Genomic DNA, 57,671 nt, shown 5'->3' with positions numbered 1-57,671 from the left:
GGTGTGCCGCGGGTCCAGACCACCTCGAACGCGAGCCGCGCGAAGCGCCAGCCGGCGTCGGTCCGCACCGCCTCGCCCTCGAAGCGGTCCCCGACTTGGAAGGGCTCGGGTGCCCCGGGTCTCCCGTGCGCCCCTGGCTGCCCGGGCGGCTGTTCAGGTGTCGCCTCGTGGGGGTGCAGGTGGGTGGCGATCAGGCTTCCTCTCACCCGCGCCCGGTCCCCGTCGATCTCGACGAGGTGGCCGGCGGCCACGTGGTGGGTCCGCCGCCACTTGCCCATCATCGCGGCGGTGTACTCGGCCATGCCGGCCACGCCGTCGTGACCGCCCATCATGAACTGGAACCTGCCGTCCTCGGTGAAGATCGACCGCGCCCAGGCGTCGTCGAACTCCGCGTCGTCCAGACCGGCCAGATAGCGGTCGACCAGCTCCTGGACGTCCAGGCGGTCGGCGAGCCGGCGCAGGGGGCCCGCGTCGTCGTACGGCATGTGCGTGCTCCTCCGCTCTCAGCCGACAGGGGTGACAGGGCCCACCGGGGTGGCCGAGGCGCCGAACCAACGGGCCAGCGCGTCGGTCAGCTCCTCCTGCCCGCCTGGCGCGACCCAGGCCACGTGCCCGTCGGGCCGCACCAGCACGGCGTCCACGCGCGAGACCGGGGAATCGGCGGCCGGCTTGGCGGTCACCACGTCCACCCGGTCGGCCCACGGCTGCGCGGACTGCCGTACGGACTCGTCGTCGGCGAGGTCCAGCACGAGGCCGCGCGCCCCGCGCAGCAGCGGGAAGACCGTCGTCGTCCCCGCCTCTCCGGCGAGTTCGAGGTCGGGCATGCGCAGCCCGAGCAGCGGGTGGTCGCCCGGGCCCATCGGGTACCTGATCTCCAGCCCGCTGACCATGCCGGCCAGGTGCCGGTGCACGACCTCGTGGTCGGTGAGCTCGCCCAGCACATCGCGGAGCGGCTGCATCTCGGTGCCGCCCAGGAAGAGCAGCCCTTGGGCGCGGGTGTTGTTGAGCAGCCGCCGGCCCACCGCGTGCCGCTCGTCGTAGTAGGTGTCGAGCAGCGTGCCCGGGGCCTGGCCACGCACCACGGCGGCGAGCTTCCAGCCGAGGTTGAAGGCGTCCTGGACACCGGTGTTCATGCCCAGCCCGCCCGCCGGGAGGTGGACGTGCGCGGCGTCCCCCGCGAGCAGCACCCGCCCCCTGCGGTACTCGGTCGCGAGTCGCGTGGCGTCGCCGAAGGCGCTCACCCACAACGCCTCGCCGTGGCTGATGTCCTCTCCGGTGAGCCGCTGCCAGCCGGCGGCGACCTCGCTGAACGTCAGCGGCTCGGTGCGCCGTCGCGGGGGCGTGCCCCGCTCGCACACCACGACCCGGTCCACCCCGTCACCGATGGGGGCCGACATCGCGACCCCGCCGGGCAGCCACTCGCCGATGAAGCGTGGCCTGATGGCGCACCCTCGGACGTCGGCGAGGAACAGCTCGAGGGTGGCGGGGGTGCCGGGGAAATCGAAACCGGCCAGCCCACGCACGGTGCTGCGGCCGCCGTCGCACCCGACCAGGTACCGCGCGCGCAGCAGCAGCGGCCCGTCGGGCCCTTCGACCTGGGCCTCCACGGTCTCGCCGGTGTCGGTCAGGCCGACGACCTCGTGGCCTCGGCGCAGGTCGCAGCCGAGCTCGGCGACCCAGCCACGCAGCACCGCCTCGGTGTGGACCTGCGGCAGGTTCATGACGCCGGGATGGGCCTCGGGAAACACCCCGAAGTCCAGCGGCAGCCCGCCGAAGTGCCCGCGGGTGGTGGTCTGCACCGGGATGTCCAGCGCGTCGAACCTGTCCACCAGACCGCGCTGCGCGAACACCTCCATGGTCCTCGGGGTGAAGCCCAACCCGCGGGATTCGGTGGTTGGTTCGGTCAGCCGGTCCAGCACGACGACGTCGACCCCGGCGAGGCGCAGCTCCCCTGCGAGCATGAGCCCGGTCGGCCCGGCGCCGACGACGATGACCTCGGCGTCGAATGCAGCATCCATCGGTGGTCTCCTCCTCAGATTCTGGGCACGGCGTGCGACGTCCACCGGCTGCCTCGCTTCATGCCGGACCGTCGACGCGACCGGACCGCGCACAGCGGCCGTCACCCGGTGACTTGACGGACACCGTGGATGCCCGGGCACCTTCACGCATCGCGGGCGACCGCCAACTGCGGGGCGACGGGTGACCCGGTGCCCGCTCGGGGCGTCGCCAGCCCGCGGCGGCCCGGCGCGCCCGGCCAGGCGCGGGAGAGCCGGCCTCCTGGCGCGCCAGCAGCACCGTCATCACGGCGGCCAGTTCCTCGGCCGTCGGGCGCCCCCTCACCACGCGGATCACCGGGGGGAATTGCCGTGTCTGCGCACCGGCGGGTCGGCGTGCTTGTCGCGGAGCACGGTCGGCGATCGGGCCGGCACAGGGGCGACGGCCGTCCCGATCTGCCGACGGACGATTTTCCTTGCGATCTTGTGCATGGCAGGCGCTCTCTCTCGATCACGGGTTCGGGGCGCCGAACCAACGGTGCAGCGCGGCACGGAAATGTGTCGTACCGTCGTCGACCCATGCGACGTGACCGTCGGGGCGGAGCAGGACCGCACGGACGGCCGTGCCGGCGAGCTCGAACGGGGATCCAAGGCCGTGCGGCGTCGCGGTCGACACCATGCGGACCCGGTCCGCCCAGCCGGCGACCGCTCCCGCCGGCAGGCCGGCAGCGGAGTCGAGCAGCACCCCGCAGCCGGTGCGGAGCAGCTCCGCGGTACTGGACGGGCCGGTCTCGGTGGTCAGTTCCCAGTGCGGCACCCGGCCGCCGAGCAGCGGGGCGTCGCTTCCGTCGGGGTAACGGACGTCCAGACCGCTGATCATGCCGGCCAGCTGCGCGATCACCTCGTCGTGGCCGAGCAGCTCGGCCACCATCGCGCGCAGCGGCTCCACCTCCGCGCCGCCAAGCAGCAACGTGGCCTGCGCCTCGATGTTGGTCAGCACACGGCGGCCAACGGCGTGCCGCTCGTCGTGGTAGCTGTCGAGCAAGCCCGCCGGCGCCCGGCCACGCACCTGCGCCGCCAGCTTCCAGCCCAGGTTCACGGCGTCCTGCAGCCCCAGGTTGAGGGCCTGGCCTCCGACCGGCATCTGCACGTGGGCGGCGTCCCCAGCGAGCAGCACCCGGCCGCTGCGGTACCGCTCGGCCAGCCTACGGGCGTTCCCGAACGCGTTCACCCAGATCGGCCTGCCCGCGCCGATGTCCTCCCCGGTGACCCTCGCCCACACGGCCGCGACCTCCGCGAACTCCGGCTCCCCGGCACGTGCCGGGGCGGCCCTGCCGAACTCATGCACCATGACCCGGGTGACCCCATCGGGCCGACGGTGGGCGATGGCCAGGCCGCGCTCGTGGCGTTCGAACCGGCGGTTGGGCACGTCGATACCGGCCACGTCGGCGCGGAGCAGCTCCCGCGTCGCGTCCATGCCGGGGAAGGCGAAGTCCGCCAGCCGCCGTACGGCGCTGTTTTCACCATCGCATCCCACGAGGTAGGCGGCCCGGATCCGGACCCTGCCCCCGGGGCCCGCCGCCTCGGCTTCGACCCCCGACTCGGTCTGCCGCAGGCCGACGAGATCGTGACCGCGTCTGACGACCGCGCCGAGACCGACCGCCCAGCTGCCCAGCAGTTGTTCGGTGCAGGCCTGCGGCACCTTCCACTGGCCCCGGTACCGGCTGTCCAGCCCGCTGAAGTCCAGGCGGATCCCACCGAAGTGCCCGACCATGTCGTTGGGCACCGTCCCCAACGCGTCTAGCAGCCCTCGCTGATCGAAGATCTCCATGGTGCGGGCGTGCAGGGTCGACGCCCGCGACTCGGTGGTGGGTTCGGCCAGCCGCTCCAGTACGGTCACCCGCGCCCCGCCAGTCCGCAGTTCCCCGGCGAGCATCAGCCCGACCGGCCCGGCACCCACGATGATCACATCGGTGTCCACAGAGTGCGCGGCCATGGTCAGCGCTTGCTCTCCGCGTGGTCCTTCGCATGGCCGAGGGTGGCGCGGCTGTTGGTGCTCAGTGCGTTGCGGACGTACTCCCGAGCATCCGCGACGCTCGCCTCGGGGCCGAGCACCCGGGCGATGTTGTCGGTGTTAAGGACCACGGTGTGCTGCGAAGAAGCGGCGACGCCCCGCTCGTTCTCCGTGAAGGTCCAGTAGCCGGTGTGCAGCGTCATCAGGGCGGGCAGGGTGACCTGCTTGTACGCGATCCTGTGGTGCGGGAAGGTCACCCGGTACGACTTGGTGGTGTGCGTGGAACCGTCCTGCGCGCGGGTGTCCATCTCCAGGGTCTGCAGCCCCGGAGTGTCCTCCTCCAGGCGGACGCTCGCCACGTGCGGGAGCCGCTCGGCCCACAGCCCCGCCTCGTTGACGAAGTCGTAGACGTCCTTGGCCTGGCCCTGTATCTGGACGGTGTCCTCGAAGGAGAAGGTGATCTCCTCGGAGGCGTGGGCCAGTTCGACGTTCTGTTTCAGGGAGGCGAGTTCGGCGCGGGAGTTGCGGTCGACGGCCTCGTCGATCCATTTCAGGCTCTCGACATCGTCGTCGATCGCCCGGTAGTCGTGCAGCAGCCGCACCCGGGAAGCCGAGTCGGACAGCGGTTCGACGATCCAGGTGCCGCTCATGGCGGCGACCGGCGGGCTGGAGATCTCCTGCCGGAAGGTGATCCGCAGATCTCGCGGGTCCAGAGTGCGGCGCGAAGTCCAGTTCTTGGCCTCACCGTTGGCGGTGGCCCAGATCCGTATGCGCTCCTCGTCGACGCCCCGCTCCACGTGGTCGACGTGGATGGTGGGCGGGAAGATCCGGGGCCAGTTCTCCACCTCGGCGATCAGCCGGTAGACGGCGGCGGCCGGGGCGTCGACGGTGATCTCGTGCTCGACCATGCGGTTCGTCATCGGTCCTCTTCTCCGCGAATGTCAGAAGTTGCCCAGGCCGCCGCAGACGTTCAGTGCCTGTGCGGTGATGGAGGCGGCGGTGTCGGAGGCCAGGTAGCCGACCAGGCCCGCGACCTCCTCGGGGGTGGAGTAACGGCCCAGCGGGATCTTCGCCTCGAACTTCTGGAGGATGGCCCCCTCGCTCGTGTCGTAGGCGGCCGCGTAGCCCTGGCGGACGCGTTGCGCCATCGGGGTCTCGACATAGCCGGGGCAGACTGCGTTCACGGTGATCCCGGTCGGGCCCAGTTCGTTGCCGAGCGCCTTGGTGAAGCCGACGACACCATGTTTGGAGGCGGAGTACGGGGCACCGAGCACCACGCCCTGCTTTCCGGCGGTGGAGGCGATGTTGATGATCCGGCCACGGTTCTTGTGCCGCATGCCGCCGGTGTTGAGCACCTCACGGGTCATCAGGAACACGCTGTTGAGGTTAGTGTTGATGACGTCGAACCAGAGCTCGTCGGCGATGTCGGCGGTGACCCCGCCACCGGACCGGCCCGCGTTGTTGACCAGCACATCGATCGGGCCGAAGCGGTCGACGGCCTGCTGCACGAAGCGGTGGATGTCCGCCACTGAGCGGACGTCGCAGGGGGCGCCGTCGACGTCGAGTCCCTCGTCGACGAACTCCTTGACGGTACGAGTCACGCTTTCCTCCGTGCGGGCACAGAGGAACACGCGGTGGCCCTGGCGGGCCAGCAGCCTGGCTGCCTCCAGGCCGATACCGCTGGTGGCGCCGGTGACGATGGCGACCTTCGGTTTCTGCTCCGTCATGTTGTCTCCTGACTGCGTCGGTGGGCGACGCCGGGCACGCCGGCCGTGGCACGGCCGTGCGGGAGCGTGAAGTGGAGTGGGCGCGCCGCCGGCCCCGCCGGGGAATCGACGGTTGACCGGTGGGAACCGGCGGTGCGGTCGGGGAGGGTCAGTTGACGCCGGACGGCACCAGCACACCGTTGACGGCCTCGATCAGGGCGCGTGGTGTTCTGGCATCGGTCACCGCGTCGTCGTCCAACATCACACCGAATTCGCGTTCGATGCGGCTGCCGGTCTCCAGCATGGCCAACGACTCGTAGCCGAGCGACTCGAAGTCGGTGTCGAGGATGTCCCCATCGAGGTCGACGCCTTCGTCCGCGCCGGCACCCTCGCGCAGGATGCGCTTCAGGTCATCGACGGTGAACTCGCGGGCAGACATGAATGGTTGTCCTTTCATCTCGGTATGGCGGTCACTGCGGGTGCCGGGCTAGACGGCGCGTGCCACCAGCGCGGAGTTGAAGCCGCCGTGGCCGCGGGCGATCACCAGAGCGGAGCGGACCGTCGCGGTGCGCTCCTCTTCGACGACCAGGTCGAGGTCGTACTCGGGGTCGGGGGTGACTCCGATGGAGGGCGGGATCACTCCGTCGCGCATGGCGAGGAACGCGGCGGCCACGTCCAGCGGTGCCGCGCCCGAGTAGAGGCGTCCGGTCATGGTCTTGGGCGCGGTGACCGGCACGGCGCGCGGACCGAACACCCGGGAGATCGCCTCGGCCTCGACACGGTCCAGTTCGGGGATCGCGGCCGCGTCGGCGAACACCACGTCGATCTCCTCCGGGGCGACGCCCGCGTCGGCCAGCGCCAGTTCGATCGCCCTTGCCAGCCCGGGCGGGCGGCCGCTGCCCGGCCGGGGGTCCAGGGTGGAGCCGTATCCGGCGATCTCTCCGTAGACCACGCGGGCCCCTCGGGCACGGGCGCTCTCCAGATCCTCGAGGACCAGCAGCGCCCCGCCCTCCCCCGGCACATGTCCTCGCGCGGCGGCGTCGAAGGGCAGATACGCCCGCGCCGGGTCCTCACTCGTGCTCAGCCGGCCGCCTGCCATCTGGGCGACCCAGCCCCACGGGCAGATCGAGGCGTCGATGGACCCTGACATCACCAGCCCGGTGCCTTTGCGGATCTGACGCCGGGCCTGAGCGATCGCGTCAAGCCCGCCCGCCTGGTCGCCGACGACCACACCGCTCGGGCCGCGCATGCCGTTGCGGATGGAGATCTGGCCGCTGTTGACCGCGTAGAACCAGGCGAAGGACTGGTAGGCGCTCACGTAACGGCTGCCCTTGCTCCACAGCGCCTGCAGCTCCCGCTGACCGAACTCGAAACCGCCCGACGAGCTGGCCGTGATCACGCCCATGTCGTACTCGGGCCGTTCCCGCGGGTCGACACCCGCGTCGGCGAGCGCCCAGTCGGCGCTCGCCAGGGCGATCCGGGTCATCCGGTCGGTCTGTGGCAGCAGCCGCCCCGGCAGATGGTCCTCGGCGACGAAGTCGTTGATCTCCCCCGCCAGCCGGGCCGGGTACTGCGCGGGGTCGAACCGCGAGATACGGCCGATACCGCTGATCCCCTTGCGAGCCGACGCCCAGTACGTGTCCGTGCCGCAGCCGTTGGGGGCGGCCACGCCCAGACCGGTCACCACGGTCCTGACGGCGGCGCCGCTCATACCGCGCTCCTTTCGGGGCGGGCCAGCACCATCGCGCTCTGGAAACCGCCGAAGCCGCTGCCCACCGAGAGCACGGCGTCGGTCCGCCAGTCACGTGCCGTCAACGGCACGTAGTCCAGGTCGCATTCGGGGTCGGGCGTGTGCAGGTTGGCGGTCGGCGGCACGACACCGTGTTCCATCGCGAGCACGCTGGCCGCGATCTCGATCGAACCGATGGCGCCCAGCGAGTGACCGACCATCGACTTGATCGAGCTGACGGGTACCTGGTAGGCGCGCTCACCCAGGCTGCGTTTGAAAGCGGCGGTCTCGTGCCGGTCGTTCTGCTTGGTGCCCGAGCCGTGCGCGTTGACGTAGTCGACGTCGTCCGGGTTGAGCCGGGCCTCGTCCAGGGCGACCCGGATCGCCTCGGCCATCTCCCGTCCGTCGGGGCGCAGGCCCGTCATGTGGAAGGCGTTGCTGCGCGTGGCGTAGCCGGCGACCTCCGCGTAGACATGCGCGCCTCGTCGTCTGGCGCTGTCCAGTTCCTCCAGGACGAAGACGGCCGCTCCCTCGCCCAGGACGAATCCGTTGCGGGTGCGGTCGAAGGGACGGGAGGCGTGCTCCGGATCGTCGTTGCGCGATGTGGTCGCCTTGATCGCGTCGAAACACGCCACCGTGATCGGTGAGATGGGAGCGTCCGACGCGCCGGCCACCATGACGTCGGCCGAGCCCTCACGGATCAGCTCGGTGGCGTAGCCCACCGCGTCCAGCCCGGAGGTGCAGCCGGTGGAGACCACCGTGGCGGGACCCTCGGCACCCACGGCCCACGCCACCTCGACAGCGAAGGAGCTGGGCACCAGGTAGTTGTAGAGGTGCGGGACGGCGTAGGTGTGGTCCACGAGTTCGAGCCGGCCGCTGTCGCTGACGGTGCGGTACTCCTCGTCCAGCCCCATGGTGGCGCCGACCGCACTACCGATCGTCACGCCGGTGCGGTGCGGATCGAGAGCGGTGAGGTCCAGTCCACTGTCCACCACAGCCTCGTGCGCCGTCACCACGGCGAACTGCGCAGCTCGGTCCATCCGCCGGATCTGCTGGGTGCTCAGCCCGAGGAGTTCGGCGTCGAAGTCGACCTCCGCGGCGACCTGCGAGCGGAACGGGGTAGGGTCGAAGAAGCTGATGCGGCGGGTGGCGGTGCGGCCGTCGGTCAGCAGACTCCAGAAGTTCTTGACGCCCACGCCGCCGGGCGCGGTGACGCCGATTCCGGTGATGACGACCCGCCGACCATGCGGCGCGCTCACCGTTCGGTCCAGTGGTAGAAGCGCTCCGCCATGGCATCGGCGGGAGAGCGCCAGGTGGCCGGGTCGTAGGCGGTGATGAACGGTTGCAGGTCGTTGCTGATGGTGACGAACCGGGAATCGGTCTTCGCCTCCTCGATACGCTCGCCACCGTCTTCGCCGTCGAAATCCTGCAGGTGGAAGTACAAGCCGCGGTACGAGAAGAGCTGCCGGCGCCTGGTTCCCATCCGATGCGGCATCTCCGTCTCGTCGAACGCGCCGAAGAGGCTCGCGACCTCCGCGGCCGAGCGGGGTTCCATCCGGGCCACGATCAACGTGCTGTGCATCCACATCTCCTTGTCCAGACGGTCAGATCGGGAGGGGCCGAACCAGCGCTTGAGCGCTTGGGCAGGGCGTGGTGGCTGCCGGGCGTAGCCCAGGCCACGTGCCCGTCGGGGCGAACGAGGACGGCCGATGCGCCGGCTGCCGGGCTGGAGCCCGTGGGGAGCCGCGGTCGCGATGTCCACACGGTCGGACCAGCCTGACGCCCGGCCGCGGAGGACGGCGTTGTCCTCCAGATCAAGCAGACGCCCCACCCGGCGTGCAGTTCCTGGGCGCTGTTGGTCTTCCGGCTGCCGGTCACCAACTCCAGGTGCGGCATGCGCAGTCCCAGCAGCGGATGGCTGCCGGGGCCGACGTTGTAGCGGATCTCCAGACCCCACACCCTTGTGGCATCGTCTCGGTGTCGGACTGCGGGACGGTCTTTACCGCGCGGTGGACCCCCGAAGTCCACCGGCAGTCCGCCGAAGTGCCCCGCGTCGCTGGTGCCGATGTCGCCGAAGCCGTACAACAGTCAGCACTGGTCGAGCATGAGACCGGCGGGACCCGCTCCGGCGACGATGACTGATGCGTCCATGGCTGCACCTTCGGGGGACGTCGAAATGAGATGGATAGGGCAAAGCGGCGCACCGAAACATGTCATCGGTGCGCCGCACGAGAAATTGCAGTGATTTCACTTCAGGCCGGATGATAGATATCCCCGAATTGGCCTTCGATTATCCCAGCCGGTGAATCGACACAGTGCTGAGGAAGTTAGTGAACAGCTTCTTCGAAGAACTGAAGGATGTCAATGCCGATTCCTCAAAGCAGCGACAGGGCTGAGTCAGAGAATGGTTAAACCCCCCTGCACTGACAGCGCGGTTTCACCTGGCCAGGGTGCGGATGCGACGCGGTATCGCACGCGCCCACATATCCGCTGGAAAACGAGAGCGGGCACGGCGCCGAGGCCGCGCCCGCTCGTTCCTGGAGGACCGATCGTATGCATTCAGAAGCAATGAGCCAGAATTCTGGCGGTGCGTAGTGTTCGCTGGTCAGGTGGGTAGGGGCGATGGGTGGCATCCAGAGGTTGCCGGTGAAGGCGCGGTGGATCGCCTCGAAGGCGCTCATGCCGTGCTTGCGGGCTGAGTCGAGGTAGGAGCGCACGGCGAGCCCGGCCGCGGCACCGGTGTCGGACTGGTGGCAGCCGGAGATCTTGACCTGGGTCTTGACCGGCCGAAGTGCCCTCCCGCCGGTGTTGTTGGTGAAGGGGACCTGTTTCGGGTGGTCGGCGAAGCGCAGGACGTTGTCGGCCTGGTCACGGAGACGTTCCAGGAGGTTGCGGGCCGGGGACTGTTTGCGGCCCTCGGCTCTGCGGTGCAGGGCCAGGCCCGCCGAGACGCCCTGGTGGTAGCGGCGTTGGTAGAACAGCAGGGCCTCGGGGGTGATCTCGGCTGTTTCGCCGGAGCGCACGCGTCGGGCCTGGCGGTTCAGACCGGCCAGGGCCCAGCGGATCTGCTGGGGCCACTTCTGTTTCGGGTGGTCCTGTTCGGCGGCGGTCAACTCGCGGACCAGGTGCGCCCCGCACAGTTGGTGGGAGGCGTCCGGGTAGCCGGCATAGAGCGAGAGCGAGTCGTGGACCAGGGTGCCCCCGGAATCCGGGCAGCACCCGCAGGGAGCTCGCGCCCTCGCGTGAACGCGGGGCCAGCCCGAGCAGGGTCAGGTGCTCGGTGCACGCCACGTGCAGCCAGCGGCGCCTGGACCCGATGCGGGGGGTGCCCCTATCTGTTTCGTCAACCCCGGTGGGGTCGGCTTGTAGGGGTTGATCCTGGTTTTTGGGGACGTCCCGCGAAGCGGGATGTCCCCGGCGGATCGGGTGGCTGATGGGCAGTGCGGTGGCCGGCAGGGCCGCAGTGGCCGTGCCGGTGCGCGGGTGTGATGGGGCCTGGAGGGCGGAGGCGGTGGAGTCGTCAGGCAGCGAGGCCGACGTCGCCCGGGGGGCGTGCTTCGTAGAGAGCCCCGGTGCGGATCATCGCGTGGATGACGTTCACGCGCTGGCGGGCCAGGCGGAGGGTCGCCTGGGTGTGGGTCTTGCCGCGTGCGCGCTGGCGGTCGTAGTAGATCCGGGAGGACGGGTCGGCTTTGCAGCCGATCGCGGCGAACGCGGCCTGGAACAGGGCGCGTTTGAGGAGCCGGTTGCCGCGGTGGGGTGCGTGCTCGCCGCGGATGGAGGTGCCCGAGGACTTCGTGGCGGGCGCGAGTCCGGCGTAGGAGGCGAGGTGTCCGGCGGTGGGGAAACCGCTGCCGTCACCGATCGCGACGATCACGGCGGCCGTGGTCCTGACGCCCAGGCCGGGCAAGGAGGTCAGGAGGTGGAAAAGAGGGAGGGCCTCCAGCAGGGCGGCGATCTCCTGCTCGGCCTGGCGGCGCTGAGTGTGGGCGGCGGCGAGCTGGGCGGCGAGTCCCGGCACGATCAGCGCGGATGCCTCGGTGCCGGGAACGACGAGGGTCTGCTCGGCGAGCGCGTCGAAGATCTCTGCGGTGAGGTGGTGGGCCTTGCGCGAACCGTGCGCCTTGAGCAGGGACTCGCAGCGCGCCCGGCCCAGTTTCTTCAGCCTGGCCGGGGAGCCGTGGCGCTGGAGGAGGGCCTGGATGTAGGGGTAGGCCAGGCGGGGGCCGAGGACGCGTTCGAGGGAGGGATGGATCTGGGAGAGCAGGCCGCGCAGCCGGTTGGTGGTGCGGTTGACCTCGCCGGCCAGGTCGTTGTCGTAACCGGTGAGCATCGTCAGCTCGGCCAGCACCTCGTCGTCGCGGTCCACCGCGCGCAGGGTGTGCGGCATCGTGCGGGCGGTCTCGGCGATCACGAACGCGTCGCGGGCATCGGTCTTGGCCTCGCCGGGAGGCAGGTCGGCGGCCCGCCGCATCGACAGCCCGGGCAGGTAGGCCACCCGGCAGCCCGCCGCGCGGGCCACCGTCAGCGGCAGCGCACCGATGTTCGCGACCTGGTCCACGATCACCAGAACGGTGCCGAACTTCGCCACCAGCCTGGTGAACAGCTCCAGCAGTCTCGGCTCGGTGTTGGGCAGCCGCTTGTCGTGCACGGTTCTGCCGTCCCGGGTCCGGCCGTGGGCGTGGTGGAACTCCTTGCCCAGGTCCAGGCCGAGGAAGAGATCTATCGCGGTCGTGTCGACCATGTGCGTGTGCCTCTCGCCACTCGTCTCCTGAAACTCCCGGCCGTCCCTGCGGCACCACACGCCGGCAACCACGTTACGCAGACATGCCGCCCGGTGAAGCGGCCCGGCATTGCGCCGGACCAGGCGGTCGTCAGGCCCCTCATCAGCGGTCAAGCGGTGCCCCGAAGCCCAGCGGCAACACCCCCCAGGTCATCGCCTTCGACAGGGGGCACACAGCCATACCGGACCCGGGGGCCAGGAACCCCATTGCGGGGCCACGAGAAAGGTAACCTCGGGGTGGTCTCGTCCCCGTGCAGCACGTGCCCCAGGACCAGCAGGGCCCGGATCAGGTCAAGTGAGGGTTGGACCAGCTCGGCGGCCCGGTCCAGGACGGAGGCGGTCCAGCCGGTGGAGACCCTGGCGCCGGTCAGGTCGGCGATCAGCTGGGCGGCGCGCTCGACGGGAACGTGCTGGAAGACCAGGAGGTAGACCGCGAGCGCCCGCAGGTTCAGCCCGTAGGAGGTCGGCGACCCGGCCAGCAGGCCGGGCGCGTCGGCCGCGGTCACATGACCGCAGTCGCACCAGACCTTGTGCAGCCGATGCTCGGTGACCCGCACCGTCACCAGCGGGACATCGCTGACCTGGCGGCGGGCGAAGCCCACCGACAGCGCATCACCCAATGCCTCGCCGCAGTCCGAGCACGCACCCGGCCGGTGGTCCTCGACCCGGTCCAGGTTCTCGACCATCGCCGGTCCGGCACCCGGAGCACCCTTGCGCTTGCCCGCTTACCCATCGGCTTCGGCTTCGCCACCGTCTCGTCCCTGGGCAGGCCGAACACGTCCTGCGAGGGCGGAAAATTGGAGTTCTTCGAGTTGCGGTCCAGCCGCCGCTCCAGCTCTGCCACCCGCGCGGTCAGCCGCTCGTTCTACTCTTCGAGCCCCGCACAGCGTTCAGCCAGCACCACGTTCTGCTCGCGCAGTACAGCGATCAGCGTGAGGAGGTCCTCACGCGACGCAGCAGGCTCGGCAGCGGCAGGCATGATCCCGCAGCGTGCCAGAGAGCACAGCGACCTGTCACATCGTCAACTCGCAACCAGCACGCCAACCTCGTGAATGCTTACGACCGATCCGTCAGGAGCGACCAACAGTGCGCGCTCCGAGAGACCGCAGGACATCCTCCTCGTGGTAGAAGGTGCGGCCCTTGTCGGTGCGCCGCCGCCACCCCTGTTCGCTGGCATGGCGGTACACGCTGCCGGAGGGGACCCCCCACAACAGGGAAATGGCCCGGGCGCTCAGCCACCGCGCCGTCGGCGCCGGGAGCGCCGGGCCGGCCGGCCGCTCCGTCCGGTCCTCCGACGCACCGCGGCTCAGCGCCATCCACTCCTGCGCGGACCAGCGGTGCGAGGGATCCGCGGCGCAGCTGATCTCGACCGGCGGATCGGCCCGGTTGACGCGCACCACGGCCGTCAGCCCGCCCTCGCAGTCCGCCACGACGCACGTCCCGACCTGCATGCCTCGGCCGGGGGGCGGGTCGACCACATACCCCGCCCGGCGTACCGCTCGCGCCACCTCCTCGGACAGCTCACCCGCGGCTTCGTGGGCGGCCAGCCACCCGGCGTGCCGGATCAGGAACTCGACGACGCCGGCCACCGTGTCCCGGGGCGCGGCGACGATCCGCTCCCCGACGACCAGCCCGGCCCAGGAACGCAGCACACCGAGGATCACGGAGCGGGCTTCCGCCGCCGCGGTGTTGAAAGGGAGCCCGCGCAACGAGCCGCCACCGCCGGATGTACGTTCGCGCGGCCGGTCGGTGCCCCCGAGGAGCAGTCCGCACTCGTCGTACAGGCTGGGCAGCCGCGTCAGACCGCCGGTCAGGCGGAGGACGCAGGCCGAGCAGAGCCGGGTTCCGGCCACGGCGAGGCCTCGGGGACGCCCCGAGGCCTCACTTCTGCGACATGTGATGCCCTCGCATGCCGTGAGGTCCGCCACCGCGTAGAGCGCTCGTGTCGTGTCATTGAATTCGCGTGTCATGTTATCCCCGCCTCGAGTGGGGCGAATGTATTTCGCGGATTCAACGACAGGCAAGGGGAAGCCCCGCTTTATGTCAATCCTCTGTAGCGGGCCTTCCGTTTCCCTGATGGAGCTGTCCTGTATATGTCGATCGGCTGAAACCGATCGACGTCCATCACATTTCGGATGGCGCGTGATCGATTTTCAGCCGAGCAGCGATACCGTCAAGGACGCAGTCCAGGCCGATTTCGAACTGCCATTGTGGATCACCCTTGCGGGCGGCCTCTCCGAGGTAGCCCTCGCACATCGGGTAACGGCCGACCTTCATCAGCCAGGCCGCCTGCGAGGCCAGTTCGAAGCGCGCTTCCTCCTGACTGGACCGCCCTCTCGCCCACACCAACTGGTTCAGGCCGATCTCCGAGTCGACGGCGCCCGCACGTCGGAGGCGACGACACCGACCACCGACTGAACGTGGAGCGTGACCGACTACTCCCGAGCGAGGTTCTCATTGGTCACCGGAGTGAAACACCAGTCCGCCAGGCTTGTTCAGATATGGGACGGTGAGGTTCCCCCGAAATGCGGAGTGTGTTGACAGAGGGTCAGATGGGACTCATGAGAGGAACATCGACCATGGCTGCGCCCAGAAAGTACTCGCTGGAGTTGCGTGAGCGTGCGGTGCGGATGTACCGCGTCTCCGAGCCGAAGCCGCAGATCAAGAAGCTCGCCGTCGACCTCGGTGTGCATCCGGAGGCTCTGCGCGGGTGGATCCGCCAGGCCGAGGCGGATGCCGGCGAGCGCGATGACCGGCTGACCACCGACGAGCGAGCGGAGCTCGCCGCGCTGCGCAAGGAGATCCACGCCGGCTCGGGCGGGATCTACGGCTCGCCACGCGTGCATGCCGTGCTCAAGCGCGAGGGCGTCCACGTGGGCCGCAAACGGGTCGAGCGCCTGATGCGCGAGGCCGACATTGCCGGGATCAGCCCACGCCGGGGCGGCTTCACGCGCCGCGATCCCAAGGCCACACTCGCCCCGGACCTGGTCGAGCGGGACTTCACCGCACCGGCGCCGAACCGGCTGTGGGCCACCGACCTCACCATGATCGCCACCGGTGAGGGGCCCTTGTGGCTGTCGGCGATCCGGGACGCGTTCTCCCGCCGGGTGGTCGCCTGGGAGACCTCTGCCCGCGCGGACGCCGACCTGGTCCTGACCACCCTCGAGTACGCACTCGCGAGCCGGGAAGTCGAACCGGGCAAGCTGATCCACCATGCGGATCACGGCTGTCAGTACACATCCGTGAAGCTCACAACTCGACTGTTGAGAGCGGGAGTTGAAGCATCAATGGGCTCGGTCGGGGACAGCTACGACAACGTTCTCGCGGAGAATCTGTGGATGATCATCAAGACGGAGTGCATCCGCGGCCGCGTCTTCGCCACCCGGGCCGAGGCGAATCTCGCGCTGTTCGAGTACATCGACGGCTTCTATAACTCCCGGCGCATCCAGAAGCGGCTCGGCTACCTCAGCCCGATCGAGTTCGAGGAGAAGCACTACGCCGACCAGGCAACGGCCGAACGAACGAACCTGAAACCCCGTCAACCCGCCCTGACCAGCTGATCAGCACCTCCCGCACACCGGGGGAACCTCACTCACCTCCGCACGAGTTCACAGCGCCTCACGGCGCACTGACACCACCCCCCAGGTCATCCGTTCGACAGGGGCAACAGTCGTGCCTGGCCTGGAGGCCAGCGGCCCTCTTGCAGGACCGCGAAGAGCATAACGGGGACGGAAATCCCGGCCGGTCGTGGGGACGTTCACAGGCGGCAGGCGGCAGGCGGCAGGCGGCAGGCGGCAGGCCAACTCCCGCTTGTGGGCCGCAGCAGTGTGGCCTCGGGTGATGCCAGGGCCGGTGCCCCTGCCGCCCTCTGTGCTCCACGTCCAGGGTGCGGGCCGATCGAAGCCGACCTGCGGCACCCTGATGGGCGCCGACCACCTGACGGGTGCCCAATACCTCGTACCGGTTGACACTCCCCCCTCCCGTCGATGTACACCGGTGGCAGAGCAAGGACCGAAAGAACGTGTACGCACACGCAACACCAGGGAGTGAACCGTGACGGAGACACCGGACAACGCATCGGCCGCTGTCATCGCCGAGAGATCCGATGCCGCCCGTAACCGCGCCCGTTTACTGGAGGCGGCGGCACGACTGGTCGCCGAACAGGGAGCCGAACACGTGACGATGCGGGAGGTGGCCGAAGCAGCCGGCCTGGGAAAAGGCACCCTCTTTCGCCGGTTCGGCGACCGCGACGGCCTCCTGCTCGCCCTCCTCGACGAAACCGAAGCGGAGTTCCAGGAGGCGTATGCCTCAGGTCCTCCCCCGCTGGGACCAGGAGCACCTGCGGTGGACCGACTGACGGCGTTCGGCTGCGCCCTGCTCGGGCGCATCGCCACCGATGCGGACTTGGGCGCAGCGCTGGGACGCCAGGTGCCCTACGCCCGCCGCGCTGGCTCGGGCAGCGGCCAGGCCTTCCACCGCCACGTCTCAACTCTCCTGTGCGACATGGGACTTGATGGTGACCATGACATGCTCGCCCACGCCCTGCTCGCCTTCACCAGCTTCGAGGCGGCGGACTACCTGCGTGAGGAGCTCGGGGCGCCCACCACGCGCCTGCAGGCCACGTGGGTCGACCTCATACGGCGTTTGGCCCAACCCGAGGGAACATGAGCGCACATGCCCAGCAGGTGGCGGTCGGCATCCTCAGACGCCGTCGGCCATCATTGGAGTACGTTCGAAATACCATACAATGAGAGGGCCGACGGAGAACAGGCGGCCCTTTCGGCGTACGGAGGAGCCCGTGGTGCGGTACAGCAAAGAGCACAAGCAGGTGACGAGGCAGCGGATCATCGAGACCGTCGGCCGTCGGTTCAAGCGCGACGGCATCGGCGGCTCGGGCATCTCGACACTCATGGCGGACGCCGGACTGACCAACGGTGCCTTCTACGCCCACTTCGAGTCCAAGGACGACCTCGTCGCCACCGCGGTCGCAGACCAGCTGCGCACACTGAACGCGAACGTCGTCGCGCAGGCGGCACCGGGCATCGTCGGACTCAAGCAGATCGTGCGGCAATATCTGTCGCCCCAGCACCGCGACAACCCCGACGAGGGTTGCCCCTCCGCCGCACCCCTCGACGAGATCGGGCGGTGCGGGGACGCGACCAAGCAGGCCTACACCGACGGCGTACTGGCCGTCATGGACAGTGTCGCCGAGCGCCTCGCGCCGGCCGATCCGCGCTCGGTCCGCAAAAAGACCCTCAGCGTCTACGCCATGACGTCGGTACCCTGCAGCTCTCCCGCGCCCTGGCCGACCGGCAGCTCTCCGACGAACTCCTCGAAGAGGGCATCCACAACGCCCTGACCGCCCTCGGCATCGCGGAGTCCCGCTGACTCGCAGCGGCACAACGCGGCAACCGCTCCACGCCACGCCCTCTGAGCTCCGCCGAGCATCTGCCGCGCCGGCGGGGCTCTTCTGGTCCGCAGCGTTGCGACCGCCACTCCTTCCGCGCCGCGAGCCGTTGTAAAGGCTGGTCTCGAGGTGGTCGGAACACAGGGCGGATCACTGCGGGCCCACCCCGCCCACCGGGGTGGCACTCGACATCGAAGTGGTCCACAAGGCGATCGCCGCGGCGGTCAAGGCCCGAAGCCGAAGCCGCGACATGCCGTCGGCCCCACGGCCTCGCGCGTCAGCACCCTGCGCCGTGTCGTCCCCGCCCCCGGCCTTCGACAAGCAGACACGCAAGTCAGCCGAATGGCCGGCTGCCCTCGACTGCGGGCACCTCGACGCCGACGGCTATGTCTTCGTCATGGGCCGCACCAACGACGTCATCAACCGAGGTCGAGGCCGAACTCGTCCAGCTCGTACGCGAGCACGTCGGCGCCGTCGCCTCCCTCAATGAGGTGACGGTCGTGGCCGCCCTACCCAAGACACGCTCGGTAAACCTGTGCAAGACCATGCGCGGCATCGCGGACGTACAAGCGGCTCGCGCCGGACGTTCTGGTGGTAGAGGCGGACTCGGACAACCGAAGATCATGGAGGAAAAGCCCGCCTTCCAGGGCAAGATCGGGCTTGACGGTAACGGCGCTGACCTGGACGGGCAGCTGGGCTCTCTTGTCACCGGGGCCCAGCTGGGTCTTCTCCGCCTCGGAGTTGGGGGGCGGGCACCTCGGTGGCGGCGCCGACGCTCAGCGAACGCGTGCTCACCGCGGCCGTGCCACCCGCCGAGTCCCACATCATTTCGGCCGGGCCCCTGAAGACAGCATTGCCATCCTCGTCGAGGGCGCGCAGACCGCAGCCCGCGCTCGGCAGGACCTGCAGACCCCCACCGGAGGCGCTGAGTCTGACCTGCTCCAGCGTCGGATTGGCCGCCGCCTGCGCCGACTTGACGACGAGGACCTCGCGATAGCCCTCGGCCATGGCGGTCAGCTGCAGGTGCACGCCCTTGTGTCGAGGCAACTGCACTTCTCCACCGCCCACCATCCGCGGACGGGAACGGCCCTTGGGCCCTACTCAGCCAGTACCGCCTCGTCCTCCATGGTGACCCTCACGGCCTGCACCACTGCGGCGCTCTTGACGGCCTCCTGCACGGTCCCGAACCCTCAGCCCTGCGCCGTGCCTGCCCAGGCCCCTGGCCTGGCGGTTTCTGCCGCACAAGACCGGCGAGGATGCGAACGCCCGGCTCGATCTCGGCGGTATCGCCTTGCTCAACCTGGCCTCAGCCCTGCTGATCATTCCGCTGCTCCAGGGCCGGGAACTCGGCTGACCCTTGTGGACCTACCTGTCGATAGCCGGGTTCGATCACCGCACTGACGCTGTTCGTCGTCTCTCATCGGCGCAGCAGCCATCCGGTGATCACCCCTCGCTGTTCCGCAAACGCAGCTTCGTCGCCGGTCTGGCCATTGTGGGCGCCTTCTTCGCAGCGCCGAGCGAATTCCAGCTGGCGTTCAACTTGCTGCTGCAGCTCAGCCTGCACTGGACTTCGCCGCACACCAGCCTCACCCTGATCCCCTGGACGCTCGACAGCGCCGTCGCCGTGGTGCTCGCCAGCGCTGTGCTCACCCAGAAACTCGGCCGCGCCGCCTTGCAACTCGGCCTCGGCATCGCCGTTATCGGCCTGCTCGTAATGTGGTGGACCATCGTCCACCGGGGCGACAGCCTCGCCCCCTGGACACTGGCCCCATCACTGCTGCTGATCGGATACGGCACCGACCTGGCCTTCGTCCCGATCTTCGACTGCGTCCTCGGAGGCGCATCCACCGAAGAGGTCCGCACCGGCGCAGGCATGCTCAACGCTGCCCAGCAGCTCTCCGGCACCATCGGCGCCGCCGCTCTCGGCACCGTGTTCTTCGCACGCCGCAACCACGGCGGAACTCGGTTTTCGACCACGCCGGCGAACTGATCACCTTCGCCCTGGTCTGGCTCCTACCGAAGCACGCCCAGCACGCGGAAAGCTGATCCCAGGCCCGCGATCGGCCGCCGAGCCCGCTTAACGAATTCCGCTGGTCTGACTGTCGAAACTCTACAAGGCATCGGTCAACACTGAGCCCAGAAATGCCGCTCTTGATGGTCATCCCAGCACCGTGGCTGCACGCGTGGCCGCACATTGGCCGCACCTGGTCCTCGACAGAGCGTCAACTGACGCCATCATTGCCACAAAAGACCAGCCCAGGGGCCAGGGGCCTAGGAATCACTACAGAGACCGTACCTTCGACCTACGCATTACGATGCATAGACTGCACGTGTCCGTTTATTCCCAATTCCAAGGTCAATAGAAACAAGAAACCCCAGGTCAGAGGCCCGACCTGGGATTCACCATGGAGCCGCCTTCGGGATTCGAACCCGAGACCTACGCATTACGAGACCACGGGGATTCGTGACGGCTGGTTCCGGCTCGTGCCGCTCGGTGCTGTTCTTCCTGATCAAAGCACATGCGATCAGTTCCACGGTGACACCCTGTATTACCTCGTCCAAAGGCGTCCGGCCGCACTGTGGCCGCACATGGCCATGCCCTCGGGTGTTGCGGACGGCCGGGACACCGTTGTCACCCTCCTACAGGGCAGCCGCAATGACGCCGCTTCGACACCGGGACCGTGGCCTCAGCAACGACATGAATCTCGGAAGCCGGGCGCAAATGTCACCCTCGACTCGTCTGGCCGTCGCGAGCGCCCTCGGTCGGCCGCAGGCCAGGATGTGCCTCGATCCCAACACTCTGACCGCGCGGGACTCACCCGCCGCTCACCGAAGCCCCGCCCCGCCACTGAACGCGTGCCGCACCAGTTCCCCGTCCTTCTTCGGCACCGCGAGGTCGTACGTCCCCGCACCCGTGACGAGTTCATACCGCTCGAACTTCGGAGCCAGCCGAACCTTCCCGCCCGCCAGCTTCAGCCGGAACGGCGCCTGAAGGGCCGCGTCCCGGCCGCCCCGCGCGTCGCTCCAGACCGGTGCCTCACCGACGGCGAGCCGAAGATAACCCTGCCTCAGTCGCGCGACCTGCTTGCCCTTGCCGACCGAGACCTTGACCGTCCCGCCGATGCTCTGCGTGAACCCGACGACCCGCAGCGGCTGCCCACCGTCGAAGTCGGCGATGTCCTGCGACGGCGTACGACGCCGGATCCATGTCCAGCGCAGCAGCACGTCCAGCATGGTCTCGGTGCCGGCGGAACGGCGTTCTGTCGATATGACACGTCCCATCCCCGTGTCCCCTCCCTTTCCTCGTCTTCCCCGTAAATCCTTTCTTCGCTCGCTACGTGCGCTCGAACCGTTGCGGCAGTTCGCCGGAATCCCACAGACGATCGAGTTTCCGGAAAAAGAGATCGCTGTCAGATTCCGTGTCGATCCTTTCCGCACGGGACAGCGCGGCCAGGGGATCCGTAAACCGCAACCCTGCCGGCCTCGGGCCCGTATTCCCAGTGAAGTGCCGACAGGAAGCACACCACGTGTAGCTGATCACGGTCTCCCGGCCGGGCCCGCGATCAGAGGCGTACAAATAGGTGCGAACCGCGAAGTTTCCGCAGACAGGGCACTCCCGTTCCCTCGGTTCGTCGATGAACCGCGGACCGGCGCCCAGCGCCTGGACATGCCCCCAGTCGTACGATTTCACGCGTCACCCCTCACCGATTCCGGGTCGCTTCACCGGCCTGATCTCCTGTTGAAGAGATCAAGCATTCTCAGTCCGTATGCCTCCGCGGCAGACTCCTTGCCACCGAAGTCGGCAACACCCATCGTGGCAAAGCTCTGGTGATGGTAAGCCTCGTGAAAGATCGTGGTGACCGCGGTGTCCATGTCGGCGAGACCCATATCCGAGACCTGGATCGCCGGCCGCCCGCGGGGACCCAGTTCCGGCAGACCTCCCGGGTGCGGGCTGTAGCCGTACGCGAGTAGGCCGTCCGCCGTCGTGATCTCCGGGACATGCACGATGTCGAAGTGGTCCACGCTCATGCCGGCCCGGCCCAGCGCCATCTTGACGTGCTTGACGCTCACACCCGCCCCCTTCTGGCCGCCAGGCGACTTCTGGGAGCTCCCCCGGTATGCGCCCGCCGAGCGGACACCGTTGCTGGCCGTCGACGCCGCGTCCGAACTGGCGGCAGCCGCACCGGACGATGCCGCCGCCTCGGACTTGGCCGCCGTCTTCGCTCCCTTGGCCACGGCCGCGGCACCCAGCCCGGCAGCGCCTGCCGCCCCCGCGATCACCGCCCCGCCTTCGCCGATCACGCCGGCTGCCGCTCCCGTCACCGCGGCCCCCAGGCCACCGATCTCGGCTCCCGCCGTGAATCCCTCGGCGCCCGCCACCAGGACGGCTCCACACACACCCGCGGTCGCCGCCACGCAGGCGACCGCGCCGACCACCACCGCCGTGGCGACCACGGCCGCGATCACGGGGTGCCGTTCGACCTCGTGGTAGGCCTTCTTGGCGTAGCAGGAGAAGGACCAGCCGCAGCTATGGTGCGAGGAACCACCGCCGCCACCGCCTCCGCTGTGCGAGGAAGAAGAGGACGCGGAGGAGGAGGAGGAGGAGGAGGAGGAGGCCGTCGTGGTCGTCGCCGGTGCGGGTGTGCTGCCGCAGTCGATGGCGCACGTGTTCATCGTCGGGTCGTTGTACCAGTCGTCCATACCCGTCGGGTCGCTGCCCGAGATCGGGTTGTCCGCCGCGTACGTGTACCCGTCGATCTGCTGGGCGTCAGTCAGCTCCAGGACCGGGTCGTCCGAGACGAACCGGCCGGTCGTCGAGTCGTACTCCCTCGCCCCCAGGTGCGTCAGACCCGTCGCCGCGTCCTGCACACCGCTCACGAAGCCCTTGTCACCCAGCCATGAACTCGAGCTCGGCTGCGTACCACGGGTGTTGCCGAACGGGTCGAGCCGCCGCCTCGCGATCGTCTGCGTCGTCGCGTCCACCGCCGTCTCCGCGGTGTCGTGCCCGTCCGTGACCTGCCACTGCAGGCTGCCCGTGCTCGTGCGCACCGCGACCGTCTGGCCCGCCCACGCGTAGTAGCGCGTGCCCGTGGTCGTCGTCGCGCCCTTGGCCAGGTGCACTTCGGTGTCGCCCAGGTACAGCGTCGTCCCGGAGTCGTCGCGCGAGAGCAGCCGGTTGCCGTCCGCGTCGTAGAGGTAGGAGGCCGACGTCCCGTCCGCGTTGGTCACCTTGGCCAGGTGGCCCTCGGAATCCCAGTCCAGCGTCTGGGTCCTGCCGCCCAGGGTGCGGGTGTGGGTGTTGCCCGAGTGGTCGTACGTGTAGGAGTTCGTGGTCGTGGTGGAGCCCACAACCGTGCTCGACGACGTCAGCGTGTGCGCCTGGGGCGTGCCCTGGGGCGGGTAGACGAACGACGTCGTCGCGTCGGAACCGCCCGTCGTGGTCGCGTGGTCGGTCTGCGTCTTGCGGTTGCCCAGGTCGTCGTACGCGTAGCTGTGCCAGTACGGCGCCGGGCCGCCGAGGACCGACGTGGACGCGGTGGCGGCGCAGCCGTCGGTCGCCGTCCAGGCCTCGGTGAGCCGGTCGTGGCCGTCGTAGCGGTAGCACTGGACGTCGTCGGTTCCGTCGGCGTGCGTGGCGACCTTCGTCGGGTTGCCCGCGTCGTCGTAGGTGTACGACGTGTCCTGCACAGGCGCCGACTGGGCGTCGTCGGTGACCAGTTCACGCTGGAGACGGCGGGTGCCGTCCTCGTAAGTATTGGTGATCTGGAGCCACTTGGCGGTGTCCGAGGACGAAACCCCCAGCGTGAGCTGGCTGACGTCGCCCTGCTTCGAGTAGTTCGTGTTCTGTACGTAGCCGGTGGTGCCGCTCAGCGTCGTCGGCATGCTCAGGTCGTTGTAGCCGTACTCCAGCGACTCGGAAGCCAGACCGCCGGCCGCCGGGTCGGAGGTGACCTGGACGGTGCCGTCGAGGTTGTAGCCGGTCGTCGACGAGTACGTGCCCGCCAGCGCCTCTTCGCCCGTGACCGACGGGATGACCATCCGGGTCAGCGTCGGCCGGTACAGCGAGTCGTAGGCGCCGACCTGGGTGACGTACGCCGAGCCCGCACTGCCGCCGACGTACCGGATCGCCGACGTCGGCTGACCCTTGGCCACCGAGTCGAAGGTCCATTTGGCCAGTTCGTGCGCCGCGTCCTTGGTCGTGCCGTCGTACAGGTCGGTCTTGCGGCCGAGGATGTCGTAGGCGTAGCTGAGCGTCTTCTCGTCGGAGGTGCCGACCGCGATCGTGGTGGAGGCGACTTGGTCCAGCTCGTTGTACGCCGTGTTCGTCGTCCCTGTGTCGGGGTCGGTCGAACTGGTCCTGCGGCCCATCAGGTCGTAGCCGTACGACCACGTGTTGCCGTCGTCGTCGATGACCTCCTTGAGCTGGCCCTTCGGGTCGTACGTGTACTTGATCGACGTGTAGGAACCACTCGGCGTGCCGTTGTCGTACTGCCGGGTCTCGACCGTGCGGCCGAGCGTGTCCGTCAGTGTCGTGGTCGCGATACCGCCCTTGGGCGGAGTGACCGTAACGCGGTCGCCGCCGTACGCCGTCGCGGTCGTCCAGCGCTTGGTACCCAGCGCGTAGAAGTCCTCCGCCGTCGGTCGGCCGACACCGTCGTACGTCGTCAGCATCTGGGACGGGACAACCGAGGTGATGTTCGCCAGCGCCCCGGACGGTGAGGTCGTGTCCGTGTAATCGGCGTCCGCCTCGACCGCCGTCCCCCGGCTGTCGTACTTGGTTTCGGCGATGACACGGCCGCCTCCCGGCGCCGGGGTCTGCGTCTGGCGCGGGCGCAGCAGCGCGTCATACAGGGCGTACGTCGTGTCGTACGTCGTGCCGTCGTTGTTGAGTTTGCCCGTGGAGACCACGGAGGCCGCCGAGTTGGAGATGGCGTAGGTGTAGACGAGGCTCGCGCTCTGGCCCGAGGACTTGCTGCGGTTGGCCAGCCACAGGGACTTCAGCCGGCCGAGTCCGTCGTACGCGTAGTCCGTGCGCTTGCTGTTGGGGTCGACGACCGAGGTGGCGAGACCGCGCGCGGGGTCGAAGTTCGTCGTCGTCGAGTAGCTCTTGGCGTCCGTGGTGACCGTGCTGGTAAGAGGGCCGCCCGTGGTCGGGGTGTACGTGGTCTTGCTGACCACGGTCTGGTCGGCGTCCTTGACGGAGTCGACGCGGCCCTGGGGGTCGTAGTGGCTCGTGGAGACCGTCTGGTAGACGGGGCTGCCGCCGCTGTACGACGACATGCGCTGTGTCGACGTCTCGTCGCCGAGGGTCGGGGCGGTGCCGTAGGACTGGCTGTCGTAGAGCGTGCGGACGTCGGAGACCACGTCGTCGGGGCGGGTCGGTGTCTCGTCGCAGGCCACGTCGACCGTCTCGACGCGCACCGGGAACGCCATCAGCCAGTTGGTGGTGTTGTTCGCGATCGTGGTGCGGGTGCACTGCTCGTCGCCCGAGATGGCCGTGTCGCCCGCGTCGTCAACGGTCAGCGCCGCACCGGTCGTCGGGTCGTACGTCGTCGAGACCAGTGTGTCGCGTGTGCCGCCGGCGGACAGGTCGGTACGGGCGTGCACCGCCGCCGGGCGGGTGAAGTACGCGCTGCGGGCGCCGTCCGTGGCCGTCTGGTGGATCCACTGGTCGGTGATGGTGCCGGACACCTCGGCGGAGCCATTGTAGGTGACCGACTCCCGGACGCTGCCGGCCAGCGGGTTCGAGTCGGTGACCGAAGTCCCCGTGGAGTCCGTGACCTTGACACTGCGTGCGGTGCCGTCGGACTGTTTGTCGGCGTCCATACCGCGGAAGTACGTCGCGACCGTCTTCGTCCGCGTCGACTGCGCGTCACCCGTGGTCGTGGTGACACTCCCGTAACCACGCCACTGCGACCACGTCTTGCGCTTGGCGAGGGCGGTGACGTTGTCGCTGTCGTAGTGCCAGGCCGGGGAACCGTTGTAGGTGTAATCGGTCTCCTTCAGCGGGGAGCCGCCGGTCGGGTCCGACTCCGTTACCTGCGTGACAACGTACTTGTGGAACCAGTCCAGTTGGGGATCGGTCGTGAACGGCGGCTGCCAGTACGTCGGGAAGCAGCGCAGGGTGTCGGAGTCCGGCGCGCTGGGCATGGTCGTCCCTGCCACGCACTGCGGGTCGGAGTAGTTGACGGTGAGGACCGAGCCCGTCTCCGAAGTGATCGTCCGCACCCGCCATTTGACCAGTGCCGCGATGTCGTCGTGGGTCGTGTCCACCCGGTTGAAGAGCTGCACCCCCGCGAAGGTGACCGGCGGCATCGCCGTCGTCGAACCGTCCTTGCCCGTACGGGTGATGGACTTCAGCCACAGCCCGGCCGAGGTGCCGTCACCCGGATCCGGGAAGGAGTGGGCCAGCGCCCAGGAGTCGACGTCCCGATAGGCAGGGGTGGCGAGACTCGCGTCCCACACGCTCGTGGTGACGCCCGTAAGCCGCTTGCGGGAGAAGAACGTCGGCCCGGTGGCGCTGCACACCTTGCCCGAGGCGCAGATCTCGTCGAAGGGCACGTCGGGCCAGTGCGAGGACGTCGACGAGGTCAGGGAGGAGCAGTCCTCTGTGCTGGTGACGAGGCAACGCTCGGCGGTGGTGAAGGAGACCTTCTCCGGGGCGGTGCCGAAGACGGTGGAGGAGGTGATGCCGTAGTCGATCCGGCTGAGGTAGCCGCCGCGGTCGTACGCCGTGCCGTTGTCGGTCGTGGTGCCGTTCTTGGCGTAGTAGTTGGTCTCCTTGGTGTACCAGTACGACATGGCGTTGCCGTGCGGGTCGACGACGTAGTCCAGGTTCCAGCGCCAGGCCTGGGTGAGCGCACGGCCGGAGAACGACGTCCCCTGGTCGTAGCCCGGTTCGCCCGAGTCGTCGCCGAACACCGGGGCGGTCCAGGTGGAGTTGGTGACCGCGTTGCCGGTGGCCCAGCCGGGCAGGCGGTTCTTGCCGAAGACGTACTGGGTGCCGTCCGGGGTGGTTACCGTCCAGTACTCGCCGTCGTTGTCACCGTTCGTGGCACCTGTGGAGTGGGTGACGCGCTCGCCGTCGTCGGTTTTCGGGTGCCATGCGCCGGTCGAGGAGTCCTTGATCAGGGGGCTCGACTTGCCGCCGAGGACAAGGGTGGCGTTGTCGTTCGCCCAGCACTCGTCGTTCTTGCCGGACTGCCCGTCGTCGTCGCAGGAGTCGTACGACCGCTCGATGTACCCGGTGGTGAGGTCGAAGCCCTCACCGACCCATGAGGGCTGGTTGTTGGTCGAGGGCAGCCGGCCGTCGACGCTCTGCGCGTCGTAGGTGAGGGAAAGGTTGGGCGAAGGACCGCCGTTGGACGGCGGCACCGACAGCGGGTACGACCAGGTGAAGTCACCGCTGGAGCCGCCTGCGTTCCAGGACGCGGACGGGTTGAGCGGGGTCGCCGCGTAGGAACCGGCACCGGACGTGGCGCCGGTGGTCGCCGCCATGGCGGTGATGCCGGAGGCGGCGAGCGGGGCCGTGGCGGTGAGGGTCTGGGCCGACGTGTCGTTGGTCGTGGGCAGCGGGGTTGTCGTACGGCACTTCTTGAGCTTCGGGGTGGTCAGCGCGCACGCGGGCAGGCGGACCAGTTGCAGTCGGGAGGCGTAGTCGCCGCCGTAGGCGTGCGCGAAGCCCGAATAGTCCAGCGTGAGGCGGGCCTTGGCAGCGGCCTTCCTGCCGTCGGCGCGGGTGAGGGAGAGGACTGCGCCATGGATGCCGAGGGCGGTGGCCGTCTGGTGCGGGGCCGTTTTGACGGTGACTTTCGTGGGGGCCGCGCCCTTGCCGGGCGCGGTCACCTTCATGGGGAGACTGCCGACCAGGGTCGACTTGGCAGTGTTCGCCACCACCGGGAGTGTCTTGGCCGAGGCGGTGGGCCAGCTCACCGGCCGGGAAAGGGTCTTTGCCGTACGGGCGGCGGCAGCCTTCGCTGGATCCTTCTTCGCGGCCGTCTTCGCCTTGAAGGCGACCGCTGTGCCGTTCTTGGCCGCCTGCGCCGCCACGGTGTGGTGCCCGTGACGCTGGGTCGCCCACACCGCGGGCGCGGTGCCGAGGCCAGCGGCCACCACAGCGCTCGCCGTGGCCCCGACGACCCATAGCCGTATCCGCCGCAGCGGTACCCGCCGTTGGTGCCCTAGCCCGCCCATGATCGAACTCCCCGTGTGTCGAAGGTTTTTGAAAGCCGTGTCAGGGCTGTCGTCTACAGCAGGATGGGCAGCTCGTTGACGTACATCTGGTTGATGTCGGTGTCGGACACCACACCCGTCCACACCCGTACGTCGTCCACGAGTCCGTCGGCGAAGTCGCTGTACGTGCCGTTGCTGATCCGGCCGCGCCCGATGTTGAAGGTGCCGGTGGCCTGCCAGGGTGAGGTGAACACGATGCCGTCACCGGTGTCGGTGTCCGTGTCCGTGTCGCCCTGCGCGCCCTGGCGCACTCCGTTGACGTACAGGAAGAGCTGGTGATGAGCGCCGTCGTACACGCCGGTCAGCAGGGTCCAAGCACCCGGGTCAACCAGCTGGGCCGAGGCGATACTCGCCGGCGCGGTCACCACCGTGGCGCCACTGCCGGCGACGTCCGCGGTGGTGCGGCCGAACACCCACATGCCCTGCGCGGAGCCCGCCGCCTGGTAGTACCACAGGCCCCACGAGTCACGGACACCGCCGGACTGGGTGGCGATCCGCATGTGGTGGGCCACCGTGGTGTCGGACAGTGAGGCCGTGTCGAGTTTGGCCCAGGCCGCCACCGTGAAGTCGCCCTGTGAGTCCACGATCGGCCCGGTCGCGGTGGCGTTGGCCGCCGAGGTGCCGTTCAGGGAAAGGACGTTGCCCTTGCCGCCGTCGGTGTCGGTGCTCCAGGTGCCGCCGCCTGCGACGGTGGCCGTGTGGCCGTACCCGGAGGAGTCGGCGGCGCTGGTGCCCGAGGTCTCCTCCAGCTTCCAGTCGGCCGCGAGCGCCGGCTGTGCCTGCCCGGTGCCGGCGTCGGTCATCGCCTGGAGGTCGGCGATCTCGTCCTCCGACAGGATCCGGTTCCAGGCGGTCACCTCGTCGACCTGGCCCGGGAAGTAGTCGCTGAACGCGCTGCCGTACTGGCCGCGGGCGATCTGGAGGCCGCCGGTGCCCTGCCAGGGCGTGGTGTAGGCGACCGAGTCACCCTGCGGCACGCCGTTGACGAACAGTTGGATGGTCTGCTCCTGCGCGTCGTACACGCCCATCACGTGTGTCCAGACGCCGACTTCGGGTGTGGTGGTGCCGATCGAGCGGACGATTGTCGGTGCCGCCACGTCCGTGGTGTACCGGTTGAAGATCCACGCGTTGTAGGAGGTCGAGTAGTAGATCGCGAACGTCGATCCGTTGACGCCGGCCTGGGCGACGGCGACCGAGTTGTGGGAGGTGCCGGTCAGCCGGGCCCACGCCGAGATGGTGAAGCTCTTGGTGGTGTCCAGGACCGAGGAGCCGGTCGCCGCGTACGACGACGTCCCGTTGGCCTGGAGGGACTTGCCGAGTCGGGCGAGTGAGGACCAGCCGGCCGAACCGGCCAGCGTCGCCGTCCGGCCGCTGACCGAGTCGGTGGCCGTGGTGCCGGTGCCCTCGTCGAGGGACCAGTGGGCGACGGGGCCCGCGCCGGGCGCGACCTTGAAGGTGTACGTGTAGCTGAGCGAGCCGTTGCTGGCCGCGTCCCAGGTCTGGACAGTCAGGGTGTTGACCCCGCGCGCGTCCGGCGCCAGGGACACCGCGTAGCTGGTGGTGGCGGCGGTGAAGGTCTTGGTCCGCACCGGGTTGTCGTTGAGCTGGTACGTGTACTTGAGCACATCCGAGGCCCCGTTGGCCTTGAGCGTGAACGTCGCGGGGGAGCCCACACCGCCGTAGGCCGTGCAGTCGTCTGGGCTGTCCGGGCTCGCGCACTCCGGTTTTCCGGAGCCGCCTTCGGGATTCGAACCCGAGACCTACGCATTACGAGACCGTGAGGGATCGTGTTGTGTGGTGCCCGGTCGTGCTACTGAGTGACGTTCTTGCTGATCAGAGCATGTGCAACAGTTTGACCCGTGCCACCCGATGCTGCACCGTCCAAAGGCGTCCGGCCACCAGCTGGCCACCACTGGTGACATGAAGCGGGGTCACCGAGATTGTCGGCCTCTCACAGACAGCGTCCCGGAAGCGTTCGACATCACGGATGCTGAGCTGGCACGCGAGATCGTGGCGGCCGAGCGCGAGCGCCTACTCACGGGCGGCTGACGGACGTAAGACGCGGAGGCGCCGAAGTCCGTGAAGCCGGGGGCGACCTCAAGCGGGTAAGTCGCGGCTGCGCCGGGCAGTTGCGGCCAAGGCAGGATGAACAAGCTCACGGGGCGGCTGCGTGCCGTGCCGCGGGGGGCGTCCTGTGAAGGGGCGTCACCCGCAGCACGACCGACGACACGGCCCTGGTCATCGTGCGGTTGTGGGCCCTACCGTCGGTTGATGCCGGGCAGGTAAACGCCGTAAAAATCCAGCATCGTGAGGGTCTGTGCCCGCGTCCGCTCCTTCATGTACGGCCAGGCCGCCTCCACGAGGCCGTGGGCGTTCAGGAGCTGTTCGAGCACCTCGAAGTAGGCGGCGCCTCGGACGCTCTCCAGGGAATGCTCCGTGAGCCGCTCTACGAAGTCCCAGCATCGTTCGAGTAGTTCCGTGTCCGGGGTGTCGCTCTCGAGCTGCGGCATCAGGATGGGCGTCATGAAGCACTGGGCCAGCACCGACTGAATATGATATGGCGCGTCTTCGGTCAGAACGGCTGCTTCCGCCGGCATCTCGTACTTCTCGGTGATGAACTCCGCGGATTCGGGGATGGTGCGCAGCAGAAGGGAGGGAATCTCCTCAAAGGGAACGTCACTCATGTCTTTCCGGTTTCCTGTGCGGTGGTCGCTGGTGCCGGTACGGGGCCCGTCGCGCACGATGCGCGGCGGGCCCCGTACCGAGTGATGTCAAGCGCAGTTCGTCGGTGGGCAGACGGATCCGCCCGCAGCGGGAGGTTCCACCGCCTTGTGCACTCCGAACGGGTCCACGATGTCCTTGAACATCTCCCAGGAACCTCGGCCTACGCCGTACTCCTCTACGTAGGAGGGAGCCTGGGCTGCCGTGGCCAGGCCACCGACCAGTGCGAAGGTCTTGGGGAAACCGCGCAGGCGGGTGGGCTGACCAACGGGCTTCGGGGCCTTGTACGGTACCGGCTCGAACACCTGCCCGGTGAGATCCTTGACTGCGGGCGTCTTTGTCACGGTGGAGAAGCTCCCCTTGATGACACCCTTCATTCTCCCGTCACTGTCGACCATCTTCTTGATGTTCCCCGTGACATCGCGGGAGTTCAACGCATTCCACAGTTCCCGAGCCTCGGACTTGGCGACGGCCAGGTCCGAGTCGCTCAGGAGGTTCTGCGTGTTTTTTCCCATTTCCCGAGCTTGTTGGTCCTTTTGCAGAATGTCAGACAGGCCACTCATCGTCTCCCATCCGTTCTGCATGTGCAATTGGTTCTTGCCGGGGAGCCGCTTCCCGTTGTTGAACTCGTAGATGATCGCCGTCGCTATCTTGCCGTCACCCATGACCTTCTTCGCGACCGGCTTGGCATAGATCTGCTTCAGCGCCCCTTCCAGGTTGGTGTTACTGACCGCCGGCGGATACGCCCGCGTACGGAAGCGGCCCGGGTTCAGGTTGGGAATTCTGCTGAGGACCTTGTCGACGGCCTGCTTCAGTGCTTTGAAGAGGCTGAGGAAGCCGAAGAACTTGCCGTCCGGGTCGGCGTACACCAGCGGGTTGTTGTTGCCGTAGGTGTACCCGTTCATCTGCTGCGGGTCGGACAGCGACATCACCGGGTCGACGGAGAGGAACCGGCCGGTCTGCGGATCGTACTCGCGAGCGCCCAGATGGGTGAGCCCGGTGTCCTTGGTGTCGTCGATGCCGCCGACGAAGCCTCTTGTGCTCGGCCAGGCGGCCGGAGCCGTGCCTCGGGCACCGCCGAACGGGAGGACCCTACGCTGGGTGAGGGCCAGGTCCGCCGCGGCGACGGCCAGCAGGCCGGTGCCGTGGTGGTCGGCGAGGGTGAAGGAGAAGGTGCCGTCGTCGGCGCGGATCGCCTGGTGGCCGCTGCCGAGGTCGATGTAGCGGGTCGCCTTGGCCTTGGTCGCACCCTTGTCCAGGGTGACGTCGGTGTGGCCGAGGTGCAGGGTGGTGCGGGTACCGGTGCGGGAGAGCAGCCGGTTGCCGTTGGCGTCGTACAGGTACTCGGTGACACTGTCCGGCTTGCCCGCGACGGGCTCTGTGACCTTGGCGAGGAGCCCCTCGGCGTCCCAGTCCAGGTGCTGCTTCCCTCTGTCGGTCGTGTTGCCCGTGAGGTCGTACTTGTAGTCGGTCCTGCTGGTCCCGGCCGGTCCCTCGGTGGTCACCGAGGTCAGCGTGTGGGCCGTCGGCGTCCCGGGGGCCGGGTACTCGTACGTGCGCTTGACGTCCTTGGCGGTGTCGCCCCCGGTGTGGTGCTGGGTGTCGGTCAGCCGGTTGCCGGCCTTGTCATAGGTGTACGACTGCCAGTACGGGGCCGGGCCGCCGAGCTTGGCGGCGGACGGTGCGGCGGCACAGGTCTGGTCGCCCTGCGTCCACGCCTCCGTCAGCCGGCGCAGGTAGTCGTAGGTGAAGCACTGGTTGTCCGTGCCGGTGCGCGAGACGTCGTTCAGGGAGAGGACATTGCCGGCCTCGTCGTAGCGGAAGGTGACGTGCTGGTCGACTCCGGGCTGTTCCTCTCGGTCGACGCGGGTGTTCGCCAGGCGCTGGGAGCCGTACTCGTAGGTGTTGGTGACCTGCGTCTTCTTGCCACCACTGGTCAAGCCGAAGCTGTACACCTGCGGTTTGCCGGTCTGGGTGTAGGTGGCCGAGGAGGTCATGCCCTGGCCGAACACCGAGATCGGCCGGAGAGTCTGGTCCTCGTAGGTGTAGTTGACCGACCCTCCCGGCAGGGAGCCGGCCGCGGAGTAGCTGAGCGAGGCGACCAGACCGGACGGCTTGAAGGCGGTGCCGGACTGGTAAGTGCCGGCCAGTGCACCCTCGGCCGCCGGGATCACGGTCGCCGTCTTGGTGGCCCGGTACAGCTTGTCGTACGCGGTGACCGACGTCGTGTACGCGGCGTCGCCCACGTAACGGGTGGAGTCGGCGAGCTGGCCCTTGGCGCCGGCCACCGTGTCGTAGGTCCACTTGACCCGCAGCGCGCCCGTGGCGGAGCCCTCACGCAGTTCGGTCTTGCGGCCCAGTCCGTCGTAGGCGTTGAACAGGGTGCCTCTCGCGTCGGTGCTGGAGATCACCTGGTTGCGGTCGTCGTACTTGGTGTCGGTACGGCCCTTGTCGGGGTCGGTGATGGAGAGCTGGTTGCCGCGCTGGTCGTAGGTGTGACTCCAACTGTTGCCGGCCGGGTCGGTGACCTTCAGCAACTCGCCCGACGGAGTTTGCTCGTAGAGGGTCGTGTCGTAGGCCGACTCGGGCGCCCGCGCCCGGTGCTGGCGCAGTTCGGTGACGTTGCCGCGGGCGTCGGTGAGAGTGGTGACGGTGGTGTCGCCGACCGGCGGGATCACCGTGGTGCGGTCACCGGCGTAGATCGTCTTGGTGGTGCTCAGGACGGTGCCGCCGCCGCCGTCGCCGGCGATCTGCTTCTCCTCGACCGCTCGCCCCAGACCGTCGTAGGCGGTGTGGGTCTGGGTCTCCACGGACAGCGCGTCGGCAGGCTTGAACAGCTCGGTGACGGGGCTGCCGGTGGTGTAGTAGGGGGCGAACGTCTTGGCGGCCAGGCCTCGTTCGTCGTAGAAGATGTCGGAGATGATCCGGCCGCCGTCCGGGCCCGGGGCCTGGGACTGCCGCTCCCGCAGGAAGCCGTCATAGAGCTTGTACGACGTGATCTGGCCGCCCTCGTTGTTGAGCAGCTTGGTGGCGACTGTGACCGGCTTGCCCTCGGTGACCGTGTAGGCGTACTCGTATGTCGGCACGCCGCTGGTGGCACGGTCGGCGAGCCAGACCTTGGTGGAGCGGCCGAGCGCGTCGTAGGCGTAGTTGGTGACGTTGCCGTTGGTGTCGGTCTGCTTCAGAAGCAGACCGCGCAGTGGGTCGAGCTCCTTGGTGACGGTCTGCGCGGTCGAGGGGACGGCCGGGTCGGCCGGTGGCGTGGTGGTCTTGGTCTGGGTGGGCAGTCCGGTGGTCGGGACGAAGGCCGTGGTGGTGGTACGGCCGTCGGTGCGCGCGGTGCGCACGGGGACGGCGTCGCCGGTGACGGTCATGTCGGCCGTCAGGTCGGTGACCGCCAGCGCGCGTCCGTAGTCGTCGTAGGTGGCACCGGCCTCCAGGTAGGTCGCCTTGGTGCCGTTGTGACTCTTGAGGGGCGCGGTGCCCGTGGCGTCGCCCTTGGTCGGCGCCGCGTCGTAGGCGCCGCCGTCGTAGGCGGTGCGGATGTCGTCGATGACGTCCTTGCTCCGGTCGACCGCGGCGTCACAGGCCTTGGCGACGGTCTCCACCCGGGACGGCAGAAGCAGGATGTTCTTGTCGGTGTTGGTGGCATACGTGGTGCGGGTGCACTGGTTGTCGGTCGCCGTGGCAGTGTCGCCGCGGTCGTCGACCTGGGTGACCCGGCCGGCGACGGTGTCGTGGGTGACGGAGCTGGACGTGGTGCGCCACTTGGCGCCGGCGCCGTCGTCCAGAGAAGTCCACTCCTGGCTGCCGGAGACGCCGGTGAAGTCGGCGGTGACGGTGCCCCAGTCGCGAGTCTTCTTGGCCGTCTCGTGGTGCCAGGGCCGATTGACCGTCTTGGCGATCACCTTGCCGCCAGGGCGGTCGAAGGCAACGGTCTTGTATGCGAAGCCCGCAGCCGAGGCGTGGTCGGCGATCGGGTCGCCCTCACCGGAGTCGAGGGAGACGGTCACGGACTTGGCGCCGCCCGTGGTGTCCTTGCGGTCGCCGTCCATGCCGCGCACAAGGTCAACAGAAACAAGAAACCCCAGGTCAGAGGCCTAACCTGGGGTTCCCCATGGAGCCGCCTTCGGGATTCGAACCCGAGACCTACGCATTACGAGACCAGCGGGATTCGTGACGGCTAGTTCCACTTCGTGCCGCCCGGTGCTGTTCTGCCTGATCAGAGCACATGCGAACAGTTCCGCCGTGACACCCTGTGTTACCCGGTCCAAAGGCATCCGGCCGCACTGTGGCCGCACATGGAACACCCACGGATGTTCCGGGCGGGCGAAACGCCATTGTCACCCTCCGACAGAGCAGCCGCAATGGTGCTGCTCCGGCGCCGGACCCGTGCCCCCGTCAGCGGCGACCCACCTCTCGGAACAGGACGGCGCGACTGGCATGCGGAACACACCACGTTGGCGGCAGAGCCCGGTCCGCTGGGGCCGATCGAGGGCGACGGAGGCGAGGTGGACGCGCTTCCCGAGCATGGTCGATCGTGCAGCGCGGCTTCATCGCGGGCACACCCCCAAGCAGGGGATGGATCAGCCGTCGGGAAAGGGCCGCCGCCCGATGGGGTCTCCGTGTGCGTTGCGGGAGGAAGGTTCGGAGAGTGCCGCCTGGCGCAGGTGCTCGGCCAGCGCCGCAATGGCCGTCGGCGACGCCCGGCCCTTGACGCCCCAGGCCAGCAGATGGTGGCGGCGGGCCCAGGGGTCCTGCAGTTCGCAGATGTCGAGTGGCTGGTGGAGGTCGATGGCGCGGCGCGGCACCACGGCGAGCCCGACGCCGGCGACAACGAGGGCGACCAGCACGTTGAGGTTGGCGACGGTGGTGCGGTAACGGACCACCGGAGCGTGTGGCCCCAGGTGCTTCTCGATCCAGCGGCGCAGCGAGGAGTCGGCGTCGAGCCCGACGAGAGGGTGCTCGGCGACCTCGCCGTAGGTCAGCGCGGTCCGCCCGGCGAGGACCCCTCCGGCCTGGCCGATCACGACGAGGGAGTCGTCGCCGAGGGGCTCCAGATGCAAGCCGCAGTCGCGGGCCTCGTCGTCGAGGACGACCCCCAGGTCCGCCTCGCCGTCGGTGAGCATCCGTACGGTCTGTGGGGTGCGGCTTTCGGACACCGTGACGTCGACTTCCGGGTGTGCGCGCAGGAACGAGACCAGGGCCCGCGGCACGAGCCGATGCATCGCGGAACCGCCCCCCAGCAGGATCAGCGGAGCGTTCGGGGACCTTGTGTAGCTCGCGACCGCGCTTTCGAGGCGCGCGGTCCGGACCAGCACGTCGCGTGCATGGCGGGCCAGAGTCGTGCCCGCCGGGGTGGGCCGCACGCCCCGCCGACCGCGGATCAGCAGCGCCACGCCGGCGTGGCGCTCCAGCGAGCGCACCCTGGCGCTGGCCGAAGGCAGGCTCAGGTGCATTCGGTGAGCACCCGCCGTGATGGACCCCTCGTCCACGATGTGGAGAAAGAGCCGCAGGTCGTCCAAGTCGTAGCGCACCATGTCAGCCTAAGGCTTAGCCTTAGGCTGGGTGCGTCGATTACACATTGTGGACCCACTGGTGACGGGTGATGCTCGGCGTGTGCTCGAGATACTGCTCGTCCTGCTGGCCGGTGCCGCCGCCGGAGCGCTGAACGCCATCGGTGGTGGAGGTACGTTCGTGGCGCTGCCCGTTCTCGTCGCGTTCGGCCTGTCCCCGGTGACGGCGAACGCGTTGTCCCGGGTCGCCCTCGTACCCGGGGCCGTGGCCAGCGCCTGGGTCTACCGACGCGAACTCACCCCGGTCGGACCGACATCCACGAAGTCCCTGACGGTGGTCAGTGTGGCCGGCGGCGGAGTCGGTGCCAGCCTGTTGCTGGCGCTGCCTGCATCGTCCTTCGACGCCGCGGCGCCGTGGCTGCTCGCCTTCGCCACGGTGGTCCTCGCCTTCGGCCGCAACCTCTCCAAGGCGTTGGACACCGCGCTCGGGCGCTCGGTCGGCATGAGTTCCCGGGCCGTCCTGATCGGCCAGTTCGTCCTCGCCGTGTACGGGGGATACTTCGGCGGTGCCGTAGGCATCATGATGCTGGCCCTGTGGAGCATCGGCCTCGGCCTCGACGCCGCGGTCAGCAACCCGATGCGGATCGCGCAGCTCGCGGCCATCTATCTCAGCGCGACCGTGCTGTTCCTCGTCGCCTCGGACACGCTGAGTTCTCCGCTTCTCCTCACCGGCATGCTGGTCGGCGCGGTGGCCGGTGGCTTCGCCGGCGCCCACCTCGCCCGCCGTCTCCCCGCCAGGCTGCTGCGGGGCGTCATTCTGGCCACCGCCGTGATCATGACCGTTCTGTACTTCCTGCGCGGCTGACCACGCGGAAAAACCGCGGTGATCAGCCCCCGTCGTCGGAGCTGAGGCTGACTGACATGACCGAAAGTGACACCGGAACCGGCGCACCGTACACGGATGCCGCGCGCGCGAGGCTGGTGATGGCCTACGAGGCATGCGAACTGGCCGAACGCGCACGTGCCGCCGTCCCGATCGGCGAGCACGAGCTGCGACCCGACGGCACCACCCGTTCACCCGGCGCCATGCTGGCCGACGCCGTCCGAGTGCTCGCGGCCGCGCAGCGGTTTTTCGAAGCCGCGGCCGTGTTCGAGCGCGTGGGCGGCGCCGACTGGCAGCTCATCGGCGATGTCCTGGAGGTGTCTCCGCAGACCGCGCGAGTGCGCTTCGCGATGGCCGAGGCCGGCTTCCGGCAAGGACTGCTCTTCCCGGAAGGGATCGGAGCCGACAGTGAGGCGACGCGGTTGCGCGTCTGCATGGCCCAGGAACCGCTGGAAACGGCCCTCGACCTCGACGACTGGGTACTGCGTCACGAGGACGGCGACAGCGAACTCGGCACCACGCCTGTTTCCGGCGGTCTGGTCCGGACGGACCGTCGACGACGGATCGAAAAGCACTCCTGACTCACTGATAGGAGAGACATGGACACATCTTCAGCCGACGCGGCTCGGCTGCTCCGAGCGCTCGCCGTGCGCGCCCTGACCCTCGCACTTCTCGTCGGCATCACGGGCGACGCAGTGCTGACGCTGCTCTTCGCCCTCATCGGTCTCGGGCTGCTCCTGGTACCGGTCGACTCGACGGCGGGTGCCGACCGGGCCGGAACGCGGCGCCCGTAGGCGCCCTTTCGCCTCAGAGCACCAGTTCCTCCACCTCGGCCGAGACCGGTTCGAAACGCACCGGCAGGCTGCTGATCCCGGTGAGGAGGTTGGAGTAGATCCGGCGGACCGGCCCGGTTATCTCGAACCCGGTGGTGAAGTCGCGGAGCGCGAGCAGCACTTCGGAGATCTCCAGCCTCGCGAGGTACGCGCCGATGCAGTAGTGCGGACCGTGCCCGAACGCGATGTGCTTGTTCGGCGACCGGTCGATGAGGAACCGGTCCGGGTCGGCGAAGACCGTCTCGTCACGATTTCCCGAGGTGTTCCACACCGTCACCACATCGCCCTGCTTGATCGGGGTCCCGTGGATCTCCGTGTCCCGTACCGCGGTGCGACCGAAGTGCATGGTCGGTGAGGCCCAGCGCAGTACCTCCTCCGCCGCCGACTTGACGGACACGTCGCCGCGCTTGAACGCCGCCCACTGTTCCGGATTGGTGCTGAAGCTGTGCACGGAGTCGATCATCGTGAGACGGGCGGTCGCGTCCCCGCCCAGGATCAGGCTGTAGCAGTTGAGGACGATCTCGCCCTCGCTGAGGAACTCGCCGTCGATCGTGCTGCCGGCCAGCACGCTGACCGCGTCCTCCCGTGGCGCGGCACGGCGCTCTTCGACCATGCCGAGGAAGTACTGCAGGATGTTGTTGCGGGCGGTGTCGGCCGCGGCGGAGTACTCCGGCTGGTCGTCCGAGCTGATCGCGGACTTGGTCAGGCTGAGCATGTACTCCCGGTCCTCGCTCGGAACGCCGAGCAGGTCGCAGATCGTGATCATGGGAATCTTGCTCGCGATGTCCAGCGCGAAGTCGCATTCACCGCGGTCCACCGCCGCGGCCAGCAGCGTTCGGGTGTTCCGGCGGACCTGCTCGCCGATCCGGCTCAGCACACGCGGCGAGAACGCCTTCAGCAGGACGTTGCGCAGCTCCTTGTGCCGGTGCCCGTCGGTCACCGGCACCATCAGGCCGGCCGCCGAGTCGCCTTCGCCCAGCAGGGTGATCAGGACGTTGCCGCGCTCCGAGGTGAAGGTGGCGTTGTCACGGTAGAGGGCGACGATGTCGTCGTACCGGCTGAGTACCCAAAAGCCGGGGCTGTCCCCGACCGCCGGATGCCGGTAGAGGGGCTGGGTCGCCCGCAGCGTGCGCCAGTAGTCGCTCAGGTCGTAGTCCGCGAACGTCTGAGGATCCCCCAGGTTCACGCGGGCCAGGTCGTCCGGCGTCGCACGGGTGGTCAGGGCTTCCACGGGGTTGACCTCCAGTTCGAATCGGTGGAACGGATCAGAGGGTGAAAGAGCGGGTTCCCGACAGCCGGGGGTTGCCCGGCCGCAGGTGCAGTGCTCCGTTCTTCGCGTCGAGGACGACGGCGGCGACAGTGCGCTCCCGGCGGATGTCACCGTCGTCGCCGACGCAGATCGGCGGCTGGGACAGCACCGCGAAGTGCGCGTCGGGAGCCGCGTCCGCGGGCAGGTCCCGCAGACCGGACTCGGCCGTCCTGAGCCGGCGCAGCGAGGAGTTGCGCGCGAAGACGTTCAGCTCGTCCCGGCTGGTGAAGTCCGGGGCGAGGAAATGGTTGGTGTGTACCGACTCCGGTGCGGTCATCACCCGGTACTCATCGCCGATGACCTCCACCCAGGCGGTTTCGGTGGCATCGGCGAGCACGATCGTGCGGGAGCTGGCGAAGGGCAGCGAGCGCAGCGCGGAGACCGCTGATTCCACCGAGGTCGCGCTGTCGAGGAGGTGGCGAATGGCCAGATACGGTGGCACGCCCGGCCCCCACTGTCCGCCGAGGACCAGGTTGAGACCGACCGCGAGGCCGCGGGAGTTGACGCCGAGATAGCCGAGCAGCCCGGCGAAGCTCAGCACGAGGGCCCTGCGGTCGCCGCGGCCGACTTCGAGGATCGCGATCTGGTCGTCCAGATTCCCGTTGAGGTCCACGGTCTGGGCCAGCACTCCCGGCCGGGCGTAGGTGGTGCAGTCGCCTCGGGTGGGGATCCGCTGGTATCCCATGATCTCGCGGCGCAGTTGCAGCAGGGTGGCCTCGTCCGGGGTCAGCCCGGCGCCGGCCGCGAATCCGGAGAGCTCTTCGGCCAGCCGGGGCGTCGACCGGATGATCTCCGCCCGGTGAGCGGCGATGTCGCCGGACAGACTGTCGACCGACACGGCAGTGGGCAGCAGATGGTTGAGCCTGGCGACACCGTCGTCGAGGAAGGCGCGCAGCCGCTCCTTCAGGGCGGTGCCGTGCGCGAAGCCGATGTCGTACGGCTCGCCGTGGGCGACAACGTGCGCCACCGCGAAGGTCGTTGTCACCCCGCCTCCGCCTTTGCTGTGAGCCGGTCGCGCACCGAGGGCCATTCGCCGCTCAGGACGCTGTAGTACACGGCGTCGCGGCGGGTACCGTCCGGCATCGGGTTGAAGCTGCGCAGGATGCCCTCCTCGGTCGCGCCGATGTTGCGCAGGGCGCGGCGGGCCTGTTCGTTGCGCCGGTCGGTCTTGAACTCGACGCGTTCGGCGCCCAGTCGTTCGAAGGCGTTCTGCAGCAACAGCAACTTGGCATGACGGTTGACGCCTGTGCCGCGGAAGTCCTGACCGAGCCAGGACCAGCCGATCTCCAGCCGGCCGTCCGGTTCGGACAGATTGCCGTAGCTCATCGACCCGGCGGTGCGGCCGGTCGCCAGGTCGGTGATGTGGAAGACGACCCGCCGGCCGGCGGCGTGGTCGGCGATCATCGTGTCGAAGAAGGTCTCGAAGGATGCCTCGTCACTGACCAGCGCCACGAAGTAGCGCCAGATGGCCGGATCCATCGCCACCGACCGGATCGGCTCCCGGTCCCCGGCGGTGATCGGCCGCAGGCGGACAGTGCCGTTGTCCAGTACGGTCGCGGCGCGCTCGGACCAGTTCATCTCAGCTCATCTCCTTGTGACAGGACAGCGCCTCGACGACCTGCCCGAGGGTGCGCATCGCGGCGAGGTCGTGTTCGGTGAAGTGATGCAGGCCGACCTGGGTCCGGTCACACACCGACGTCAGGAACAGCACCTTGTTCAGTGACGTGAGGCCGAGGTGGTCGAGTTCCGCGTCAAGATCGATGGCCTGCGGCGTCAGTTCCTGCGGCAGCACCTCGCTCAGCGCGACGCGGGCCGTTGTCTCGATGGAGTCAGGCACGGATTCCCTCCTCGGGGTCGATGACGAGGCCGCGGTAGCGTGCCTCGATCTGCTTGCGGCGGGGCTTGAACTGGGAGCTGAGCAGCCCGTTCTCGACGGTGAACCGGTCCGCCAGGACTGCCTTGGTGATCTGCTCGTCATGGCCGAGGGCGGCATTGGTCTGCCGCAGCGCCGCCGCGATCGTCTCGGTGTCCACGGGGTGCGACGCCGTGGGCGAGACGATGGCGACGAGTTGCCGCTGCGACGGATTGGTCACCACACAGTCCTCGATCACCGCACAGGCCTTGAGACGTTCCTCGATGGGCCGCACGATGATCTTCTTGCCGTTCTCCAACACGATCACGTCGTCGGCCCGACCGCGCACGAACAGATAACCGTCTTCGTCGAGATGGCCGAGGTCACCCGTGCGTACGATCCCCCCGGGCCGGAACATCGCTTCCGACTCGCCCGGCTCCGCGTGCTCGTAGCGGGTGGCCACGGGCAGCTCGCCGCGGATGTTGATCACGCCGTCCGAGTCGATGAGCACCTCCTTTCCCGGCAGGACCCGGCCGACGCTGCCGGGCCGGTGCGCGCCGGGGTGGTTCTTGGCGACGATGCAGGTCTCGTTGAGCCCATAGCCTTCGAAGATCGGCAGGCCGGCCTCGGTGAAGTAGCGCAACGTGGCCGGGTTCGCCGGTGCGGAGCCCGTCCACAGGTAGCGGATCCGGTCGCCGAAGACCTCGACCGCCACCTCGGGCGGGGAGGCTCCGGTGCGGGCGGCCGTGGCCTCGAGGTGGGCGCGTGTCGTCTCGTAGAAACCGGGCACGCCCATCACCACCGTCGGCCGCGTCGTGCGCAGGGTGGCGAAGGCGGCCTCGTAGGTGCTGATCGTGACGTCGTGACCGAACACGAACGCCGAATACACCCAGTACCGTTGCTGAAGCAGGGACAGCGGCAGGAATACGAAGATGTCGTCACCGGGGCCGTGCGCGAACATGTCCTGCACCGCGGCGAGCGAGCTGTCGATGCTTCCCGCGCTCGCCAGCAGCGACTTGGCCGGGCCGCTGCTGCCCGAGGTGAACTTCAGCGCGGGTGCGTCGCCGTGTTCCCAGACCACCGACGGCAGGTCCGCGTCGGACGGGGGAAGTTCGCGCACCGCGGCCACAGGACGGACCCGGTCGGCCGTCGGGTCCTGGTCGGTGAACAGCACCGCGAGGCCGTAACGGGTGACGAGTTCGGTGCCGCTCACGTCGAACTTGCCGGGGTCGAATCCCGCGGTCACCGCCTTGATCCGCAGTGCGGCCAGATCGAGCAGCACCCATTCCAGCGAGTTCGCCGCGAGTACGCCGATCCGGTCGCCCGGCCGTATGCCGAGGCCGAGCAGGTACCCGGCGACCCGGCCCGACAGTTCCCAGACCTCGGTGAGGTCCCATGACTCGGTCCTGCCGAGGCGGGCGACGGACAAGCGGTTGCCCGGCCGCGGCGGACCGCTGACCAGCTGATTGATCACGCTCATTTCGCCTGGCCGATCCGGGCGGCCATGGCCCGTACGGTGTTCACCCTGACGAGTTCCGACAACGGGATGGTGACCTTGTACCGCTTGCGCACACCGGCCAGGATGCGTGCCGCGGCGAGCGAGTCGGCGCCGATGTCGGTCAGCGGGGTCAGGGCGTCCACTTCGGGCAGTTTGAGCACGCTCGCCCACAGCTCGGCGAGCTCCCGTTCGATGCCTTCCCCCGGTACGGCGTCGCCGGACAGCGCGGTCTCGGCCTCGGGCACGTCGTCCGCGGCGAGGCGGGACCGGTCGATCTTGCCGTTGGCGGTCAACGGCAGGCTGTCGTGCCACACCACGGCCGACGGAACCATGTACTCCGGCAGTTGTTCGCGCAGCGCGGTACGGACCTCGTCCTCCCAGCGCCGCCGCTCGCCGTCCGACTCCGTTGTCTGCGGCTCCTGTTCACTCGGCACCAGGTGTGCGACCAGCCGGTCGCCCCGGCTGCCCGGCCGGCGGACCACCGCTGCCTGCCGGACCCCGGGCAGCGCGACCAGCCGTGTCTCCACCTCGCCCGCCTCGATCCGGTAACCGTTGACCTTGATCTGGAAGTCCGACCGGCCGAGGATGTCGATCTCCCCGGACGGCAGGTAGCGCCCGAGGTCGCCGGTCCGGTAGAGCCGTACGCCCCGTCGTCGGTCGAAGACGAACCTTTCACCGGTCGTCCGCTCGTCCTTCCAGTACCCCCGGGCCAGGCCGGTCCCCGAGGCGTGGATCTCGCCGGTCACCCAGTCCGGCAGGTCCAGTCCGTCCTCGTCGAGCACGTACGCCTTGTTGTTGTCGTTCGGCCGCCCGTACGGGATGCTCCGCGAGCCGTCTTCGTCGGGACCGACCGGATGGACCATGTTCCAGACCGTGGTCTCGGTCGGCCCGCCGAGCGAGACCACATCGAGCCCAGGCAGGCTCGCCCGCAGGGCCGATGGCAGTTCCGGCGGGACACGGTCGCCGCTCATCATCACCAGCCGCAGGTCGGCGAGCGGGGAGAGGCCATCGGCGAGTGCCTGTTCGTGCAGGAGTGCCACGATCTGCGGCACCGAGTTCCACACCGTGACCCCGCTCCGCGCGCACATCTCGAGCCAGTGCGTCGGGTCGGCGGCCCTGTCGTGGTCGGGCAGCACGATCGCGGCGCCGACGGACAGCGCGCCGAACACGTCGTAGACGGACAGATCGAAGCTGAACGCGCTGACCGCGAACAGCCTGTCGCCCGGACCTACATCGAACCGGCGGGTGCAGTCCGCGACGACGTTGGCCACACTGCGGTGGCTGACCATGACACCCCTCGGGGTGCCGGTAGTGCCCGAGGTGGGCAGCACATACGCGAGATCGTCGGGATGCGCCCCGGCGATCGGGCCGGGATCCGGCCAGTCGTCAGGTCCGGTGCCTTCGAGTTCGGTGCCGCAGTCCAGCGCCAGCACCGTCCGCCGACCGTCCGGGTCGCTCCAGCCGGAGTTGGTGAGCACGCACCGCACCTCGCCGCCGTCGAGCAGTTCCCGCTGCCTCCGGGCGGGCAGGTCGGAGTCGACCGGCAGGTAGGCCGCACCCGCCAGGAGCGTGGCCATGATTCCGACGATCTGCTCGGGTCCACGGGTCATGACCAGTCCTACGAGCTCATCGCGGCCCGCCCCGTTGGCGCGCAGCCGGCCCGCGGCGGCGAGAGCCCGCCGATACAGCTCGGCATAGCTCAGCTCACCGGTCGAGGTGATCACCGCGGGCGCCCTCGGAGCGCGCCGTGTCCGGGCCACGAACGGTTGCTGCAGCAGTTCCTGCGGTAGTGGCCGGTCGGTGTCGTTGGCGGCACGCCTGCGCTCTCGCTGGTCGGCGGGCAGCAGGTCGAACCGGTGGTGGTGCCATTCGCTCTCGTCGGCGAGCAGGTCGAGCAGACGCTGGTATCCCCCCGCCAGATCGTCGAGCAGACCGGCCGGGAACAGTTCGTCGACACCGTCGAGTTGGACGACGACCCCGCCATGCTGCTCCATGGCGAACACGTTGAGCCAGGTCTGCGGTGTCTGACTGACCGTGTGCACCTCGGACCCGAACAGTTCGAGGGCGGAGCCGTCCACGTCCGCGAGTGGATAGCCGATGGCGCTGTTGAAGGTGAAGGGCATGCGCGGCTGCCCGCCGCTGCGCAGGCCGAGTTCGCGCAGTACCTCGATGCCGGAGAAGTGCCGGTTGTCGAGGTCGGTCCGCAGCCGTTCCTGCACCGCCTTGGCCCGCTCGGCGAAGGGCACGCCACGATCCAGCTCGACCGAGACGAGCATGGGGTCGCTGTACTGCCCGATCGACTCCAGGATGCGCGGGTGGATCGGCGGCCGGTTGGCCACCGTGGTGGTCAGGGTGAAGCGGGGGCCCGCGCCCCAGCACGCGAGGGTTTCGGCGTACGCGGTGAACAGCAGGCCGGACGGGGTGACACCGGCCGCGGCCGCGTGTTCCTTCAGCGCCGCCCACCGCCGCGCCGGCAGCCGGACGACACGCTGGGAGAACCGTGGTGCGGTGATCTCGGACGGGCTCTTCGCCAGCGGCAGCTCCGGATGCCCCCACAGGCTGCCGCTGTCGAGGCGCTCCAGCCAGTACGCCTTTGCCCGGGCGTAGGGCTTGCGGGTGCGGGCGACCTGAAGACTGGCCACGTACGACTCGAACGCGGCCTCCTCGGCGGCCGGTTGTTCTCCCTCGTACCGTGCCCACCAGTCGCGGAAGAACAGGAACATGCTGATCCCGTCCATGACCAGGCCGTCATGACCGACGTGGAGGACCATCCGGTCCTCGGCGAGGATCGACACCTCGGCCGCCACCAGCGGCGCCTGGGCGGTCGGCAGCATTCGATGGGTCCAGCGTTCGCGTTGCCCGGCGAGGCCGGTGCCGTCGTCGTCACGCAGGTCGACCTGGTTGATCCGGACCTCGACCCGCGGTTGCCGGACCTGGGTCTGCGTCGGCGTGAACCGGTGACGCAGGCAATCGTGCCGGGCGACCACGGCGTTGAGCGCGGCCTGGAGCCGGTCGACGTCCCAGTGGCCTTCGATCTCGTGGTAGACGTAGCTGGCCACGTTGCCCAGCTCGAACACCTCGTCCCGGCCGGCCAGGTAGCCCTGCTGCAACGGGGTCAGCGCCAACCCGGGATCCGGGGTGAGGTGGGCGATGAGCTCCGCCTTGACCGCCTTGATCCGGCCGACCAGTTCGGCGTCCACGCGCTCGCGTGGTCCCTGCAGTCGCAGGTCCTCTCCCGCGGCGACGATGCTCAGGCCCCGGGCGCTGATCTCCTCCAACACCGTCAGGTAACCGCTCACCGGGCCACCGCCTCGGCCAGCTTCTGGCTCAGTGCGGCGACGTTCCGCTCGGAGAGCAATTCCGACATCGGTACGTCGAGATCCAGCCGCTCCAGGATCTGGTACTGCACCGCGACCGCCTGCAACGAGGACGCGCCGAGCTCGCGCAGCGTCCTGTCCGCCACGACCGCCTCCGCCGGCAGCCCGAGTGTGCTCCGGACAAGTTCGGCGAGCCACGGCAACGGGTCCGGCGCGGCTTCCTGCGGTTCGGGGGCCGAGAGCTCGGAGGCCGAGGGCTCGGAGGCGAAGAACACCTGACCGGTCAGGTCCACCCTGGTGCCGGCCGGCACCAGGTCCACGGTGGACGGCCAGCTGGGCTCGCTCTCGCCCAGCAGGGCGGCGAGGCGAGCGGCGAAGCGTGGCATGACCGGTGTGGCGACCCTGGACAGCAATCGGGCCGCCGCCAGTTCCAGCGCCATCGCCGTCCGGTTCTCCGACTGCCACCCGGACGCCCCGGCGAGCACTTCCTCCCGCTCGGCGAACGCGCGCGCGTCGGTGACGATGCCTTCCAGCTCGGCGGTGGCCGCCCGTAAGGAGAACCCGTCCTGGCCGAGGTGCGCGGTCACGGCCGCGAGGCGCCCGCCGAGCCGGGCATAGAACGCGGTGTGTTCGGGGGTCCAGATTCCGGCGTCCGGGATTACTCCCGCGAACCGCGTGTTCAGTCGCCGGCCGAGGGCGTCGAGCCAGCTCTGCCACCTGTGGATCAGCACTTCGCGGACGGTCGCGGTGTAGGCCTCCCGCTCGAAGTTGGTGCGCTCTCCCTCCGAGCGGGTGCGGGACAGGTAGAAGCGCACCGCGTCCACCGTCTCCGGCGAAAGGATGTCCTTCCCCCACACCGCGTGCCGCCGACTGGTGGAGAACTTGCGGTTGTCCAGCAGGTAGAACTCGTTGACGTGGTAGTCGATGTCCGGCTCCCAGTCCGGGAACGCGAGCCGGTACAGCACCGGGTAGAGGATCGAATGGTAGAAGCTGTTGTCGTAGCCGAAGAAGTGGACGATCTTCCAGTTCTGTTCCGGCTTGTCCGGGTGCCACGTCTCGCCGATCCGGGCCCCCAGCTCGGCGATTCCGTGCAGGAAGCCGTACGACATCTCCGGCCACACCCAGATCACCTGGCCGTCGACGCCGCGCGGCGGCACCCCCCACTGCGCCGGGTGGCTCAGCGGCAGTTCGAAGGTCTCCCGCGTGAAGACCCGCTCGGCCAGTTCACGCAGACGTGCGGGCACCCGGCCGAGGCGGTGATGCGCGGTGACGACCTCGCGGAACTCGTGCAACGGCAGGGCGAGCCGCTCCACGCTGCCCGTACGCACCGCGCCCGAGCGGCGGGTGCGCGCCTCGACGAGGTCGGCCGCGTTGTTGGGCTCGCCGCACTCCTCGCAGATGTTGCCGTTGGTGGCGGCCTCGCAGGAAGGACAGGTGCCGGATACGTCGACCTCGTAGAGGTACTGGCCGGTCTCCTTGTCGAACAGCGCGGGCAGTTCACGCCGGGCCACCTTGCCCGAGGCCTCCAGCGCGGCGAAGAAGTCGCGCAGTCCCTCGCGGTATCCGGGATCCGTGCTGGTCACGGTGAACTGGTCGGGCCGGATGTCCATCAGCTCGAGCGTTCTGGTGATCTCCGCGCCGTAGTGTGCGGCGACCTGCTCGGGCGTGCTCTTCTCCTGCGCCGCCTGGGCGACCACATAGCTCTGGTAGTCATCGCTGCCCGTCAGGTGCCAGGCCCGTACTCCGTTCATCCGCTGGAACCGGACGAACGCGTCCGCGCCGAGGTACGGGCCGGACAGGTGTCCGAGGTGCAGGTCCCCGTTGGGGGTCGGCGGGGTGGAGAAGACGAACACCGGCCGCTCGGCGAAGCGCCGCCGACCGGGTCGCGCTGCCACCTCCCCGGCGTGCCGGGGCTCACGCCAGTAGCAGGTCACGAAAACCACATCGGTATCACCGGTGTTGTCGAGGACGTGGGTCTCGAACGGGTCGAACTTGATGACCGTGCCCGGCTGGACCGGATGCCGCGCGCCGTCCACCACGACCTCGCCGCTGCCCGACACGATGACGAACATCTCGATCTCGTCATGCTGGTGCGCGTCGGAACGCGTGCCGGGCGCCACCCGGCCCCAGCTCGCCCCGAGGCCGATCACGCCAAGGAGATCGATCGTGCTCATGTCGATACCGAAGGCGTCGCTGAGCGCCGCGGGGTCGAAGGTGTCGATCCTCATCGCACATTCCCTTTCACGCTCTTCTCGAACAATTGGACGGCCTCAGCGGCGATGGCCGGGGCGAGGCGATAGCCGGATCCGTTGGCCGCGCCCGCGAACACCACGCGGCCATCCGGGTCCAGCCGGCGCACCAGCGGTTGCCCGGAAACGCTGTAGGCGTCGCAGAACACGCGCCCGGACGTACAACGCGGGGCGAGCGAGGGCGCGTAGCGGCTCAGGCATTCCTGGGCCCGCTCCACGTCGCGCGCATCAAGATCGGCGCCCACCTGGTCGGGGTCGACGTCCCAGTCGCGGCAGGTGTAGCTGAACAGCCAGTGCCCCCGGTAGGCCAGGGGAAGCAGGAAGGCGTCCTCGTCGTGGAAGACGAACGCCCGGTCGGTCTCGGCCACTGGCTGGTCGATGTGCAGGGCGACGATCTTCTTGATTCGCGCTCCCATCGGCGCGACCAGATCGGCCCACGCGGGCGCACCCAGCCACGGCCCCGGCGCGAGCACGACCCGGTCGACGGTCAACCGCTCACCCGTGCTGAGCGAGATCCCCACCCCGCGGCCGCCCGGCTCCAGGGCGGTGACACGGACTCCCTCACGCACACCGACCCGCGGCCGCAGGCCGGTGACCACCGCCTGGACCATGCGGTGCACATCGGCGTACTGCGCGCCCCGAACGTCCCACACCGACATGTCAGCTGGTAGGCGGACTTCGGCGCCGCAGGCATCCAGCGCGGCGGGAGAATCGTTTCGACGGACCGGCTCGGTGTAGATCCCTTCCAGGTCGCCCCGACTGGCTTGCGACAACACCGACATACCGACCGCATAGATCGGCGCATCAGGCTGGTCGGCCTTGAGCTTTTCGTAGAACTCCTGGCTGTATCCCGACATCCGACGCACCCGCTCGCTCGCACCGCGCGGGAAGTGCAGTCCGGCCGAGCGCCTGCTGGCGCCGCAGCCGACCGCGTCCCGATCGAGGAGCAACACCGTGCTGTCCGGGTGCTGGTCAACGATCTGCCTCGCCACCAGGGAGCCGATGACGCCCCCGCCGATCACCGCGACTGTGCCCAGATCCATCTCACACCCTCCCTCGCAGCTCGCCGTCCTCGCTGCCCTCGTTCGCCCACTCGACGAAGGAGGAGAGCTGTTCTTCCCGCTGTACACCGCGCAGGCGGTCGACGATGCGCTGGCTGCGCCACGCCAGAAGGCTCAGGTTCTTGTCGGCGAGACCACGCTGCGTGGGGGTTCCGTTCTGGATGAAGATGTTGTGGCCCTCGGGGCCGTCCCAGCGCACCGCGTAGTCCCGGTCCACCGGGTACTCGCCGCCCTCGCGGTCGAGCCGGTCCGCCAAGGGGTCGAGCAGTTCCAGCAGTCCGGTGCGGAAGCCGGTCGACCAGACGATCACGTCGGTCGTCACATGTCGGGGTTCGTCGGGCCGGTCCTTGTTGACCACCGTCAGGTCCCATCCCGCACCGGCCTGGGCCACGCCCGTGATCTCCCGGTTCGGGTACAGCCTGATCAGACCGGGCGAGCGCGCGATGAACCGGTGGTAGTAGGTCCGCTGGTAGATGGCACGAAGCGTCGACTCGGAGATCCCGTCGCTGGACAGGACGTTCTCCTGGTTGATCCGCTCACGGGTCGCTCGTTCCAAGCCGTAGAAGTACTCCGAGTAACACGGCATGTAGAAGTCATTGGTGAACGGTGAGTCGTCGATGGGCAGGAAATTGCGGCGCCGCGAGAACCACGACACCCTGCTGGGAAGTTGCCTGCCTTCACGGGAGATCAGGTCCAGGAAGGCCTCTGCGCCCGACTGCCCGCCGCCGACCACCACGACGCGCTTGCCACCGAGATCGACGGCGTTGTCGACGAAGTCGCACACATGGAACTGGCTGGGCGAATCCCAGCCCTGCCCGGTCGGCGGAATCCACGGCCGGCTGCCGACGCCGACGGAGATGTTGTCCGCGGTGAGCACCCGCTCGTCGGTGCGCACCTTGAACACGCCGTCGAAGTCGACCGACCGCACTTCCTCGCCGAACACGATGTTCTTCATGCGCCAGCTCGCCCACTCCAGGTAGTTGCGGAACTCCTGTCGTGGCACTTCGTCGAACTGGGCGTTGATGAAATGGTAGATCCGCCCCTGGTCGTGCAGGTAGTTCAGGAACGAGAACTTGCTGGTCGGATCGGCGAGGCTGACCAGGTCCTTCAACATCGACACCTGCAGTGAGGTGCCGGGGATCTGCTGGCCGTCGTGCCAGCTGAAGGCTTCCTTGCGGTCGAGGAACAGGCTGGGCAGGTCCCGGTGCGGATACAACAGCGCGGCCAGGCTGAGATTGGCCGGACCCACACCGATACCGAGCACACCGAAGTGCTTGTCGGTCATTCTTCGACACCCCCGTTTTCGGTTGAGGACTCGACGGCCAGCACGCCGGCCGACACCGCCGCCACTCTCCGTCCAGTCCCGCGCGCCTCGTGCCTGAGCCGTAATCGGGTCATTGGAACTGCCCTTTCAGGACGGGGATGCGGGCGTTGGGTGAGGGCCGGTAGCCCTCGTGGGAGGGCACCCCGGTCACTGTGGAGATCACGCCGATGGTGATCGCGGCAGCCACGACGTGACCTGGGCACCGGTGGGGCCCCTGGCCGAAGGTGAACACCTGCGGATCGGCCCGGTCGGGGCGGAACGCGTGGGGATCGAGGTTGGCCAGCGGGTCGCGGTTGGCTGCGGCGAGCAGCAGCAAAATCGCTGAGCCCGCCGGGACTTCGTGACCGGCGATGGTGGTCGCGGTCGCCACGAACCGGCGAGTGTTCTGGATCGGCGCGTCGTGCCGGACCACCTCGGCGACGAACGCCCGGAGATCGTCCGGCTGTCCGTGGCGAGCCAGTGCGAGCAGGGTGTTGCCGACGAGGCCGGCTGTGGCGTCGTAGGTCTGCGCCAGCAGGCCGATCACGTTGGCCAGCAGCGGGGCGGTCTCCTGCCAGTCGTCGCGGACGGCCAGACGGACCAGTTCGCCGATCAGGCCGCCGTTCTCGGCGCGTAGCCGTGGGCCGAGCAGGTCGAGCAACCGGTCGGCCGCGGCGGCCGCGGCGACCTGGTCCTCCGCGGTGGCCGAGGCGGGAAGACACCGGACGAACTCGCCGATGAGCCGGGCAGCCTCGCCAGGGATGTCCCCGGCGAGGCCGAGCAGTGAGGCCACCACTCGTGCGGGCACCCCGAACTGGAGTTCCGCCCAGTCCGTCGACCTGCCCGCCTGCTCCGCGGCCGGCCCGACGACCTGCTCCTCGGTGACCGTGCTGAGCGCCGCGAGCAGGAGCTGCTTGCGCCGCACCTGTGAGGGACCGTCGGTCATTCGGGCCAGCTCGCCGAACACGTCGCCGGCCGGGGTGCCGAGAAGGCCGCGCGGCACCGGCTCGGTGCTCGGCCGGACCCGACAGGCCGGATTGGTGAGCACCTCGGACACCGCCGAGGCCCCGGCCGCCACCCACAGGCCGCTGCCGGTGTCGTAGCCGAACGGCCGGTTGGCCACCAGATCGGCGTAGAACGGATACGGGTCGGGATGGGTGGGCGCCGTAATCGGCGTCGCGGGAAGTGGCTGCGTCATGATGCCCCTCGGTGTGTCCTGTGCGGATCGATCGCCGACGCGATGACCGCCTGCTGCACTTCTGACGAGCCCTCGTAGATCCGCAGCGACCGGATCTGCCGGTACAGCCGCTCCAGCAGGCTGTCGCGGACCAGGCCGGCCGCGCCGAAGATCTGCACCGCGCTGTCCACGACCTCCTGTGCGACCTCGGTGGCGTAGAGCTTGGCCACCGCAGAATCCCTGGCGTAGCGGGGGCCGCCGTGGTCGATCTCCCAGGCCGACCGGGCCACAAGCAGCGCGGCCGCGTCCAGCTTGACCTCCATGTCGGCGAAGGCGGCGCGCACTGTGGGCAGGTCGAACAGCTTCCCGCCCAGCATCGGCCGGTCGCGTGCTCTGGCCAGCGCCGCGTCGGCGGCCCGGCGGGCGAAGCCGAGCGCGGCGGCGCCGACGGTCATCCGGAACCGGTCGAGGACCTCCATCGCGACCGGGAACCCGCCGCCACGCCGGCCGAGCAACGCCTCCCGCGGCAGCGCGCAGTCGTCGAACACCAGGTGCCCGAAGGCACGCGGGGCGATCATCGGCACCGGCTCGACGCGCAGGCCGGGGGTGGTCCCGGGCACCAGAAACGCGCTGAGTCCGAACGCACCTGGCCCAGGACCGGTGCGCGCTATCACCGTGTAGACGTCGGCGACACCCGCGTTGGCCACCCAGGCCTTACCGCCGTTGAGCATCCAGCCGGTCTCCGTCTCGCGCGCGTCAAGACTGATCGCGGCGACGTCCGAACCCGCCGACTCCTCGGACACCGCGAAGGCACCGCACAGCGTGCCCGCTGCCAGTCCTGGCAGATACCGGCGGCGTTGGTCGTCGGTGCCGAAGCGGCGGATCGGGGTGGCCGCGAGGGCCTGGATGGAGAACGCGTAGTCAGCGAGATCGCCGCGGTACGCCAGTGCCTCCCGCGCCAGGCACAACGCGCGGTAGTCGTCAGGGCCGCCGTCGAGGAACGCCAGCCAGCCCGCGTCGCCGAGCGCGTGCAGGATCCGCAGGCCGTCCGCTTCTGGTTGGCCGGCAGCGGCGAGCAGGTCCTGGTGCTCCGCACACCAGGTCACCAGGCGCTGGGCCAGTTCTCGGTGGTGATCTTCATACAGGGGGAGCGACAGAATCCGTGTGTCGAAGGTGCTGGGGGAGATGGTCGCGGTCATCAGATGACCACGTCCACCGGCTCGTTCCGGGTGAGGCCGGCCACCAGCTCGTGCTCGACGAAGTAGGCGAACGAGGCGTAGCCGCGCCAGATCCGCCGCCAGTGCGACGGCACCGCGTCGGCTCCGGACACTTTCTCCACGTCGTGCAGGTAGGCGATGACGATCTCGGCCGACTGCCGAGCGTGACCGGCGGAGAGGTTGTCGATGGAGAGATGCGCTTCCTCGTACGCGACATCGAAGCCGTGGTGACGCAGCTTCTGCATCTCGTGCATGCGCATGGTGCCGAGCCCGAACATCTCGATCCCCAGGTTGTAGCCGAGGATCTCGTCGTAGAGCGAGTCCGGGAACAGCGCGAGGCTGAGCTGGAACAGCGAGAACCCGTAAAGATGGTCGGGGAGTTCGTCCTGGTCGAGGAAGGCGGTGTCCCGGAGGTGGGGAACCTTGATGCCCAGGCTGGCGAGCACCTGGTAGATCAGGGTGATGTGGTTCTTGCCGATGTCACCGCGGCCCATCTCGTCGGCGTAGATCGAGTAGAGCATGCCGTCGCTGCGGCGTGTGTAGCGGCCGGTCGCGCCGATGCGGTGTGCCCATGCGCCGTCGATCATGCTGCCGAGCGCGAAGGTCGTCTGGCCGAAGACCACCTCGTCACGGTCCGGGAGCTCGGTCAGTGGCTGGTAGGGGTTGACCAGCTTGTCCCAGTAGATACGGTCGACGCGCTCGTTCAGCGCCGATGGCGAGTACTCGAACCAGCTGGCGTCGGTGAGGATGCCTTTGTCGCCGTGCTCGAAAAGGATCTCGGCGCGGGCGAGACCCTCCTCGGCGTTCGCGCGCGCGATGGCGAGGGTGTTGGGGAAGTTCTCGATGTTGACGAGGCGGTGGAGGAATTCACGTTCGTCGTCACGGGTGGCGGTGCCGGACTGTATCCCGGGCGGCGTCGCGCGGATCGTTTCCGCGAGTGCGTGCGCGACATCGTCACCGGCCGTGTTCGGGATGAGCTCGATGTCGGGCGGGTCCCCTGCGGCGATCGCCTCGGCCCACCGCTGGAAGGTCGCCGCCTCGCGCTCGTCGAAAATGCCGAACATAGGTCCACCGAACTTGATGGCCCGCACGAACCGGCACCCGCCCTCGCGCGACTTCATCTGGGGTGACGCCCGGAAATCGGCGATGAACGCGGCCAGATCGGAGTCAGGATCAGCGAACCGTTCGGTCAGCGGCCGGCCACCGACACGGACGCTGCGGTGCTGCTTGCCGGCGAACGGAGCGTGCCTGGCCACGATCTGCGCGACCTGCGCGTCCAGCGAAAGACCCGCGTGCCACTCGGCGACGTCGGCGAGCAGTTTCCCGTGCTCCATCTCCATCGCCAGCGTGCGAGTGACCGCGGCGTACAGCCTGCTCCTGACCGGCGGTGAGGCCAGTGCGAGGTAGTCGGCGAGCGTGGCCCGCAACTCCGCTTCGGTGAGCAGGGGCCGTGTGCCGAGCAGCAGTTCGTCGACGCCCAGCGCGGCCATGACGTAGTGGGTGCCGACCACTTCGGGCAGGAACGTCGCCGACAGCTTGGCCAGGCTGAGGCAGTAGGCGCCGTGCCAGGAGGTGAGCGGCCGGGCCTGCGCCTGCCGCAGGAAATCCTGTGCCGTGACATCGGGCAGGAACACGCCCGTTCCTTCCAGCGCGCGCGTGCGCAGCTGCTGCAGCGAACGCCGGGGATTGCCTTCGCCGCGCCAGACGAACTGGTGGCGTACCAACTGGTTCACCACAGTCGCGGGTTGGGTGGCGGGCTGTGAGACCGAGTCGAGCCAGCAGCCCCCGATGAGGGCCAGTGGCGCGCGCTGAGCCAGCACGGCGTCGCGTACCCGGGGTTCGGCTTCGCGCAACGGTTGCAGCATCTCGGTGATCTGCCGGCCCACCTGGGCTGTCCGTTCTGCGATGCCATCGGCCCCCGGCTCACGGGTCTCCTGGGCGGTCGGCGAGCCCGACGCGCCGAGGAAACCATTCAGCACGTGCCGGGCGAGGAGGAACACCACCTCGGACTCCTGATCGCTGACCAACCGGTGGTAGACGGACTCGGGGCCCGCGGCGATCACTTCGGCGGCCAGCGGCCCGGTGGCCGGGTCGAACTCGGAAGTGGACAGGGGTGCTACGACGAAGGTGTCGGGCAGGGTGAAAGCGGACATGGAAAACCTCCGGACGCTGTCCTCAGGCTGTTCAGCTCGTGGCCGTGGTGGGTTGGTGCAGCAGCATCGCGGCGCGGGAACCCGGCACGCTCGCGGCGAGCAGGTAGTACCCACCTGGCTCGGTGCGGCGGTCGGCAAGATTGATCAGCGGGTCGGCGGCGAAGCAGTGGCCGGTCCGGGCCGTGTTGGTGGTGTCGAGTTGTGCGGCCGTGAAGCCGGCCTGGCGTTCCTTCATCACGACGATCGGGGTGTACAGGTTGCTGTGCAGTACGCCGGCCAGATCGTCGGGAGTCAGTCCATGGCGCGTCAGCAGGATGTCGTTGGCCTGGCGCGACAGGTCCGAGCTGATCTCGTTGCCCCGGGCCAGCGTCCGTGTGTCCTGCGCGCCGGCCGACCCCAGGATCTCGTAGTCACCCGGCCGCGCGGTGACCAGGCAGCCGGCGGCGCCGTCGCTGAAGAGAGCGAAGTTCTCCATCCGGTCGGACTCCGTGGCGCAGCGGTCCGCGGTGATCACCAGGACGTTGCGGTACATGCCGGTCCGGACGAAGGCCTCGGCCACGCCGAGCCCGGTCACCAGGTTGGTGCATCGGTTGAGGGTCAGGCCGAAGAAGGGGCAGTCGAGACCGAGGCCGTTCAAGACCGCCTCCATGAACCCGCCGTGGGTGTGTGCGTCGCCGGGGAACTTCGTCGAGCACAACACCAGCAGGTCCACTTCCCCCGAGTCGACGATCTTCTTCCCGGTCTCGACGATCAGTTCCTCCAGCGGCTTCTCGGTGCGGAAGATCTTGCCCCAGCCCCAGAGAGGGGCGTCGGGCTGCATTCCGTACTCGCGGGCGCGCGCGGCGAAACCGGGGATCTCGTGGTGGTCGTGTTCGATCTCGCCGAGCAGATAGCGGGGTGCGGTGAGGTAGGCCGGGATCACAACGTGCCCAGCAGGGCGTTGGATTCGGCATAACTGAGCGCGGACTTGGCGAAGCCGAACGTGCCTGGCCCCGCGAGTTCGGCCGCCGCGTCCAGCACCGCGGTCAGCGCGGCCCGGGGCAGGGCCGAGCCGAGGCTGATCCGGCGGACGCCCAGGTCGGACAGTTCGTCGACCGACCGCTCGAGGACGGGACCGGCGGCGAGCACGTTGACCGGCTTGTCCAGCGAGGAACAGACCGCTTTGATCGCGTCCATGCTCGGCAACGCCGGTGCGTAGAGCACGTCCGCGCCGGCTTCGGCGAAGGCCTGAAGGCGGCGGATGGTGTCGTGGAGGTCGGCACGCCCCTGGAAGAAGTTGTCGGCACGGGCGGTCAGGGTGAACGGAAACGCTTGCGCTCGGGCGGCTTCGGCTGCGGCGGTGACGCGGTCGACCGCTTCGGCGAAGTCACGGATCTCGTCGCCCGGTTCGCCTGTCGCGTCCTCGATCGACGCCCCGACAAGGCCCGCCTCAGCCGCACGTCGGATGGTCTCGGCCACGTCCTCGGGGGTGTTGCCGTACCCGTTCTCCAGATCGGCGGTCACCGGCAGGTGGGTGGCCTCGACGATCGACTTCGCGTTGGCGAGTGTCTCGTCCCGGCCGACGAGCCGGACGCCGTCGGCGTGGCCTCTGCTGAAGGCGAGGCCCGCGCTGGTCGTGGCGAGCGCGGAGAAGCCGTAGCCGGACAGGATCCGCGCGGTTCCAGCGTCCCACGGGTTCGGCACCACGAAGGTTCCTGTGCGGTGCAGTTCGGCGAACGTCGCGGCTTTACTACGTTGGTCGGGCATGCTTCCCTTTCTCGCTCGCTGCTGAGAACTAGATCAGTTCGACCGGCAACGCCTGAGCCGCGCGGCGGATTACTTCGATGACCGGATCCGGGTCGCTCTCGAAATAGAAGTGACCTCCCTCGGACCAGTACGTCTCGGGCTCGCCGACACACTCACGCGACCAGTCCGACAAATCATCGCGCCGCACCAGCGGATCATCCAAACCGTTGGCCAGAGATATATCGAACGGTAGTGCTGCGCCGGGTCTGTATCGATAATCCGCGACCATTCCGAAATCGTCCCGGATGCCGGGGAGTATGAATTCCTGCAGTTCCGGGTCGGCCAGAATCTCCGGCCGCAGACCCCCATAGACGGCCAGCGCCTCGGCCAGGCCCTGCCCCTCGAGCCCCGCCACCTCGACCATCCGTGGGGTGGGATGCAGGCTCGGCGCGACACAGCCGGAGGCGATCAGATGCGCGGGCCGGTCGCCGAGTCTGCGAGCCACTTCGAAGGCGATCAGCGCGCCGAGACTGTGCCCGAACAGCAGAAACGGCCCGGTGCGCTGTGCTGCGATCAGCTCGGCGGCCTGATCACAGAGGGCGTCGATGCCGGTGCGCTCGACCGGCGTGACCGCAACCAGCGCGGTCACTCCGGCCAACGCCTCCTGCCACTCGACGAATGCCTGCGCCCTGCCACCCGCATGCGCAAAGCAGTAGGTGCGGGGCCACTCCGGGGGCACGGCACGCGCCATGGTTAACCATGGCTCCATCGGTGTTCCTCCTTCTGTCACGAAACGGGTTCGTGGTCAGGACGGCGAACTCCGACGACCTCTGATCGATCGACCACAGCCGACCGGCGGATCAACGGAATACCGATTCCATTGTTGGCCACATCACGAACCTGTCAAGACCGGGAGACCCTGTCGGTAAATTCCCGATGAAACTCCCGATCATGAAATTTAAGCCATGACCGAAAATGCGAACGAAAATAT

At 68.8% G+C, this 57,671-nt stretch carries 44 protein-coding genes and 3 pseudogenes (1 of these 47 running past the window's edge); 8 read left to right on the top strand and 39 right to left on the bottom strand.

Annotated features, from left to right (window positions below):
* The 17 genes and pseudogenes from OG734_RS27045 to OG734_RS26975 all read right to left on the bottom strand — a co-directional run.
* Positions 1–485, bottom strand: partial view of a nuclear transport factor 2 family protein gene (locus tag OG734_RS27045; protein WP_330290083.1) — the 5' portion only. It extends 31 nt beyond the left edge of the window; 485 of the gene's 516 nt are visible here — the first part of the coding sequence; its start codon is at positions 483–485; its stop codon lies off the left edge, out of view.
* A gap of 18 nt (positions 486–503) precedes the next feature.
* Positions 504–2,159, bottom strand: coding sequence for an FAD-dependent monooxygenase (locus OG734_RS27040; RefSeq protein ID WP_330290082.1), 1,656 nt, complete (start codon positions 2,157–2,159; stop codon positions 504–506).
* Positions 2,077–2,301, bottom strand: coding sequence for a hypothetical protein (locus OG734_RS27035; protein WP_443065104.1), 225 nt, complete (start codon positions 2,299–2,301; stop codon positions 2,077–2,079). Before OG734_RS27035 ends, OG734_RS27040 begins: the two co-directional genes overlap by 83 nt.
* A 204-nt stretch (positions 2,302–2,505) precedes the next feature.
* Positions 2,506–3,990: an FAD-dependent monooxygenase gene (locus OG734_RS27030; protein ID WP_330290081.1), complete on the bottom strand. Its 1,485-nt coding sequence runs from the start codon at positions 3,988–3,990 to the stop codon at positions 2,506–2,508.
* Between the two features lie 2 nt (positions 3,991–3,992).
* Entirely contained in the window at positions 3,993–4,928 is a 936-nt protein-coding gene (locus tag OG734_RS27025; protein ID WP_330290080.1) for an aromatase/cyclase, read from the bottom strand.
* Positions 4,929–4,949: 21 nt separating this feature from the next.
* Positions 4,950–5,735, bottom strand: coding sequence for a 3-oxoacyl-ACP reductase FabG (fabG, locus tag OG734_RS27020; protein WP_330290079.1), 786 nt, complete (start codon positions 5,733–5,735; stop codon positions 4,950–4,952).
* Between the two features lie 148 nt (positions 5,736–5,883).
* Positions 5,884–6,153, bottom strand: coding sequence for an acyl carrier protein (locus OG734_RS27015; RefSeq protein ID WP_330290078.1), 270 nt, complete (start codon positions 6,151–6,153; stop codon positions 5,884–5,886).
* A gap of 48 nt (positions 6,154–6,201) precedes the next feature.
* Complete coding sequence (locus tag OG734_RS27010) at positions 6,202–7,425, bottom strand: ketosynthase chain-length factor (protein WP_330290077.1); 1,224 nt, start codon at positions 7,423–7,425, stop codon at positions 6,202–6,204.
* A complete protein-coding gene (locus tag OG734_RS27005) occupies positions 7,422–8,702 on the bottom strand; it encodes a beta-ketoacyl-[acyl-carrier-protein] synthase family protein (RefSeq protein ID WP_330290076.1) in 1,281 nt (426 codons plus the stop codon). Before OG734_RS27005 ends, OG734_RS27010 begins: the two co-directional genes overlap by 4 nt.
* Positions 8,699–9,025, bottom strand: a complete 327-nt coding sequence (locus OG734_RS27000; protein ID WP_330290075.1) for a TcmI family type II polyketide cyclase — start codon at positions 9,023–9,025, stop codon at positions 8,699–8,701. The genes OG734_RS27005 and OG734_RS27000 overlap by 4 nt, the downstream gene beginning before the upstream one ends.
* The gene (locus OG734_RS48015) at positions 9,010–9,339 is read right to left on the bottom strand and encodes an aromatic-ring hydroxylase C-terminal domain-containing protein (RefSeq protein ID WP_443065103.1); all 330 of its coding nucleotides are present in this window, start codon (positions 9,337–9,339) and stop codon (positions 9,010–9,012) included. Before OG734_RS48015 ends, OG734_RS27000 begins: the two co-directional genes overlap by 16 nt.
* 512 nt (positions 9,340–9,851) lie before the next feature.
* Positions 9,852–10,637: an IS66 family transposase gene (locus tag OG734_RS26995; protein ID WP_330293798.1), complete on the bottom strand. Its 786-nt coding sequence runs from the start codon at positions 10,635–10,637 to the stop codon at positions 9,852–9,854.
* A gap of 326 nt (positions 10,638–10,963) precedes the next feature.
* Positions 10,964–12,187 carry an IS110 family transposase gene (locus OG734_RS26990; RefSeq protein WP_330290074.1) on the bottom strand — a complete coding sequence of 408 codons (1,224 nt, stop codon included), beginning with the start codon at positions 12,185–12,187 and terminating at the stop codon, positions 10,964–10,966.
* A gap of 149 nt (positions 12,188–12,336) precedes the next feature.
* Positions 12,337–12,912, bottom strand: a complete 576-nt coding sequence (locus OG734_RS26985) for an IS66 family transposase (protein WP_330290073.1) — start codon at positions 12,910–12,912, stop codon at positions 12,337–12,339.
* A 95-nt stretch (positions 12,913–13,007) separates the two neighbouring features.
* Positions 13,008–13,082: pseudogene (locus OG734_RS48010) on the bottom strand (hypothetical protein); the annotation flags it as partial.
* A gap of 214 nt (positions 13,083–13,296) precedes the next feature.
* Positions 13,297–14,196 carry a hypothetical protein gene (locus tag OG734_RS26980; protein WP_330290072.1) on the bottom strand — a complete coding sequence of 300 codons (900 nt, stop codon included), beginning with the start codon at positions 14,194–14,196 and terminating at the stop codon, positions 13,297–13,299.
* 154 nt (positions 14,197–14,350) lie between these two features.
* The gene (locus OG734_RS26975; RefSeq protein ID WP_330290071.1) at positions 14,351–14,575 is read right to left on the bottom strand and encodes a hypothetical protein; all 225 of its coding nucleotides are present in this window, start codon (positions 14,573–14,575) and stop codon (positions 14,351–14,353) included.
* A gap of 230 nt (positions 14,576–14,805) precedes the next feature.
* Between OG734_RS26975 and OG734_RS26970 the strand changes: the two genes are divergently transcribed.
* The 4 genes and pseudogenes from OG734_RS26970 to OG734_RS48005 form a co-directional block, all read left to right on the top strand.
* Positions 14,806–15,786 (top strand): IS3 family transposase, encoded by a 981-nt coding sequence (locus OG734_RS26970; RefSeq protein ID WP_330290070.1) that lies wholly within the window; start codon positions 14,806–14,808, stop codon positions 15,784–15,786.
* Positions 15,787–16,279: 493 nt separating this feature from the next.
* Positions 16,280–16,894, top strand: a complete 615-nt coding sequence (locus OG734_RS26965) for a TetR/AcrR family transcriptional regulator (RefSeq protein WP_330290069.1) — start codon at positions 16,280–16,282, stop codon at positions 16,892–16,894.
* Positions 16,895–17,024: 130 nt separating this feature from the next.
* Positions 17,025–17,614 (top strand): annotated as a pseudogene (locus OG734_RS26960) (TetR family transcriptional regulator).
* 405 nt (positions 17,615–18,019) lie between these two features.
* Positions 18,020–18,112: pseudogene (locus OG734_RS48005) on the top strand (hypothetical protein); the annotation flags it as partial.
* A gap of 226 nt (positions 18,113–18,338) precedes the next feature.
* On the opposite strand, the gene OG734_RS26955 reads toward OG734_RS48005, so the two are convergent.
* Positions 18,339–18,680: a hypothetical protein gene (locus OG734_RS26955; RefSeq protein ID WP_330290068.1), complete on the bottom strand. Its 342-nt coding sequence runs from the start codon at positions 18,678–18,680 to the stop codon at positions 18,339–18,341.
* A 310-nt stretch (positions 18,681–18,990) separates the two neighbouring features.
* Here OG734_RS26955 and OG734_RS26950 point away from each other — a divergent pair, with 310 nt between their 5' ends.
* Positions 18,991–19,623, top strand: a complete 633-nt coding sequence (locus tag OG734_RS26950; RefSeq protein WP_330290067.1) for an MFS transporter — start codon at positions 18,991–18,993, stop codon at positions 19,621–19,623.
* A gap of 836 nt (positions 19,624–20,459) precedes the next feature.
* Here the strand turns inward: OG734_RS26950 and OG734_RS26945 are convergent.
* The 6 genes from OG734_RS26945 to OG734_RS26920 form a co-directional block, all read right to left on the bottom strand.
* Entirely contained in the window at positions 20,460–20,915 is a 456-nt protein-coding gene (locus tag OG734_RS26945; RefSeq protein ID WP_330290066.1) for a hypothetical protein, read from the bottom strand.
* A 438-nt stretch (positions 20,916–21,353) separates the two neighbouring features.
* Complete coding sequence (locus OG734_RS26940) at positions 21,354–27,827, bottom strand: RHS repeat-associated core domain-containing protein (protein WP_330290065.1); 6,474 nt, start codon at positions 27,825–27,827, stop codon at positions 21,354–21,356.
* Positions 27,828–27,880: 53 nt separating this feature from the next.
* Entirely contained in the window at positions 27,881–29,539 is a 1,659-nt protein-coding gene (locus OG734_RS26935) for a LamG domain-containing protein (RefSeq protein WP_330290064.1), read from the bottom strand.
* A gap of 585 nt (positions 29,540–30,124) precedes the next feature.
* Positions 30,125–30,550 (bottom strand): DUF7674 family protein, encoded by a 426-nt coding sequence (locus tag OG734_RS26930; RefSeq protein WP_330290063.1) that lies wholly within the window; start codon positions 30,548–30,550, stop codon positions 30,125–30,127.
* A gap of 87 nt (positions 30,551–30,637) precedes the next feature.
* Positions 30,638–34,651 carry an RHS repeat domain-containing protein gene (locus OG734_RS26925; RefSeq protein WP_330290062.1) on the bottom strand — a complete coding sequence of 1,338 codons (4,014 nt, stop codon included), beginning with the start codon at positions 34,649–34,651 and terminating at the stop codon, positions 30,638–30,640.
* Between the two features lie 522 nt (positions 34,652–35,173).
* Positions 35,174–36,124, bottom strand: coding sequence for a LysR family transcriptional regulator (locus OG734_RS26920; protein ID WP_330293797.1), 951 nt, complete (start codon positions 36,122–36,124; stop codon positions 35,174–35,176).
* An 82-nt stretch (positions 36,125–36,206) separates the two neighbouring features.
* On the opposite strand from OG734_RS26920, the gene OG734_RS26915 reads away from it, so the two are divergent.
* From OG734_RS26915 to OG734_RS26905, 3 genes are read left to right on the top strand one after another with little or no spacing between them, the layout of a single operon-like run.
* On the top strand, positions 36,207–36,968 hold the full coding sequence (locus tag OG734_RS26915; protein ID WP_330290061.1) for a sulfite exporter TauE/SafE family protein: 762 nt from the start codon (positions 36,207–36,209) through the stop codon (positions 36,966–36,968).
* Positions 36,969–37,024: 56 nt separating this feature from the next.
* Complete coding sequence (locus OG734_RS26910) at positions 37,025–37,567, top strand: hypothetical protein (RefSeq protein ID WP_330290060.1); 543 nt, start codon at positions 37,025–37,027, stop codon at positions 37,565–37,567.
* A gap of 18 nt (positions 37,568–37,585) precedes the next feature.
* Positions 37,586–37,780: a hypothetical protein gene (locus tag OG734_RS26905; protein ID WP_330290059.1), complete on the top strand. Its 195-nt coding sequence runs from the start codon at positions 37,586–37,588 to the stop codon at positions 37,778–37,780.
* 13 nt (positions 37,781–37,793) lie between these two features.
* Here the strand turns inward: OG734_RS26905 and OG734_RS26900 are convergent, their stop codons facing one another.
* The 15 genes from OG734_RS26900 to OG734_RS26830 form a co-directional block, all read right to left on the bottom strand.
* Complete coding sequence (locus tag OG734_RS26900; RefSeq protein ID WP_330290058.1) at positions 37,794–39,050, bottom strand: cytochrome P450; 1,257 nt, start codon at positions 39,048–39,050, stop codon at positions 37,794–37,796.
* A 34-nt stretch (positions 39,051–39,084) separates the two neighbouring features.
* Positions 39,085–40,113 carry a C45 family peptidase gene (locus OG734_RS26895; RefSeq protein WP_330290057.1) on the bottom strand — a complete coding sequence of 343 codons (1,029 nt, stop codon included), beginning with the start codon at positions 40,111–40,113 and terminating at the stop codon, positions 39,085–39,087.
* Positions 40,110–40,706, bottom strand: coding sequence for a GNAT family N-acetyltransferase (locus tag OG734_RS26890; protein WP_330290056.1), 597 nt, complete (start codon positions 40,704–40,706; stop codon positions 40,110–40,112). Before OG734_RS26890 ends, OG734_RS26895 begins: the two co-directional genes overlap by 4 nt.
* Before the next feature lies 1 nt (position 40,707).
* Complete coding sequence (locus OG734_RS26885; RefSeq protein ID WP_330290055.1) at positions 40,708–40,965, bottom strand: acyl carrier protein; 258 nt, start codon at positions 40,963–40,965, stop codon at positions 40,708–40,710.
* Positions 40,958–42,460, bottom strand: a complete 1,503-nt coding sequence (locus OG734_RS26880; protein ID WP_330290054.1) for an AMP-binding protein — start codon at positions 42,458–42,460, stop codon at positions 40,958–40,960. Before OG734_RS26880 ends, OG734_RS26885 begins: the two co-directional genes overlap by 8 nt.
* A complete protein-coding gene (locus tag OG734_RS26875; protein WP_330290053.1) occupies positions 42,457–45,777 on the bottom strand; it encodes a non-ribosomal peptide synthetase in 3,321 nt (1,106 codons plus the stop codon). The genes OG734_RS26880 and OG734_RS26875 overlap by 4 nt, the downstream gene beginning before the upstream one ends.
* A complete protein-coding gene (locus OG734_RS26870) occupies positions 45,774–48,023 on the bottom strand; it encodes a class I tRNA ligase family protein (protein WP_330290052.1) in 2,250 nt (749 codons plus the stop codon). Before OG734_RS26870 ends, OG734_RS26875 begins: the two co-directional genes overlap by 4 nt.
* The gene (locus OG734_RS26865; protein WP_330290051.1) at positions 48,020–49,087 is read right to left on the bottom strand and encodes an NAD(P)/FAD-dependent oxidoreductase; all 1,068 of its coding nucleotides are present in this window, start codon (positions 49,085–49,087) and stop codon (positions 48,020–48,022) included. Before OG734_RS26865 ends, OG734_RS26870 begins: the two co-directional genes overlap by 4 nt.
* A 1-nt stretch (position 49,088) precedes the next feature.
* Complete coding sequence (locus OG734_RS26860) at positions 49,089–50,390, bottom strand: lysine N(6)-hydroxylase/L-ornithine N(5)-oxygenase family protein (protein ID WP_330290050.1); 1,302 nt, start codon at positions 50,388–50,390, stop codon at positions 49,089–49,091.
* Between the two features lie 109 nt (positions 50,391–50,499).
* A complete protein-coding gene (locus tag OG734_RS26855) occupies positions 50,500–51,606 on the bottom strand; it encodes a cytochrome P450 (protein WP_330290049.1) in 1,107 nt (368 codons plus the stop codon).
* Positions 51,603–52,784: an acyl-CoA dehydrogenase family protein gene (locus tag OG734_RS26850; RefSeq protein ID WP_330290048.1), complete on the bottom strand. Its 1,182-nt coding sequence runs from the start codon at positions 52,782–52,784 to the stop codon at positions 51,603–51,605. The genes OG734_RS26855 and OG734_RS26850 overlap by 4 nt, the downstream gene beginning before the upstream one ends.
* The gene (locus OG734_RS26845; protein ID WP_330290047.1) at positions 52,784–54,955 is read right to left on the bottom strand and encodes an iron-containing redox enzyme family protein; all 2,172 of its coding nucleotides are present in this window, start codon (positions 54,953–54,955) and stop codon (positions 52,784–52,786) included. Before OG734_RS26845 ends, OG734_RS26850 begins: the two co-directional genes overlap by 1 nt.
* 31 nt (positions 54,956–54,986) lie before the next feature.
* A complete protein-coding gene (locus OG734_RS26840) occupies positions 54,987–55,877 on the bottom strand; it encodes a 3-oxoacyl-ACP synthase (RefSeq protein ID WP_330290046.1) in 891 nt (296 codons plus the stop codon).
* Positions 55,874–56,701, bottom strand: a complete 828-nt coding sequence (locus tag OG734_RS26835) for an isocitrate lyase/PEP mutase family protein (RefSeq protein WP_330290045.1) — start codon at positions 56,699–56,701, stop codon at positions 55,874–55,876. Before OG734_RS26835 ends, OG734_RS26840 begins: the two co-directional genes overlap by 4 nt.
* A gap of 28 nt (positions 56,702–56,729) precedes the next feature.
* Entirely contained in the window at positions 56,730–57,449 is a 720-nt protein-coding gene (locus OG734_RS26830; RefSeq protein ID WP_330290044.1) for a thioesterase II family protein, read from the bottom strand.
* Between the last annotated feature and the right edge of the window lie 222 nt (positions 57,450–57,671).

Source organism: Streptomyces sp. NBC_00576, assembly GCF_036345175.1.
GTDB lineage: Bacteria > Actinomycetota > Actinomycetes > Streptomycetales > Streptomycetaceae > Streptomyces.
Note: the sequence above shows the minus strand (reverse complement) of the source record. Positions and strands in the feature narration are given on the sequence as shown.

Bases quoted from the DNA above. Each gene is read 5' to 3' on its own strand.
- OG734_RS26910 (WP_330290060.1), top strand. From the start codon at position 37,025: ATGACCGAAAGTGACACCGGAACCGGCGCACCGTACACGGATGCCGCG.
- OG734_RS27030 (WP_330290081.1), bottom strand. From the start codon at position 3,990: ATGGCCGCGCACTCTGTGGACACCGATGTGATCATCGTGGGTGCCGGG.
- OG734_RS27025 (WP_330290080.1), bottom strand. From the start codon at position 4,928: ATGACGAACCGCATGGTCGAGCACGAGATCACCGTCGACGCCCCGGCC.
- OG734_RS26845 (WP_330290047.1), bottom strand. From the start codon at position 54,955: ATGTCCGCTTTCACCCTGCCCGACACCTTCGTCGTAGCACCCCTGTCC.
- OG734_RS26905 (WP_330290059.1), top strand. From the start codon at position 37,586: ATGGACACATCTTCAGCCGACGCGGCTCGGCTGCTCCGAGCGCTCGCC.
- OG734_RS26980 (WP_330290072.1), bottom strand. From the start codon at position 14,196: ATGACACGCGAATTCAATGACACGACACGAGCGCTCTACGCGGTGGCG.
- OG734_RS26860 (WP_330290050.1), bottom strand. From the start codon at position 50,390: ATGACCGACAAGCACTTCGGTGTGCTCGGTATCGGTGTGGGTCCGGCC.
- OG734_RS26890 (WP_330290056.1), bottom strand. From the start codon at position 40,706: ATGAACTGGTCCGAGCGCGCCGCGACCGTACTGGACAACGGCACTGTC.
- OG734_RS26945 (WP_330290066.1), bottom strand. From the start codon at position 20,915: ATGGGACGTGTCATATCGACAGAACGCCGTTCCGCCGGCACCGAGACC.
- OG734_RS26830 (WP_330290044.1), bottom strand. From the start codon at position 57,449: ATGGAGCCATGGTTAACCATGGCGCGTGCCGTGCCCCCGGAGTGGCCC.
- OG734_RS26970 (WP_330290070.1), top strand. From the start codon at position 14,806: ATGGCTGCGCCCAGAAAGTACTCGCTGGAGTTGCGTGAGCGTGCGGTG.
- OG734_RS26930 (WP_330290063.1), bottom strand. From the start codon at position 30,550: ATGAGTGACGTTCCCTTTGAGGAGATTCCCTCCCTTCTGCTGCGCACC.
- OG734_RS26990 (WP_330290074.1), bottom strand. From the start codon at position 12,187: ATGGTCGACACGACCGCGATAGATCTCTTCCTCGGCCTGGACCTGGGC.
- OG734_RS26940 (WP_330290065.1), bottom strand. From the start codon at position 27,827: ATGGGCGGGCTAGGGCACCAACGGCGGGTACCGCTGCGGCGGATACGG.
- OG734_RS26865 (WP_330290051.1), bottom strand. From the start codon at position 49,087: ATGGATCTGGGCACAGTCGCGGTGATCGGCGGGGGCGTCATCGGCTCC.
- OG734_RS26835 (WP_330290045.1), bottom strand. From the start codon at position 56,701: ATGCCCGACCAACGTAGTAAAGCCGCGACGTTCGCCGAACTGCACCGC.
- OG734_RS27010 (WP_330290077.1), bottom strand. From the start codon at position 7,425: ATGAGCGGCGCCGCCGTCAGGACCGTGGTGACCGGTCTGGGCGTGGCC.
- fabG (WP_330290079.1), bottom strand. From the start codon at position 5,735: ATGACGGAGCAGAAACCGAAGGTCGCCATCGTCACCGGCGCCACCAGC.
- OG734_RS26850 (WP_330290048.1), bottom strand. From the start codon at position 52,784: ATGACCGCGACCATCTCCCCCAGCACCTTCGACACACGGATTCTGTCG.
- OG734_RS27015 (WP_330290078.1), bottom strand. From the start codon at position 6,153: ATGTCTGCCCGCGAGTTCACCGTCGATGACCTGAAGCGCATCCTGCGC.
- OG734_RS26855 (WP_330290049.1), bottom strand. From the start codon at position 51,606: ATGACGCAGCCACTTCCCGCGACGCCGATTACGGCGCCCACCCATCCC.
- OG734_RS26870 (WP_330290052.1), bottom strand. From the start codon at position 48,023: ATGAGGATCGACACCTTCGACCCCGCGGCGCTCAGCGACGCCTTCGGT.
- OG734_RS27035 (WP_443065104.1), bottom strand. From the start codon at position 2,301: ATGACGGTGCTGCTGGCGCGCCAGGAGGCCGGCTCTCCCGCGCCTGGC.
- OG734_RS48015 (WP_443065103.1), bottom strand. From the start codon at position 9,339: ATGCCGCACCTGGAGTTGGTGACCGGCAGCCGGAAGACCAACAGCGCC.
- OG734_RS27000 (WP_330290075.1), bottom strand. From the start codon at position 9,025: ATGCACAGCACGTTGATCGTGGCCCGGATGGAACCCCGCTCGGCCGCG.
- OG734_RS26985 (WP_330290073.1), bottom strand. From the start codon at position 12,912: ATGGTCGAGAACCTGGACCGGGTCGAGGACCACCGGCCGGGTGCGTGC.
- OG734_RS26880 (WP_330290054.1), bottom strand. From the start codon at position 42,460: ATGAGCGTGATCAATCAGCTGGTCAGCGGTCCGCCGCGGCCGGGCAAC.